We start from the raw sequence: 54,955 nt of genomic DNA, 5'->3' as shown, positions 1-54,955 counted from the left end.
CTGCCACGGCTGGCCGGCCTGCCTGCCCAGCCCTGGTTGTGGATCGCACCCACGGCCTCCTGGCTGGAGGATGCACAGCTGGGCGGCCGCGGCCTGCGCCTGTACCGCGAGGGTGCCGGCTATGCCGGAGATACCCGCTGCGCGTTGCCCCTTCCGTTGGCCAACGAAAGCGTCCACGCCATCGTGCTGCAGCATGTCACCGCCGCCGACGCCGACCACCTGCTGGATGAGTGCTCGCGCGTGCTGATGCCCGGCGGCCAGCTGTGGCTGAGCAGCCTCAACCCGTTCAGCCCTTATCGCACCCGTTGGCGCCAGCACGGGCTGGTGGTGCGCACGCCACAGCGGCTGCGCCTGCTGCTGGCCCGGCATGGGCTGGAATGCGATGACACCCGCTACCTGGGGCCGCTCTGGCAGGGCGCCGGCAGCCGCCAACGGCAGGGCTGGGCGCCGCTGCGCGCGGCCTGCCTGTTCCATGCCGAAAAACGTACGCTGGCCCTGCCCGGGCCGACCCCGCTGCCGGTGCGCTGGCACGGCACCGTTGCTACCTGATCTGGAGTTGTATTGAAAACCATCGAAATCCACACCGACGGTTCCTGCCTCGGCAATCCCGGCCCCGGTGGCTGGGCCGCACTGCTGCGCTACAAGGGCCACGAGCGCGAACTGAGCGGCGGCGAAGCGCACACCACCAACAACCGGATGGAGCTGATGGCGGCCATTTCCGGGCTGGAGACGCTGACCGAGCCGTGCGACATCGTGCTCTACACCGATTCGCAGTACGTGCGGCAGGGCCTGACCCAGTGGATGCCGGGCTGGATCCGCAAGAACTGGAAGACCGCCGGTGGCGACCCGGTGAAGAACCGCGAGCTGTGGGAACGTCTGCATGCGGCCACGCTGCGGCATCAGATCGACTGGCGCTGGGTGAAGGGCCATTCCGGCGATCCTGACAATGAGCGGGTCGACACCCTGGCGCGCAATGCCGCCATCCAGATCCGCGACGGCAGCCCGGTAAACTGAGCCCATGCGTCAGATCATCCTCGATACCGAAACCACCGGCCTGGAATGGAAGAAGGGCAACCGCATCGTTGAAATCGGCTGTGTGGAGCTGTTCAAGCGCCGCCCGACCGGCAACAACTATCACCAGTACATCAAGCCTGACTGCGAGTTCGAACAGGGCGCGCAGGAAGTGACCGGCCTGAGCCTGGATTTCCTGGCCGACAAGCCGGAGTTCGCGCAGATCGCCGAGGAGTTCCTGGCGTTCATCGATGGCGCCGAACTCATCATCCACAACGCGGCGTTCGACCTGGGCTTCCTCGACAACGAGCTTTCGCTGCTCGGGCCGCAGTACGGAAAGATCACCGACCGCTGCACGGTGATCGATACCCTGGTGATGGCGCGCGAGCGTTTCCCGGGTCAACGCAATTCACTGGATGCGCTGTGCAAGCGCCTGGGCGTGGACAACTCGCATCGCGCGCTGCACGGCGGCCTGCTCGATGCGCAGATCCTGGGCGATGTCTACATCGCGCTGACCTCGGGGCAGGAAGAGATCGGCTTCGGCCTGGAAGATGAGGGCGGAGCGGCCGGCGCAGCGCTGCAGGCGTTTGACACCAGCGCATTGCTGCCGCGCCCGCGGGTGGTGGCTACGGCATCGGAGCTGGAGGCGCACAGCGCGCGGCTGGAGCGCCTGCGCAAGAAGGCCGGCCACGCGTTGTGGGATGGCCCGAAGGTGGAAGAGGTCGCGAGCGCGTAAGCGGTCGGGGGAACGCCGCATCCACGCATGGCGTGGATCTACGGGTTAATGGCAGCGCACGAGAATGACGGTGATGTTGTCCGATCCGCCGCCGTCGAGGGCCGAGGCGACCAGGCTGTCCACGCATTCCTGCGCGCTGGCGTCGTCGTAGGCGAGGGTGCGGGCGATGTCGCGGTCGTCGACTTCTTCGGTCAGGCCGTCACTGCACAGCAGCAGCTGCATGCCCGGGCGCAGTTCGCCACTGGTGGTGGCCACGTTCAGATGGTTGGGGTCGGTGACGCCCAGGGCCTGGGTCACCACATTGCGGTGCGGGTGGGCACGGGCCTGTTCGGCGGTCAGGTTGCCCTGCGCCACCAGTTCCTGCACCACGCTGTGGTCCTGGCTGAGCTGGGCCAGCTGGCCGTCGCGCCACATGTAGGCACGGCTGTCGCCCACCCAGGCCACCTCATAGCGGTTGCCCTGCACCCGCGCGGCGACCACGGTGGTGCCCATCGGCAGGGTGTCGTTGCGCCGCTGCGAGGCACGGATGATCTCTTCGTCGGCGGTGCGGATGGCGGTGGCCAGCGGCGCGCCGCGGCGGATCTCGCGGACGATGGTCTCGCGCGCCAGGGCGCTGGCCACCTCGCCGCAGGCGTGCCCGCCCATGCCGTCGGCCACCAGCCACAGGGCCAGCTCGCTGTCACCGTAGTAGGTGTCCTCGTTGAGCTCGCGGCGCAGGCCAGGGTGGGTGAGGTGTCCGAATTCGATCATGGTGGTTGCTGGGCGGGGTCATGCCGGGGAGAACGGCATCATCACGGCCAAGCGGACATCCGGCAAGGCGTTCAGTCAGAAATTTTTCACATGATGGGCCGCAATGGCTTGTGGTCTGTCGCGCTTCCTCGTATGATGCGCGTCCCCGGTTCGCCGGGGATCACCTGGAGAGGTGGCAGAGCGGTTGAATGTACCTGACTCGAAATCAGGCAGGCGTTTATAGCGCCTCGGGGGTTCGAATCCCCCCCTCTCCGCCAGATAAATAAAAAAGGCTGCCCAAAGGGCAGCCTTTTTTATTTATCTGGCGCGGGATGCGATGCGCGCTTTGCGCGCCTCGCCCCATGCGTTGCTGCGCAACGCATGGGCCCCTCCCTCTGCCTGCCTCTCCCCGCCCCTGTCGGGGCAGCCCCTCAACAGAGGGGCTTGTTCCACCCGACGCGCCATCGGGTTGCTGTCACGCGGGAACAGCGTCTTCGCTGCGGTTACCATGTGCGCATCAATTGCTGGAGCGCTGCCATGACCGCTGAAATCCTCGTGCCTGTTTCCTTTGGCGAGCTGCTGGACAAGATCTCGATCCTGCAGATCAAGTCCGAGCGCATCAGCGATGAAGGCAAGCTGGCCAATGTGCGCCGCGAGCTGTCCGCGCTGGATACCACCTGGATGGGGCACCCGGCGGCGGTAAAGGACATCGCCAGGCTGCGTGCGGACCTGAAGGCGGTCAACGAGCAGCTGTGGGACATCGAGGACGAGGTCCGCCTGAAGGAGAAGGCGCAGGCCTTCGACCAGGCCTTCGTCGAACTGGCCCGCAGTGTCTATCTGCGCAACGACGAGCGCGCGCGCATCAAGAAGGCCATCAACCTGGCGCTGGGCTCGGCGTACGTGGAAGAGAAGTCGTACCAGGATTACGCTCCCCGCGCGTAATCCTGAAGGTAGCGCCACGCCAGGCGTGGCTGGGCCCGTCCGCCTGTCAGCCCAGATGGTCGGCCACGTAGCGCTCGAAGGCGGCGATGCCGTCTTCGACGGTGATCAGTTCCATCACGTCGTCGAACTCGATCTTGGTGCCCCACTTGAGGTCGGCCGCCTGCTTGCCCAGGTACTTGCGCGCGGCATCGTCGTAGCGGTCCACGCAGTAGCGCCGGTCGGAGTACGGACCGCTGCGATGCGGGTTGCTGGCGGCATGCAGGCCCAGCACCTTGGCGCCCATCGCGTTGGCGATGTGCATCGGGCCCGAATCGGGGGTCATCACCAGGTTGGCCCGGGCCAGCAGGGCCGGCAGCTGCTTCAGGGTGTCCCTGCCCACCAGGTCCAGGGCCGGGGTGGTCAGCTGGGTGAGGATGGCATCGGCCATGCTGCGTTCCAGTTCGCTGCGGCCACCACACAGCACCACCTGCCAGCCACGTGCGCTGGCATGGTTGGCCACCGCCGCGTAGCGGTCGGCATACCAGTTGCGCATGACGTGGCTCGAACACGGCGAGATCATCAGCACGGGGCGGCCATCATCGGGCCACTGCGCAGCGGCCCACTCGAAGGCCGACGGCGGCACCGCCAGATCCCAGCTCACCTCGGTCTGGCGCAGGCCCAGCGGCTCGCAGAAGCTGCCGATGGCATCAAGCACATGGATGCCCGGGCGATCGGGGATGCGCTCGTTGATGAACAACCCATGCAGATCCTTGGAGCGGCTGCGGTCATAGCCGATGCGGCGCTCGGCCGGGATGAAGGCCGACAGCAGGTTCGCGCGGAAGGCGACCTGCATCTGCAGCAGCGCCTCGAAGCGCCCCGGCGGCAGCTGCCTGCGCAGTTCCTTGACCCCGGCCATGCCGGTCTTCTTGTCGTACGCATGGAAGACCACGCCAGGCAGGCCATCCAGCAGCTTGTGGCCAGCCTTGTCGATGATCCAGTGGATCGGCGTGTCCGGGCGCGCAGCCTGCAGGGTGCGTACCAGGGGAACCACGTGGGTGACATCCCCCAGGGCAGACAGGCGCAGGAGGCACAAGGATGAGGACGCTGATGCCATGTGTTGTTAGACTCAATGGAATGGTCGTATTTGACGCCAATGAAGCGCTGACGCCATGCCGCGAGGGTCGCGGCATCGGGGCCATTCTGTTCGACCGCGAGCGGCTGCGGCAAGCCGAGGTTGGCCTGTTCTCGCCCCAGCACTGGGGCAGCAAGGCCCGGCCGGTGGGTGAAGGCGGGCGGGGCAGTGCCTGGTTTGTCGATGCGTCGTTCGGCCCCGGCGTGCTGCGCCACTACCTGCGCGGCGGCCTGGCGGCCAGGTTGAGCCGGGACCAGTACATCTGGCGCGGCGCGGACCGCACCCGCAGTTTTGCCGAATTCCGCCTGATGCGGGCCCTGCGCGCGCAGAAGCTGCCGGTGCCACGGCCGGTCGCGGCCTTCTACATGCGGGAAGGCATGCGCTACCGCGCGGCCATCCTGATGGAACGCATCGAAGGCGTGCGCTCGCTGGCCGACCGCGCGCTGGTGGCCGGCCGCGGCGCGCCGTGGGAAGAGGCGGGCCGGCTGATCGCGCGCTTCCATCGCGCCGGCCTGGACCACGCCGACCTCAACGCCCACAACATCCTGTTCGATGGCAACGGCCATGGCTGGCTGATCGACTTCGACCGCGGGGTGATCCGCATCCCGGCCACTGCCTGGCGCGAGCGCAACCTCAAGCGCCTGCTGCGTTCGCTGATCAAGCTGCGCGGCGAGCGCAGCGTAGAAGACGTGGAAAAAGACTATGCGCGGCTGCGTCGCGCCTACGACATGGCCTGGAACCGGGGCACCTGATGGGCTGGTCATTGCGTTTCCTCGGCGTCGGCAACGCGTCGGCGGTCGAGCTGGGCTCGCCCATGTCGGTGATCGAGCGTGATGGCCGGCCGTGGTTGACCATCGATTGCGGCGGCGAAGGGCTGACCGCGTTCAAGGCGCACTACGGGCACCTGCCGCAGGCGCTGTTTGTCACCCACGTGCACCTGGATCATGTCGCCGGCTTCGAGCGGCTGTTCGTGGATACCTTCTTCAGCACGCACCGGCGCGGCAAGGTGCGCCTGTACGTGCCCGCCACCGTGGTGCCGCTGCTGCACAAGCGCGTGGGTGACTACCCCAACGTGCTGGCCGAGGGCGGCGCCAACTTCTGGGATGCGTTCCAGCTGATCGTGGTGGGCGACGCGTTCTGGCACGAGGGCGTGCGCCTGGAGGTGTTCCCGGCGCGCCACCACTGGCCGGAGACCGCCTATGGGCTGCGCCTGCAGGGCGCGCTTACCTGGAGTGGCGATACCCGGCCGATCCCGGAGATGCTGGCGCGCTTTGCCAATGACAACGAACTGATCGCCCACGACTGTGGCCTGCATGGCAATCCGTCGCATACCGGCGTGGATGACCTGGAGCGCGAGTACAGCGCCGAGCTGCAGTCGCGGATGATGCTCTACCACTACGCCAGTGCGGCCGATGGCCAGGCGCTGGCCGCGCGCGGACACCGGGTCGCGCAGCCGGGGCAGTGCGTGGCGCTGGCGACGCCGACCGCACCACACGTGCTGGCGCAGGATCCGCCGTGAACACCACTGGCCAGCCTGCCGACGCGGCGCTGGCGGCCGAACTGGAACATCTGGAGCGCGCGCTGCACACCCCGCAGGTGCGCGGTGATCGTGCGCGTCGAAGGTAGCGCGTCGGTAGCGCCGGGCCATGCCCGGCGAAGGGCGCCAACCAAGGTTGGCAGCTACCAGGGCGGGGCAGGGCCTGAAAAGGCGGTGGCCCCGCCGGCTGACCTCGGCGCCCGCGTCGATCGATACCGTTGCTGCCTTCCGGCCCTGGCGGGATTTTCGACCTAGCGTCGCGAGGGGCCGACGGGGCCACCATAGAGACGTTGGCCGCCCAAGGGCGGCCTGTTCGCGGATCAGGGGAAGCAGCGCGCGATGCGCCAGAGACCACAGCCGGACTGCGCATCGGCTGGCCGATGGCAGGCGCGCATTCTAGCGCACGCGTGGGCATCGACGCCAGCTTCCGCGCGATGAATCGGCTGTAACCCGAGGACAGTCAGCGCGGGCGGCACACGTCCCCGTTGCTAGAATGCGGCCGCAGGAGGAACGACCTCCCCCGCATCGGGAATCAATGACCAGGACGGCCTGGCCCTACCAAGAGGAGGGCCGTCATGGCCTGGATCCATCTGTTGTTCGCCGGCCTGCTGGAAATCGTCTGGGCCGTGGCCATGAAGCAGTCCGAAGGCTTCAGCAGGCTTACCCCCACCGTGGTCACCGTCGTCGGCATGGTTGCCAGCTTCTGGCTGCTGGCCCTGGCCATGCGCAGCCTGCCGCTGGGCACGGCCTACACGATCTGGACCGGCATCGGCGCGGTCGGCGCCTTCGTGGTCGGCATCGTGTTCCTGGGTGAGCAGGTGAGCCCGATGCGCATCGGCGCGGCGGTGCTGATCGTCAGCGGGTTGGTGCTGATGAAGCTCTCCAGCAGCTGATCCTGCGGCGATCAGGCGGAGATGCCTGCCAGCACCGCATACATCACCACGGCGTTTACCAGGAAGAAGTAGACGCCGCCGATGAGGGTGTAGCGCAGCACGGTCAGCAGCTTGTTGCCGCCGTACACGCGCTGCTGCATCCACAGCAGGTAGACAGGCACCGCCAGCCACAGCAGTGCCGTCATCCATAGGCCCAGCGTGGCGAACGCCGGGGAAGCAAGCGCATGGCCGATGCTGGCGACCAGGAAGGTAGCCAGCACCACCATCATCAGCCAGCAGTGGCTGTACAGCGCAACGACCAGGTGTTCCAGGTAGCCCATCGCGCGCGGGATGTAGGCGATGCGCAGGACCAGCGCGAACACCGGCATCAGGAAGAACAGCGCGCCGGGCAGGGCGGTCAGAATGGCCTGCATGTAGAGGTCGGTCTTGCCGCCCATGCGCTGGATGTTGGCATTGCCGTTCTGCAGGCGCCGGTTGAGCCAGTGGTTGGCGAACTGCGGCAGGCCGGCGAGCACGAGGGGATTGGTATCCGCATCCCAGGGCTTGCCGTTGATGGTGTAGTTGAAGAACGTGCCGTGGTCGTCGTCGGCCGGTTGCGCGGCGGCATCGGCGGCATCGGCGGGCGTGCCGAGTTCGGCGTTGCGCTGCGCAGCGGCGGCATTGACGGCAGCCCGGGCAATGGCAAAGCCGGGGCTGCCGGCATTGGTCGTGCTGGCCTGCTGGTCGATCAGTGCCATCTGCTGCGCGCGGACTGCTTCAACCTGTTCGGCGGTGGTGGCCTTGCCGAACAGCGAGTTGCCGCTGGCGCCCACGCTGAAGTCGTCGACGTGGACGAACATCTTGCCGATGAAGAAGGTGAACAGGGTGAGGATGACGAACAGCCGCAGCGGCTGCACGTAGCCCACCCGGCGGCCCTTGAGATAGTTCAGCGCAATGCGGCCAGGCACCCACAGGTCGCGCAGCGTGCGGAAGATGCGCCCGTCCAGGTGCCAGAACGATTCGAACACTTCCTCGATCGCGTGGCCGACATGCTTGAGCGGGTTGTGCGCGGACTGCCCGCAGTGATGGCAGTAGTGGCCCTGCAGGACGGCGTTGCAGTTCTCGCAGGCGGCCTGCGCGGTGGAATCGGCGTCGGGCAGGGAAGCGTGAACGCTGTCGATCGAACTCATCGGGCAAAGGGCCGTGCGTAGAGTGAAGGCGACTACGATAGCGATTTTTCAGGTTTCGTTCAGCTTTTGGGTCGGGGGTGTTTTGTGGGTGCGCAGGGCGTCTCATCCACCCATGGCGTGGATCTACTGATCCTTCCGGGCAGAGGCAGGCAAAGGGAGGGGCCCGAACGTTGCGCAGCAACGCATGGGCGAAGCGCGCAAAGCGCACTTCGCGTCCCGCGCCAGATAAATAAAAAAGGCCACCCGAAGGGCGGCCTTTTTTATTTATCTGGCGGAGAGAGGGGGATTCGAACCCCCGAAGCGCGGTTTAGACGCTTACACACTTTCCAGGCGTGCTCCTTCAACCACTCGGACACCTCTCCGGATCCCTGCCATCGGCAAACGCCTCAGCAGGGGCGCAGATTCTAGCGGGCGGCGCGGCCATGCACAAGCACCCCCAGTCAGCGATGTGCAGTGGGCCTGTCAGGGGCGAGGGGGCTGGACAGGCATGGCACAATGGAACATCCGATGGAAGACGGTGGCCTGATGTCCTATCTCGTGCTTGCCCGCAAGTGGCGTCCGAAGCGTTTTGCCGAGCTGGTGGGCCAGGAACACGTGGTCCGTGCGCTCAGCAATGCGCTGGACAGCGGCCGGGTCCACCACGCGTTCCTGTTCACCGGCACACGCGGCGTGGGCAAGACCACCATCGCGCGCATCTTCGCCAAGTCGCTGAACTGCGAGCAGGGCACCAGCGCTGACCCCTGCGGCCAGTGTGCGGCCTGCCTGGACATCGACGCCGGCCGCTACATCGACCTGCTGGAAATCGATGCCGCGTCCAACACCGGCGTGGATGACGTGCGCGAGGTGATCGAGAACGCGCAGTACATGCCCTCGCGCGGCAAGTACAAGGTCTACCTGATCGACGAAGTGCACATGCTTTCCAAGGCGGCGTTCAACGCGCTGCTGAAGACGTTGGAAGAACCGCCGGAGCACGTGAAGTTCCTGCTGGCCACCACCGACCCGCAGAAGCTGCCGGTCACCGTGCTCAGCCGCTGCCTGCAGTTCAACCTCAAGCGCCTGGACGAGGACCAGATCCAGGGGCAGATGACCCGTATCCTCGCTGCCGAAGAGATCGAGGCCGATGGCAGCGCCATCGTGCAGCTGGCCAAGGCCGCCGACGGCAGCCTGCGCGACGGTCTGTCGCTGCTGGACCAGGCGATCGCCTATGCCGGCGGCGCGCTGCGCGAGGACGTGGTGCGCACCATGCTGGGCACGGTCGACCGTACCCAGGTCGCAGCCATGCTCGATGCACTGGCCGAGGGCGATGGCCCGCGCCTGTTGCAGGTGGTGGCCGCGCTGGCCGAGTTCTCGCCGGACTGGAGTGGCGTGCTGGAAGCGCTGGCCGAAGGCCTGCACCGCATCCAGGTGCAGCAGCTGGTGCCCGGCGTCGCTGCCCCGGTCGACGGCCTGGATGCAGCGGTATTCGCCGAGCGCCTGCGCGCGGAAGTGGTGCAGCTCTGGTACCAGATGGCCCTCAACGGCCGTCGCGACCTGCCGCTGGCGCCGAGCCCGCGTGCCGGCTTCGAGATGGCGGTGCTGCGCATGCTGGCGTTCCGCCCGGCCGCGGCGGTGCCGCCGGTGCCGAAGTCGGTCGATGGTGCGGTGGGTGGTGGCGCTGCAGGCGGCAAAGCCGGCGGTGGCCATGCCGGTGCCGGCGACCGGGACGCCGCGCCTGCGGCTGCAGCCGCGACCCCGAAGGCAACTGCCGGGGGGGCGACCCCGATGCAGGCCGCGCCGCGCGAGCCCGAACCCGAACCTGAGCCGGCCCCGCAACCGGAGCCGACGCCGGAGCCTGAACCGGTTCCGGTGGAAGAACCCGTGTCGCCGCCGCCGGTGAAGGCCGAAGCGGCGCCGCAGGTGGCCGCCGCGGATGATCTGCCGCCATGGGCCACTGACGAAGCCGAGGCGCGAGATCAGGCGCTGGCGGCGGAAATGGACGTGCCGGCCGTGATGGCGACGCCGGAGGCGGCCATGGTCGCCCCGTGGCAGGAGCCGCCGGCCCCGGTTGCGGTGGCCGCCGAACCGGAGCGCCCATTCCATGCCGAGGGCATCGAGATCGCCCCGGCCGCGCCGGTGGCAACGCCGGTGCCGACCGCGGATCAGGGCAGCATCTCCGACCTGGCCAGCGCCGAAGACTGGCTGGACCTGGTAGCCAACAGCGGCCTGAGCGGCCCTTCGCGGCAGCTGGCGGCCAACGCGGCCTTCATCAGCTGCCAGGGGGGTACCTTGAAACTGGGTCTTTCGCCCGGATTTGAGTACCTGCGTTCCGAGCGCGCGCTGTCCGCCCTGGGCGACATGCTGGAAAAGGCCCTGGGCCAGGCGCCGAGGATCGTGGTCGAGACCGTGGAAACCGAGCAGGTCCCGGCCGAGACCCTGCACCAGCGTGCCGACCGCCAGCGTGGCGAGCGGCAACAGGCCGCCGAGGCCATTTTCATGGACGATCCGGAAGTGCAGCTGCTGATCCAGCAGCATGGCGCCCGGGTTGTTTCCGATTCCATCCGTTCTTTTGACGAGTAAGACACTATGCGCGGCAACATCGCCCAACTGATGCAGCAGGCCCAGAAGATGCAGGAAAACCTGCAGAAGGCCCAGGAAGAAATCGCAAAGATTGAAGTCACCGGCAGCGCCGGTGGCGGTATGGTCAGCGTGACCCTGACCGGCGCCAAGGAATGCCGCAAGGTGCGCATCGACCCGTCGCTGACCAGCGACCCGGAAATGCTGGAAGACCTGATCGCCGCCGCCTTCAACGATGCGTCGAACAAGATCGACGCCGAGTCGAAGTCGAAGATGGGTTCGGCCACCGCCGGCATGCAGCTGCCGCCGGGCATGAAGCTGCCGTTCTGATGGCGGGTATGGCACCCGGTTGTCGGGTGCCATCGGCCGCGTAGAGTCGAGCTTGCTCGGCTGCTTCAACCTTCAGTCGAGCATGGCTCGACTCTACACACAGCCGTCGAGCGTGCTCGACGCAATGAAAGCCTGCCGCCGTGTCCGCACCCCTGCTTGAACAATTGATCGATGCACTGCGGGTGCTGCCTGGCGTCGGCCAGAAGACCGCCCAGCGCATGGCCTACCACCTGCTTGAGCGCGAGCGCGAAGGCGGGCAGCGCCTGGCCGAAGCGTTGGCACTGGCGGTTGAACGTATCGGCCATTGCGCGCAGTGCCGCGATTTCAGTGAAAGCGAGCTGTGCCCGACCTGTGCCAACAACAGCCGCGAGCGCAGCCAGCTGTGCGTGGTCGAATCACCGGCTGACCGCCTGGCCATCGAGAACGCCACCGGTTTCCGTGGCGTCTACTTCGTGCTGCAGGGCCGGTTGTCGCCGCTCGATGGCATCGGCCCGCGTGAGCTGGGGCTGGAACAGCTGGAACAGCGGCTGGCGCAGGGCGAAGTGCAGGAACTGATCATCGCCACCAGCGCCACCGTGGAAGGCGAAGCGACCGCACACTACCTGGCCCAGCTGGCGCGTGCCCGCAAGGTGCAGCCCAGCCGCCTGGCGCAGGGCCTGCCACTGGGTGGCGAGCTGGAGTACGTTGATCGCGGCACGCTGTCACACGCCTTCGGCACGCGCAGCGAATTCCGCGACTGATCGCAGTCCAGCGCGTTGTGGCCGGCCTACAATGCGGAAGACACCCCGCCGAGGCCGACCATGAGCACCGAAACCCTCTTCAGCAAGATCATCCGTCGCGAGATCCCGGCCACCATCGTCTACGAGGATGACGAGGTGCTGGGCTTCAAGGACATCGCACCGCAGGCGCCGGTGCACGTGTTGTTCATTCCGAAGAACGAAGTCATCCCGACCCTGGACGATCTGCAGCCGTCGCAGGCGCACCTGATCGGCAAGCTGGCCTTGGCCGCAGCGGCGTATGCACGCAGCGAGGGTTTTGCCGAGGATGGCTACCGCATCGTGATGAACTGCCGCGAGCACGCCGGGCAGACTGTCTTCCATATCCACATGCACCTGCTGGCCGGTGCGCCGCTGGGGCATTTCGGTACGCCGGGGCATTGAGGCAACGGCATCCACGCCATGCGTGGATGGCCGTCGCCAGTAGATCCACGCCATGCGTGGATGGCGCACCAACAAGAAGGCCGCCCGAGGGCGGCCTTCTGCGTCACGACAACCGTAGCGGGCTTACCACCAGCCCCAACCGCGGTAACCGCCCCAGTACGGGCCCCACGGACCCGGGCCCCACGGGCCATACGGGTAGGGCACCACATCGACCTGGCGCTGTTCCGGCCACAGGTAGATGACGTCGGCGGCCAGTTTGGGCAGGCGATAGTCGTATTCGCCGATGCGGGTGTTGGCATAACCATCGATCTTGCCGATGAAGGTCACGTCACGACCGGCTTCGAACACGGCCGGGTCATAGAAGCCGGCGCGGCAGGCGATGAAGCGGCCATCGCTGGCGTCGGACGAGGTCGTGTTCGGGCGGCCACTGCCATTGAGCGGGCGCGAGATGATCTGGAAGCAGGTCTCGCCCTGGCCGGGCTGCGTCTCGATGATGCGGCCGCCCCAGCGAACGGGGGTGCCGACCTGCTGGGTGGCAACCGAGTCGCGCGGGGAAACCACGCTGAACTGACCCTGCAGCGGCTTGGGGGCCGTCGCGCAGGCCGACAGGGCCAGGGCGGCCACGGCGGTGAGAAGGAACTTGGTGTTCATGAAGTAGCTCCGGAAGACGGGCGATGCCTGCGCAGGTCCCGCAATAATGGGGCGAGCTCGGTACGAGTGCCAGCGTAGCGCGCTTCAGCGAAACGCTGGCTGAGCGCGATGAGGCCCGGATCGGGGCGCCGGGCATGCACCCGCTGGGCCCAGGCCAGGGCGGGCTCGTGCGGTTCGCGGCCCAGGCCCAGCCGGGCATAGCGGCGGCCCAGATGGTGCCAGGCGCGCAGCAGCGGGTCGCGCTCGCGTTCGCCGCGCGCCAGCAACCAGGCCATCCAGCCCAGTGCCAGGGCGGCGGTGGCCGCGAAGCCAGCCAGCAGCTGGCGCGGCCCCAGATCATCCAGGCCCAGCGGCTGCAGCATTTGCTGCTGGCGACGCGCGTCGAAGGACAGCACCAGGTCGTTCCAGCCACGGCGCAGCCAGTCGCCGATCTGCCCGGCCTGCAGCCAGCGCTGCTGCAGGTCGAGGTCACCGCCGGCCGGCAGCCGGTCTTCCAGCGTATCCAGGATGCGTTCGGGCGCTACCGCAGCGGTCGGGTCCACCCGCACCCAGCCACGCTGGGGCAGCCAGACTTCGGCCCAGGCATGGGCGTCCATGCGTCGCACCACCCAGTAGTCGCCCAGCCGGTTGCGGCTGCCGCCGGCAAAGCCGGTCACCACGCGCGCGGGAATGCCGGCATTGCGCATCAGCACCACGAAGGCCGAGCTGAAGTGCTGGCAGAAGCCGGCTTTGTAGTCGAACAGAAACGCATCCACCGGGTCGCGCCCGGCCGGCGGCGTGTCCAGCGTGTAGGAGAAATCAGCGGTGATCCAGGCCAGTGCGCGGCGGACCAGGGCTGCATCGTCGCTGCCCGCTTCCTGCCGCCACTGCTGGGCCAGCGCCGCAGTGCGCGGGTTGAAGTTGGCCGGCAGCTGCAGCGCCGCCCGGCGCTGGTAGGGCGACAGCCCGGTATCGAAGCGTGTCGCGGGCGCCGAGTGCAGGCGCCAGCGCGTCAGCGCGGACAGGTTGCGCTGGCTGGCCAGGCTCATTTCGGCATTGAGCCAGGTGCCATCGGGGGCGGCGGTCGGCAGGTCCAGCGCCACCAGCAGGCGGCGGTCGGTGGGCTCGTAGTCGATCTGGTAGTCCCAACCCTGGCCTTCGTGGGCCACCTGTGGCGGTGGCCGGCGGTCGCCGTCGCGGTCACGCGTCCAGACGTGGCCATCGAAGCGGGTCAGCACCGGCCCGCGCCAGTAGCGCTGCGCCGGCTCGGGGACGGCACCGAAGAACTGCACGCGCAGGGCCGGGGTGTCATCGGCCATCAGGTCCAGCCACTGGTCCGGCTCCATCGAATCGGACAGCCCGGGTGTGCCGACTGCCCGCTCGGGTACGCCCCACAGGGGCGTGGCCAGCCGCGGGAACAGCCAGAAGCAGGCCAGCGCCAGCGGCAGGCCGATCAACAGCAGGCGGCCAACGCCACGCACCTGGCCGGCCAGCGGAAGCGGCGCGCTGCGCCCTTCGTTGTGGGCCAGCCGCTGCAGGGCAAGCAGGGCGCTGCTGCCGGCCAACGCGGCCAGCAGGGTGGTCAGCGGTCCCTGGTCGAGCAGGAAGGCGGCAAATGGCGCGAACAGGGCAAAGCCCAGCAGGCTGCGGGCATCGCGCACGCTGCGCAGTTCGCTGGATTTGATCGCCAGCATGGCCGCCAGCAGTGCGCAGCCGGTGTCCCGGCCGGGCCGCACCGCCCCCATCTGCCAGACGATGGTGCCCAGCATGGCCAGCACCAGCAGCAGGCGCACCGGCATCGGCAGCACGCGGCGCTGCGACAGGGCCGCCGTCGCCAGGCCGGCCACGGCGATCAGTGCGGCCAGCGGACCGGGCAGCTGCAGCAGCAACGGCAGCAGCGCCAGCGCGGCGCTGGCCAGAGTCCAGCCGCGTGCGTTGCGGTCCAGCAGCAGGGCGGGCTCAGTCATGGGGCATCAGCGCCAGCGCGCGCAGGCACGCATGATGGTGGCTGGTGCCCTGGCCGGGGCCGAGCGCGGGTTGGCCGGGCAGCAGCAGGGTGTAGCGCCGGCCTTCACGCTCGGCGGTGTCGACCCAGCGCGCCAGGCGCGAGATGCGTGCTTCCGGCGGCAGGGTCGGCAGCGTGCGCCAGTCCAGCAGCACTTCGATGCCGACCGGCTTCTCGTATTCGCGTACCAGCAGCGTGTCGCGGCGCGCGGAGTGCTTCCAGGCGATGCTGCGCGGCGGGTCGCCCGCGCGGTAGGGGCGCAGCTGGTGCAGTTCCTCGCCGCTGGCGTGGGCGCGGGTGTGCAGCGGGTCGCTGCCCTGTTCGGGCAGTGGTGGCGCCAGGGCTTCAGCCACCGGGTGGACCAGCAGCGGTTGTTCCGGCCACACCCAGGACCAGGCGCGCACCAGGCCCAGCGGCTGTGTGCTGGACAGGCGGATGCGTGGCAGGTCCAGCCAGCCGCGGCGTTCAGTAGGGACATCCAGTTCCGCTTCAGCGCGGCCCTGTGCGGCAAGATCGGTCCACGCCTGGCTGTCACCGATCTGCAGTTCCAGGCCGTGGCGCGGCCGCGGATCGCGCAGCGACAGATCCACGCGCAGGCGCAGCGTTTGACCGGCGGGCACCGGTTCGGCCGAGATGGCGTCGATCTGTACGCCGGACAGCTGCAGGTGCGCGGCGATGGCGCTGGCGATGGCCGCCGCCGCCAGCAGCAACGCCAGCAGCATGGCCGGGTTGTTGTTGTAGTTCAGCGCTCCCAGCAGCATTGCCGACAGCAGCACGGCCACGAACAGCCCGAAGCGCGTGGGCAGGACATAGATGCGCCGCCGGTCGAGCCGCTGCGGCAGTGCTTCTGGCCTGCGCGGGCGTGCCAGGCGCAGCAGGCGTGAGCCGCGTGCGGCCATCCTCAATCCACCGCGACGGTCTGCAGGATGGCGCGCGCCAGCGCCGGCCCCGTGCTCGATTCGGACTCGCCCACCAGGCGGTGGCCGGCCACGGCGACGAACAGGGTCTGCACATCTTCAGGTACCACGTGGCTGCGGCCGAGCAGCAGCGCATGTGCCTTGGCGGCGCGCAGCAGTGCCAGGCCTGCACGCGGCGACAGGCCCACGCGCACGCCGGCATGCTGGCGGCTGCGGGTCAGCAGGGCCTGCACGTAGTCCACCAGCGCGTCGCTGGCGTGGATCTGGCCCACCGCCTCGCGCAGCTGGCGCACCTGGTTGTCATCCAGCTGCGGCACCGCGCGCGCGATCAGGTCGCGACGGTCGGTGCCACGCAGCAGCTCGCGTTCGGCCTGCGGGCTCGGGTAGCCCATCGCCAGCCGCAGCAGGAAGCGGTCCAGCTGCGAATCGGGCAGCGGGAAGGTACCCGAGAGATCGACCGGATTCTGCGTGGCGATGACAAAGAACGGATCGGGCAGGGGATGGGTCTGCCCGTCGAGGGTCACCTGCTGTTCGGCCATCGCTTCCAGCAGCGCGCTCTGGGTGCGCGGTGGTGCGCGGTTGATCTCGTCGGCCAGCAGCACATGCGAGAACACCGGTCCGGGATGGAACTGGAACTGGCGGGTGCCGGCGTCGTAGACCGACACGCCCAGCACATCGGCCGGCAGCAGGTCGGAGGTGAACTGCACGCGCTGGAAGCTCAAGCCCAGGCTGCTGGCCAGTGCATGCGCCAGTGTCGTCTTGCCCAGGCCGGGCAGATCTTCGATGAGCAGATGGCCACCGGAGAGCAGGGCGACAAAAGCCAGCCTGACTTCCGGCACCTTGCCCAGCACCAGTGCATTGACCTGATCCTGTGCCTCCTGCAGGGCCTGGCGCAGTTGATCGGTTAGCATGCTGGGCATGGGGGACGAAGCAGGCATGGTCGTCTCACGTTCGGGAACCATTCGATTCTATCCATAGAGCAATGCAGGGCGAACAACGCGCACGGACGATATTTTTCTGGTTATGGACGCTGGTCACAGCGGCCAAGCTGCTTGTGGCCGCGCGCCTGCCACTGTTCGTGGACGAAGCGTTCTACTGGCAGGAAGGCCAGCACCTGGCGGCGGCGTACTCGGATCTGCCCGGGCTGACCGCATGGCTGGCGCGCCTGGGCGTGGAAATCGGCGGCCAGCACGTACTCGCGCTGCGTCTTCCGTTCCTGCTCATCGGCGCGCTGCTGCCGGTGCTGGTCGCGCGCATCGCCACGCGCTGGTTCGGCAATGTCGCGGGTTGGCAGGCAGGCAGCCTGACCCTGCTGATGCCGCTGTCGGCCACGCTGGGCCTGCTGGCCGTGCCCGACGTGCCGCTGGCGCTGGCGTCGGTGCTGTGCCTGGATGCCGGTGCGCGCCTGCTGCGCAACGTCGATGCCTCCTCGGCCGTCAAGCTGGGCCTGGGCCTGCTGATCGGCGCACTCAGCCACTACCGTTTCATCGGCGTGATCGGCGTCGGCTTCATCGCCCTGCTGGCGTTGCCGCCGGGCAGGCGCATGCTCACCGATCCGCGCGTGTGGGTGGCGCTGGCCGTGGGCGTGCTGGCGTGGTTGCCGCTGCTGGCCTGGAATGCGGACAACCACGAGGCCGGGCTGAAGTTCCAGGTGGTCGAACGCCATCCGTGGGCGTTCGAATGGCGCGGGCTGTGGTTCTTGGTGATCCAGCCGATGCTGGTCACGCCCATTCTGTGCATCGCGATGTGGAAGGTGGCGCTGGCCGGCACCCGCAGCGGCGGCGGTGCGCGCGTGCAATGGCGCTACTTCGGCCTGGTGGGTGGCGTTTCCACGCTGGGCATCTTCCTGCTGGGCTTCTTCACCGATGTCGAGCGCATCAGCTTCCACTGGCCGCTGCCGGGTTACCTGGCGCTGCTGGTGGCGGTGCCGGTGGTGCTCAACGGCTGGCCACGCTGGCTGCGCCGCACCGGCTGGTGGCTGGCGGGTACCGGCATGGCATTGGCCTTCGCTTACTACCTGATGGCCTCCACGCCCTCGCTGCGCGAGCAGCTGGCCGGCGACAAGTATTACCCGCGCAACTTTGCAGGCTGGGAACCGCTGGCGGCCGCCGTGCGCGAGGAACTGAAGCAGATGCCCGAGGGTACGCGCGTGCTGGCCGGCAACTTCAAAGTGGGTGCCGAGCTTGGCTTCCAGCTGGGGGATGCCAACATTCCGGTGCTGCCGCACCCGCTCAACGACAAGCACGGCCGCACTGCACAGCTGGCGCAGTGGGGCCAGCTGCAGCAGGGCGAGCGCAGTGCGCCGATGCTGCTGGTGCTTTCACCCAGCGACCAGCGCTTCCGCGATCTGGTGCCGCAGTATCACGCCGTCTGCGGGCAGGTCGGGCCGCTGCCGCCGCCGCGGGTGGTCAGCAATGACCATGGCTTCCAGCGCTTCCTGCTGTTCCGTCTGCCAGCGCAGCGCGCCGAAGGTGCATGCGTGACGCCAGCCGTGGCCTATCTGGATTCGCCGGCCAATGGTGAGGCGGTGTCGGGCACGTTGGCAGTGAAGGGCTGGGCGTTCAAGGATGGCGTCGGCCTGGCACGCGTGGAAGTGCTGGTGGACGGCCAGCCGGTGGGCGATGTGCGGTATGGCCGCGAACTCGACATCCGCCCGATGTGGCCGATGTCCAACGATCCGCAGCATCCGCATGCAGGCTTCGATGGCAGCGTCGATACGCAGGGGCTGTCGCCTGGGCGCCATTGGCTGGGCCTGCGCCTGCATGGGCGCGATGGCAGTGTGGAAGACTGGCAGGAACAGCCGTTCGAGGTGGAGCGGTAGAGTCGAGCTTGCTCGACTGCCTCGAACATCCAGTCGAGCAAGCTCGACGCTACGGAAAAGCAGCCGAGCATGGGCTCGGCTCTACAAAGAGCGACGAGCAGCCGAGCATGGCTCGACGCTACGGCACGGCGAAGCCGGCCCGGCGCAGCAGCCCGCACAGTGCGATCAGCGGCAGCCCGACCAGGGCAGAGGGGTCGCGATTGTCGATGGACTCGAACAGGCTGATGCCCAGGCCCTCGCACTTGAAGCTGCCGGCGCAGTCCAGCGGCTGCTCTGCGGCCACGTAGCGGGCGATCTCCTGCGCCTGCAGCGGGCGGAAGCGAACTTCGGTCAGGTCCATGGCTGCGAACGATTCTCCATCGCGAGTGAGACTGATCGCGGTATGGAAGCGCACCGTCTGCCCGGCCATCGCCGCCAGCTGCGCGCAGGCGGCCTCGACCGTGCCGGGCTTGCCCAGCGGCTGGCCGTTCAGGTCCGCCACCTGGTCCGAGCCGATCACCCAGGTGCCGGGGTGGCGCGCGGCGACCTCGGCGGCCTTCGCAGCCGCCAGCCGGCCGGCCAGCGCCAATGGTGCCTCCCCAGCCTGCGGGGTCTCGTCCACGGCCGGGCGTGCGCAGTCGAAGGGCAGGCCCAGACGCTGCAGCAGCTCGCGTCGGTAGCGGGAGGTGGAGGCCAGGAGCAGGGCAGGCATGCGACAATTCCGGGGCAGGGCGCGGCAGTCTGGCCCGCGCCCGGCGCTGCCATCAAGCCCCTGTATGGCGGGCATTTGACAGCGGCGGCCCCGATCCTTAGTATTCAGCGGCTTATGTCCGCGAACGTGCCCGAAACGCTGGATGCCTGGCGGATGGTTGTAGCGCGAAGGCGCTTCGACGGCCAGGTCCCACTGGCTGAAATGACCCGCCTGCAGGGCTTGGTCGCCGATACCGACGGTGAGTGCAGTTACTCGCTTGAATTCGGTCGCGACGATGTCTTGCGGGTATCCTATGTGGAACTGACCATCGACACCGCGTTGCCGCTGACCTGTCAGCGCAGCATGCAGCGATTCCTGTTGCCGGTGAAGATGACCCAGCGGCTGGGGCTGATCCGCGACGAGGACGAGGAATCGTCCCTGCCGGAAGAGTACGAGGCGTTGCTGGTGCCGGAAGATGGGCAGCTGCGTCCGCTGGATCTGGTTGAAGATGAACTGGTGCTGGCGGTGCCCGTGGTACCGCTCTCGCCAGACGGTGAAGCAGTCGACAGGGACTGGGCGCCGAGCGAAGAAGAAGCAAAGCAGGCCAACCCGTTTGCGGCGTTGGCGGCTCTGAAGAAAGAGTAAAAGCATTAGCAGCCGGATTGTCGTCGGCGGCTGCGGCGAAAGCGAAAGTGTGCTGGGCGCTGGCGTCCTGCGCGACGATACGACGAAGCAAAACGAACCGAGTTTGGAGCAATCCCATGGCTGTCCAGAAATCCCGTGTTACCCCGTCCCGTCGCGGCCAGCGCCGTTCGCATGACGCCCTGAGCGCCAAGCAGCTGTCGACCGACCCGACCACCGGCGAAGTGCACCTGCGTCACCACATCACTGCTGACGGTTTCTACCGCGGCAAGAAGGTCATCCAGACCAAGACCTCGGCCGTCGAAGAAGATTGATGTGCCGATAAGGCCGCTGCCCCTGGGCAGCGGCCTTTGCCTTCTTCCCCGGGCATGCCGGTGACCGGCAGCCTGCGCAACAGGAAACATGATGAGCAAGCGGATCTACTCGAGGATCGCGGGCACCGGTAGTTATTTGCCGGAAAAAGTCCTGACCAACGCCGACCTGGAAAAGATGGTCGAAACCTCGGACGAGTGGATCCAGTCGCGCACCGGTATTCGTGAACGGCACATCGCGGCCGAAGGCGAAACCACCAGCGACCTCGGCTACCACGCCGCGGTGCGCGCGCTTGAAGCGGCCGGTATCGACGCTTCCCAGCTCGACATGATCGTGGTCGGTACGACCACCCCTGATCTCATTTTCCCGTCCACCGCGTGCCTGATCCAGGCCAAGCTCGGTGCGTCGGGTTGCCCCGCCTTCGACGTCAACGCAGCCTGCTCGGGCTTCGTGTTCGCGCTCAGCGTGGCCGACAAATTCATCCGCTCCGGTGACGCCCGCTACGTGCTGGTCATCGGCGCCGAAACGCTCACCCGCATCGTCGACTGGGAAGACCGCACCACCTGCGTTCTGTTCGGCGATGGTGCCGGCGCGGTCGTGCTCAAGGCCGACGAAGAAACCGGCATCCTCAGCACCCACCTGCATTCCGATGGCAGCAAGAAGGAGCTGCTGTGGAACCCGGTCGGCGTGTCTGTCGGTTTCAAGGACGGTGCCAATGGCGGCGGCACCATCAACATGAAGGGCAACGACGTGTTCAAGTACGCCGTCAAGGCGCTGGACTCGGTCGTGGATGAAACCCTGGAGGCCAATGGCCTGGGCAAGTCCGACCTGGATTGGCTGATTCCGCACCAGGCCAACCTGCGCATCATCGAGGCCACTGCCAAGCGGCTGGAGATGTCGATGGACCAGGTCGTGGTCACCGTCGACCGCCACGGCAACACCTCCTCCGGTTCGGTGCCGCTGGCGCTGGACGCCGCCGTGCGTTCGGGCAAGGTCGAGCGCGGCCAGCTGCTCCTGCTGGAAGCCTTCGGTGGCGGCTTCACGTGGGGTTCGGCCCTGCTGCGTTATTGATAGCGTAGTTACGACAACGTGAAGTCTGTCGTTACGGCCCCTCTGGGGCCGTAACGCGTTTCAGGAGATCTGTCATGGTTGAGCCCATCGTCATCGAAGGGCAGCGCGCCTGGCTGAAGCAGTACGGCAAGGGAAGCCGGGCCTTCGCTCTGGGCCTGCTCAATTTCATCGCCCGCCGCTTCCACCTCGATGCCCTGCGTCCGCCACCGCACCGCGGAGGCGATGCCGCGCGCGAGACCGAAGCGCGTCGCTTGGGCGAGCTGCATGCGCAGGGGGTGAACGTGCCCGAAGTGATCGGCAGTGGCCACGCTGCGCTGGTGATCGGCGACAACGGGGGCTCCTTCAATACCTGCCTGCGCGAAGCCGATGACGCCGGTCGGGATCGGTTGGTGGCCGCCGCGATGAAGGCCCTCGCCGAGGCCCACAGCCGTGGCGCCTATTTCGGCCAGCCGGTGCCGCGCAACCTCACCTGGGACGGCCAGAATGTGGGCTTCATCGATTTCGAGGAAGACCCGCTGGAAGTGATGGACCTGGCCGAGGCGCAGGCGCGCGACTGGCTGATGTTCGGCTATGGCGTGGCCAAGTACTACGCCGACCGGCCGCAGCACCTGCAGGCGATGATGGCCGAGGCCATGCATGGCGTGCAGGCCCCGGTTCGCGCGCACGTGCATTCGGTCAGTGGCCGCCTGCAGGGCCTGGCCCGCGTCTGCATGAAGCTGGGCCGCTCGGCCCGCGCGCTGGCGCAGTCGATCTTCATCACCCATGGCGCCACCACGCTGGGGCTGATCATGGTGGTCGGCCTGTGCATGGACTTCTTCGCCGATGGCGAACTGGACATCCTGCAGCTGTTCTGCTGATCGCATCCGCCGGGCATGGCCCGGCGGGTCGGGGTCCATACGCCGTGCATACGCGCACGTACAGACGACACGGGGGATTCGCCCTTATCATGGCCCGCTTCGATTGCAACAAGCGGATGACCGCGTGACCGTATCCACCCTCGCTTTTGTCTTCCCCGGTCAGGGCTCGCAGTCCGTGGGCATGCTGGCCGAGCTGGCCGAGCTGCACCCGCAGGTGCGTGAAGCCTTCACCGAAGCATCCGATGGTGCCGGCGTCGACCTGTGGGCGCTGTCCCAGGGTGGCCCGGAGGAAATGCTCAACCGTACCGAATACACCCAGCCGGCCCTGCTGGCGGCAAGCATCGGCGCGTGGCGCGCCTGGAACGCCGTCGGTGGTCCGCAGCCGGCGGTGCTGGCCGGCCACAGCCTGGGCGAATACACCGCCCTGGTCGCTGCTGGCGCGCTGAGCCTGCATGACGGCGCGCATCTGGTGCGCCTGCGCGGCCAGCTGATGCAGGAAGCCGCGCCGGCCGGCGTCGGTGCCATGGCCGCCGTGCTCGGTGCTGAAGACCAGCTGGTGCTGGACGTCTGCGCCGAAGCCGCTGGCAGCCAGGTCGTGGTGCCGGCCAACTTCAACTCGCCGGGCCAGATCGTCATCGGTGGCGACGCCACCGCGGTCGACCGCGCGCTGGCGCTGCTGGCCGAAAAGGGCGTGCGCAAGGCCGTGAAGCTGGCCGTCAGCGTGCCCTCGCACACCCCGCTGATGCGCGAAGCCGCCAACCGCCTGGCCGAAGTGATGGCTGGCCTGTCCTGGCAGGCGCCGCAGCTGCCGGTGGTGCATAACGTCGATGCCAAGGTGCACGACGGCGTCGACGCCATCCGTGCCGCGCTGGTGCAGCAGCTGTACCAGCCGGTGCAGTGGACCGGTTGCGTGCAGGCCCTGGCTGCCCGTGGCATCACCCAGATCGCCGAGTGCGGTCCGGGCAAGGTGCTTACCGGCCTGGTCAAGCGCATCGACAAGGCCATCGACGGCCGTTCCCTGGCCACCCCGGGCGACTTCGAAGGCGCCCGCGAGGCGTGGTCGGCCTGATCCCCCTGTTCCTGCCGACCGTGCCGGTAGCCGCTGCAAGCGGCACGGGTGCGGTCGCTGCCCACGTCTGAGGACAACATCATGAGCAAGCCCCTGCAGGGTGAAATCGCACTGGTCACTGGCGCCAGCCGTGGCATTGGTGCCGCCATCGCCGATCTGCTGGCCGCCCAGGGCGCCACCGTCATCGGCACCGCCACCACCGAATCCGGCGCTGCCGCGATCGCTGAACGCCTGGCGGCCCACGGCGGCCACGGCCGTGCGCTGAACGTGACCGACGCCGCCGCGCTGGACAGCGTGCTGGACGGCATCGCCAAGGAATTCGGCGCGATCTCGATCCTGGTCAACAACGCCGGCATCACCCGCGACAATCTGCTGATGCGCATGAAGGACGAGGACTGGGCGTCGATCATCGACACCAACCTGACCAGCGTGTTCCGCACCAGCAAGGCGGTCATGCGCGGCATGATGAAGGCGCGCAAGGGCCGCATCATCAACATCGCCTCGGTGGTGGGCGTGACCGGCAATGCCGGCCAGGCCAACTACGCGGCCGCCAAGGCCGGCATCATTGGTTTCAGCAAGTCGCTGGCCAAGGAAATCGGCTCGCGCGGCGTCACCGTCAACGTCGTCGCCCCCGGCTTCATCGACACCGACATGACCAAGGCGCTGCCGGAAGAAGCCCGCACCGCCCTGATCAACGACATCGCCCTCGAACGCCTGGGCTCGCCGGAAGACATCGCCCATGCGGTGGCTTTCCTGGCCAGCCCGGCGGCCGGCTACATCACCGGCGAAACCCTCCATGTGAACGGCGGCATGTACATGCCGTAAGCAAGGGGCGCATGGATTGCGCCGCAAGTGGTTGATCTGCGTGGATTTTTGCACACATGCAAGGCCGCGCCGGTTTCCACTACACTATCCCACGGCCATCGCCATCCGATGGCGACCACTTTTGAACCACTACTCCATCTGGAGCGATACCCCATGAGCACCATCGAAGAACGCGTCAAGAAAATCGTCGTCGAACAGCTTGGCGTCAAGGAAGAAGAAGTCACCAACAGCGCATCGTTCGTCGATGACCTGGGCGCTGACTCGCTGGACACCGTTGAGCTGGTGATGGCCCTGGAAGAAGAGTTCGAGTGCGAGATCCCGGACGAAGAAGCCGAGAAGATCAGCACCGTGCAGGCCGCCATCGACTACATCAAGGCCCACGTCAAGGCCTGATGTCAGACGGCAGTGCGCGCGCGGGTTCCGCTCGCCGCGCACCGCACCCCATGGGGCCGCAGTTGCGGCCCCGTGTGTTTGAGCATCACATCGAAGCAAACCGAGTTGCCCGTTGAAATCATCCGGGTCAGGAGAATCAGCAATGAAGCGTCGCGTCGTCGTAACCGGCCTGGGTATCGTCTCGCCGTTGGGCAATGATCTGGCCAGCAGCTGGGAAGGCATCACCCACGGTCGTTCGGGCATCGGTCCGCTGACCAACGTTTCTGATGCCTACCTGGATCGGTTCACCACCAAGATTGCAGGTGAGGTCAAAGGCTTTGACATCACCGCCGACAACGAACTGTTCGGCAAGTACCGGGTCAGCGGCAAGGATGCCAAGAAGATGGACCCGTTCATCCATTACGGCCTCGGTGCCTCGTTCATGGCTCTGCACGATTCGGGCCTGGACATCACCGAAGCCAATGCCGAGCGCATGGGCGCCATCGTCGGCGCCGGCATCGGCGGCCTGCTGGGCATCGAAGAGCAGACCATCGAGTTCCACGAAGGGAAGAAGATCTCGCCCTTCTACGTGCCCAAGACCATCATCAACATGCTGCCGGGCCAGCTGAGCATCATCACCGGCCTGAAGGGCCCGTCGTTCTCGGCGGTCTCAGCGTGCGCGACCTCGAACCATTCGATCGGCACCGCCATGCGCATGATCCAGTACGGCGATGCCGACGTGATGGTGGTCGGTGGCGCCGAGCGTGGCTCCTCGCCGACCGCGCTGGGCGGCTTCTGCGCGATGAAGGCCATGAGCACCCGCAACGATGCCCCGGAACAGGCCTCGCGCCCGTGGGACAAGGACCGCGACGGCTTCGTGCTGGGCGACGGCGCCGGCATCCTGGTGCTGGAAGAGTACGAACACGCCAAGGCCCGCGGCGCGAAGATCTACTGTGAACTGGCCGGCTTCGGCGCCAGCTCCGACGCGTACCACATGACCGCCCCGAGCGAGAACGGCGAAGGCGCCGCACGCTGCATGGCCATGGCCATGCGCGACGCTGGCGTGACCCCGGAACAGGTCGGCTACCTCAACGCACACGGCACCTCCACGCCGCTGGGCGACCTGGGCGAAACCATGGCCATGAAGACCGCCTTCGGCGACCACGCCTACAAGATGATGGTCAGCTCCACCAAGTCGATGACCGGCCACCTGCTGGGTGCCGCCGGCGGCGTGGAAGCGATCTTCTCGGTGATGGCGCTGCAGGACAACGTCATTCCGCCGACCATCAACCTGGAACAGCCGGGCGAAGGCTGCGACCTGGACTACGTGCCCAACGAAGCACGCCAGGCCAAGGTCGACGTGGTGATGTCCAACGGCTTCGGCTTCGGCGGCACCAACGGCACGCTGATCTTCAAGCGCGTCTGACCGAGGTTGTAGAGTCGAGCCATGCTCGACTGAACGTGCAACCCAGTCGAGCAAGCTCGACTCTACGCAGCAGGAAGCCGCCGCAAGGCGGCTTCCGTGCATCTGCCCCCCGAACTGGCCGCCATGACCCACGCCCCGCTGATCCACCCGCTGCCGCACCCGATCGACCTGCTGGCCCTGCAGCAGCACGACCCGGCGCGCTTCCCGCTGCTGATGGAATCCACCGCTTCGGGCACCGCCCAGGGGCGCTGGAGCCTGCTGCTGGCCGCGCAGGGCGATTGCCTGCGGCTGGACGCCGACGGCCAGGTGCGCGACCAGCACGACGCCGTGCAGCCCGGCAGCTTCCTGCAGGCGCTGGACCACGCCTGGCAGGCCGCGCGCCTGCCGCACGACGGCAGCCACAGCCTGCCGTTCCGCGGCGGCTGGGCGCTGATGCTCGATTACGAAGTGGCCAGCCAGATCGAAGCCGTGCTGCCGGCGCGTGCGCGCGATGACGGCCGCCCGACCGCGCTGGCCCTGCGCTGCCCGGCGGCGGTGCTGCATGACCACGAGAACCGCGCCAGCTTCGTCATTGCCGAAGCCGGCGAGCAGGCCCTGCTGGATGCGCTGGTGGCACAGGCTACGGCCGCGCTGCCCCAGGCCGGGCAGGGCTGGCAGCCGCCGCAGTCGGTGGGCGAGGACGCACCGCAGCGCTTCACCGATGGCGTGCGCCGGGTGATCGACTACCTGCGTGCCGGCGACGTGTTCCAGGTGAACCTGTCGCGGCGCTGGAGCGCGCAGTTCGCCGCGCCGGTCAGCCCGCAGGCACTGTATGCGCAGCTGCGCCGCGCCAACCCGGCACCGTTTGCCGGCCTGTTCAGCGCGTATGGCCGCCACGTGGTCAGTTCATCGCCGGAACGGTTGGTGTCGGTGCATGCCGGCCACGCGCAGACCCGGCCGATTGCCGGCACCCGCCCGCGCTTCGAAGGCGACGACGATGCCGCGCGCATCCAGGAACTGGTCGGCCACCCCAAGGAGCGCGCCGAGCACGTGATGCTGATCGACCTGGAGCGCAACGACCTGGGTCGCATCTGCCTGCCCGGCACCGTGGTCGTCGATGAACTGATGACCGTGGAAAGCTATGCCCACGTGCACCACATCGTCAGCAACGTCAGCGGCCACCTGCGCCCCGAGGTCACCCCGGGCGAGGTGATTGCCGCGACCTTCCCCGGCGGCACCATCACCGGCTGCCCCAAGGTGCGCTGCATGCAGATCATCAGTGAACTGGAGCAGGTGCCGCGCGGGGCCTATACCGGCGCGTTCGGCTGGCTGAACCGCGACGGCGACCTGGACCTGAACATCCTCATCCGCACCGCAGAAGTGGACGGGCAGGAGGTGAGCTTCCGCACCGGCGCCGGCATCGTGGTCGACTCGGACCCGGACAAGGAACTGGACGAGACCCGCGCCAAGGCCCGCGGCCTGCTGCGCGCGCTGGGCCAGCAGGGGTAACCGATCACCCCCGCCGGGCATGCCCGGCGAGCGCAGCGGGGTTGGGCGCCACCCCGGTCATGACCCCACACCACCGGGCACGGTATCCTGCACGGCGGAATCGCATTCAGAGGTAGTCCATGGCGGGAGCCAAGCGCGGGTGTCTGTTCGTGGTCACGCTGGTGGTGGTGCTGGGCGCCGTCCTGGCCGGCGCGGGCGCGTGGTTCTTCTACCAGCAGAGCCAGTTCGCCGACCGCCACATCACCCCTTCCGCCGAGAGCGTGGTCATCGCCAGCGGCGATGGCATGAACAGCGTGCTGCGCAAGCTGCGCGAGGCCGGCGTGGACGAAGGCCAGGACACCCAGTGGCAGCTGCTGGCCCGCCAGCTCGACGCCGCCGGCAAGCTGAAGGTGGGCGAGTACGCGCTGGACAACAGCCTGACCCCGCGCGAGCTGCTGCTGCGCATGCGCGCTGGCAAGGTGCTGCAGCACCGCGTCACCCTCGTCGAGGGCTGGAACATCCGTCAGGTGCGCGCCGCGCTGAAGCGCGCCGAGCCGCTGCTGCACACCACCGACACCCTGGATGACGCTGCGCTGATGCAGCGCCTGGGCTTCGGCGGCCAGCACCCGGAAGGCCGTTTCCTGCCGGAGACCTATGTCTACCAGCGCGGCGACAGTGACATGGACGTGCTCAAGCGCGCCCACGCCGCAATGGAAAAGGCACTGGACGAGGCCTGGGAAAGCCGCGCCGCCGACCTGCCGATCAACAGTCCGTATGAACTGCTGACGATGGCCTCGATCATCGAAAAGGAAACCGCGCTGGCCAGCGAGCGCCCGCAGATTGCCGGGGTGTTCATGCGCCGGCTGAAGATCGGCATGCGCCTGCAGACCGATCCCACCGTCATCTACGGCATCGGCACGGCCTACGACGGCAACATCCGCCGCCGCGACCTGACCACCGATACGCCCTACAACACCTACACCCGTGCGGGCCTGACCCCGACGCCGATCGCCATGCCCAGCCGCGATGCGCTGATGGCCGCCGCACAGCCTGCTGCAGGTGATGCGCTGTACTTCGTTGCCGTTGGTGATGGCAGTGGCGCGCATGTGTTCTCGCCCAGCCTGGACCAGCACAACGCTGCCGTAGCGCGCTACCTGCAGCAGCTGCGCCAGCAACGTACCAAGGAGACCCCGGCGCAATGAGTTCCGCGCTGCTTCGCCACCCGCGTTTCGTCAGCCTGGAAGGCGGCGAGGGCGCGGGCAAGACCACCGCCATCAACGCCATCCGCGAATGCCTGCGCAGCCACGGCCACGAAGTCGTGCTGACCCGCGAGCCGGGCGGTACGCCGTTGGCCGAGCGCATCCGCGGGCTGGTGCTGAAGCCGGACGCCGAGATCGCCGCCGAACCGCTGAGCGCCGAAGCCGAGCTGCTGCTGGTGTTCGCCGCGCGTGCCCAGCACGTGCGCCAGGTCATCCAGCCGGCGCTGCAGCGCGGTGCCTATGTGCTGAGTGACCGCTTCACCGATTCCAGCTATGCCTACCAGGGCGGTGGCCGGGGCCTGGACCCGCAGTGGATTGCCGACCTGGAACGCCGCGCCGTGGGCCTGCTGCCGGGGCTGACCCTGCTGCTGGATGTGGACGTGGCCGTGGGCCGCGCCCGTGCCAATGGCCGCGACCTGTGGCCGGACCGCATCGAAAGCGAGAAGGATGATTTCTTCCAGCGCGTGCGCGAAGTATTCCGCCGCCGCGCGCAGCAGGACCCGCAGCGCTTCGCCCTGATCGATGCCGGCCAGGTGCAGGAACGCGTGGCTGCCGATGTCGTGGCTTCGGTTGAACGTTGGCTGCAGGCAGGGGAGGGCGCATGAGCAGTTTCTCGCCCTGGCAGCAGCGCGCCTTCGACCAGACCGTGACCGCGCTGGATGCCGACCGGCTGGGCCACGGCCTGCTGATCTGCGGCCCGGCCGGGCTGGGCAAGCATGAAGTGGCGCTGGCCCTGGCCGACCACGTGCTGGCCCGTGGCGATGCGGCGCACGCCACGCGCACGCGGCAGCTGATCGCTGCGGGTACGCATCCGGACCTGCAGCTGGTCAGCTTCATTCCGAACAAGAGCGGCGACAAACTGCGCACCGAGATCGTCATCGAGCAGGTGCGCGAGATCACCAACAAGCTGGCGCTGACCCCGCAGTACGGCGTGGCCCAGGTGGTGATCGTCGACCCGGCCGATGCCATCAACCGCTCGGCCGCCAACGCGCTGCTGAAGACCCTGGAAGAGCCGCAGCCCGGCCGCTACCTGTGGCTGATCAGCAGCGATCCCGCGCGCCTGCCGCAGACCGTGCGCAGCCGCTGCCAGCGTCTGGAATTCAAGCTGCCGCCGCGCGATGAAGCGATGGCCTGGCTGCAGCAGCAGGGCCACAGCGAAGCGGCCGCGCGCGAGGCGCTGGACGCGGCGCGCGGCCATCCCGGCCAGGCCGACAACTGGCTGCGCGAGGATGGCCTGAGCCTGCGCCGCGACGTCGGCCGCGAGCTGGAACAGCTGGCTGCCGGCAAGACCGGCGCGGTGGAGCTGGCGCAGAAGTGGTGCGGCGATGAGAACGCGGCCCTGCGCCTGCGCTTCGCCGCCGATCTGGCGCTGGCTCAGGCCAGCACCGACGCCTTGACCGCGCCGGACCGATTGCACAAGCTTGCAGCCTGGTTCGATGCGGCCAACCGCACCCGCGACCTGCTGCGCACCACCGTGCGTGCAGACCTTGCGGTGGTGGAGTTGCTGCTGGCCTGGAACAAGGTGAACGAGCGGCCTGCCGCAAGGGGAAATCGATGAGTGCCAGCAACGCCCGCCAGGGCATCCTGTCCCTGGCTGTAAAGGACAAAGCCGCGCTGTACAGCGCGTACATGCCGTTCGTGAAGAATGGCGGCGTCTTCGTGCCCACGCCCAAGCGCTACTTCCTGGGCGACGAGGTGTTCCTGCTGCTGACCCTGCCAGATTCCAGCGAACGCCTGCCGGTGGCCGGCAAGGTGATCTGGGTGACCCCAGCCGGCGCACAGGGCAACCGCGTGGCCGGCATCGGCGTGCAGCTGGCCGACGGCCAGGAAGGCGAGAACGTGCGCCACAAGATCGAGACGTTGCTGGCCGGCCTGACCAGCTCGGACAAGCCGACGCATACGATGTGAGGTAGCGCCGGGCGAAACACCCGTGAACCGCTGTTCTGTAGAGTCGAGCCATGCTCGACTTCAGCCCTCGAAAAGGCCGATGGCCCGCGACCCAGTAGAGCCGAGCCATGCTCGGCTGAAAGCCTCGGAAAGGCCTGTGAACACAAATGTGAAAAACGGTTGACGGCCTCTGAAAAGCCCCTATAATAAGCGGCTCAGCAACACACCGGGCGGTTAGCTCAGCGGTAGAGCATTGCCTTCACACGGCAAGGGTCACAGGTTCGATCCCTGTACCGCCCACCAAATAGATCCCTGATTTTTCAGGTGATATGAAGAAGCCGGCTTTGAGCCGGCTTTTTCGTATGTGCAGAGTAAGTGCAGTAAGCATCCGGACTGATCGATGACTTCTCAGCTCTGTCTTTCCCGCGACGAGATCCGGGAGCTAAACCGGACGCCGCAGTGCGCGGCAGATCCGATTCCCGCATCAGAATGGCATCAATACGTCGACGCTCACGGCTGGCTTGTGGTACTGCGTCCTGCAGTCGGAGTCAGTGCAGGAAAGCCAGCGGCCACCATGGCACCTTGGGTGTCAGATAGATGGAAAGAGATGTCGAACCGGTAAAAGCTCTGCTGAAATCTGGTCACGTTTGTTCCCATCATAGTTAAAGCGAACTACAGGGAGCGTTGCATGGCGCCGGGCAGTCGGAATTTCATCCTTAGCGAGTTCCAGCAGAGCATCATTGCTCTGCAGGGCCTCAAGAACAAACTTGAGCCAGCAGTTCGCTCGTTCAAGCGGCACTCGACGGATGAGGAGGCTCGCATCGTGATTGTCGAGCGCATCCACATCCTTGTTTGCAGCTTTCTCGACGAGTGGGGTGTCTTTACTTGGGAATGCCGGAAGGTCGGCTTCCATGAGGCTCTAGACACCGCGATGCCGGCATTGAAGCGGATTCGAATCTGGAGAGGCTTGGATAAGGTTCGATCCTCGCTGCTGGCGCATCCCTTTCGCGATAAATCCAACGTCTTGGTTAACCCTGGAAGCCTGTACGGAGTAGGTAAGTCACCGAGCTGCAACGCGGAGGTCTGCCTTCTCGGCGAGTGTGCCATCTACGCATGCGCTGTCGCAGCAGCGTTTACGCAGGAAGAGCACTCGCGGGCGATGGCGATCCTTGGCGATCACTGGCCCGACATTGACCCCGGCCCAAGTGGCGTGAACACCTTAGGCGAGGTCGAGTCAGAGATTGGTGCTGTCCGCGCAGCGATTCTGGAAATGCAGCCGGCGCTCGCGCTGGTATTTGATGGGAAGGTTGCTTCATTTGAAGCTGCCCGAGGAGCGACAGCCTCTTGATCCGTTCGATAGCCTAGGCTACTGGTGTGTGAATGCGTCCTAGAAATCGCTTGCCTTCCAGATATCTAATCTCTTTGGCGCTTTTAGCTATTTCTCTCTGATGCATGCAAAAGCTGGCTTCCTGAGATCGCGTATTGCGTTAATTATTCTGCGTGGTTGCGCTGGTTCAGCGCGGTCCTCCGCGATATGCATTCTTGGGCATTGAGGGCGCGCGCCAGTTGTGTTAAGCGAAGCGGGGCGCCTGAGTAGCGCCCCGCCAAAAGCCTAGATGAAGCCGCGCAAACGGTCAGTGCCCATCACAGAGTTCGGTGCCTCGCGCAGCCAAAATTTCCGACCGAGCAGCGATGAAGTCGGCATAGCTGGCGGTCGCGTAAGCGAACGCTGAGGGCGCCGGCAGAAAATTGCTTCCGAATACTTTGTCCGCTCTGCCACCGTGAGCAGTGGCTAGGTTGAACAGATAGACGGTGGGGTCGTCATCACTTATCTGCTTATTGGATTCGGCGCTCAGCATGCATATGTTGCACGCCAAGTTGTCATCTATTTTTTCTTTATTTTTCTTTAAGAATGCTCGCGGGTAAACATGGTGGTACTCCTTCTTGTTGAATGCAGAGAGTGCTGTGGCGACGTCGACTTTTGTCCCTGTCACTAAGTTGAGAGGGTGCTGAAGCGCGAGCGCAAGTAGAAATGCTCTCGAGCGCGATGCATTGCTGCGAAACGTGACCTGCTGCCAATCGCTGGCACCTGGTGCTGTGCCGAAGTCGGTTGGAGCACCGGTCGCATCCAGGACAAAGGCACGGACCTTCAATAGGTCGTTAGAGACGAACGCTTCACCGCCGACTTTGTATCTTTCGGAGAAGGATGCGCGCCAGAACCATTGTTTGAGACGAACTATTTCATTGTGATCTAACTTCGGCTTCTTGGAGAAGATCTCAGTGATAATTACCACAATCGCTTGGTATGAGAGGAAATCCCAGCTATGAATTCTGAATTCCGTGCTGAGCAGATCAACAGTCTTTAGTAGCGACTGTTTTGTGTTTGCAGTAAGTACGCCAAGTTTAGTTTCATCGAGATCACGAAGGCTGCGCAATGCTGCATCCTTGATGCTGCCAAATTCGACGGCAGAAAGGCACTTCAAGATCGTTGTCTTGTCTATGTCGCCAAAGCCCTTCGGCTGAAGGGATGCTGCAATCTCTTCAACTTTTTCGTCTAGGTCAAAGCCGTTTGACCAAGTGGCGGCAACCATCAGATCGTAGGTGCTCAGCTTCGTGCCAGAGCTATTGATTCGTTCGAAAATTGGGCATACCTCGACAACGTCCAAATCTTTGAGGATGACTGTAGGGATTTTATAAGTGGTGAATGCTCTAATTAGCTGATCTAAACGTGCCTGGAGAATATCTTTGTCATCATGCGTTTGAAGTGCAGTGCGGAAATCCAGTAAGGCGGTCGTTTCATAAAGCTTGCGAAGCGGAAATACTGTGATTCCCGCTGGGATCGTTCCCTGTGGGGCGAACTTTTCAGTTTCAAGATCATAGACTGCCTTGAATCCAGCGGCCGTTACTGGCGCTCCGAGGCACGAATAAACAACGGTCAATCGCTGCTGCCCATCCAGTACATAGTCTGTGGGCGTAATGTCGTCAGTCTCAGGAAGAATGAAGTCTCCAAAACTCCTTTCTGTGTTCAGTTTTGTTGGCGTTCTCCAAATGAGAATGCTGCCGATTGGATAGCTATTGACGATGCTGTCTAACAGCTTCAGTGCTTGCTCGTCATCCCATACATATGGCCTTTGGAACTTTGGGATTTTGATGCGACCCTGTTTTATGTCCTCAAGGAGTGAGGAGAAATAGACGGTGTCGGTGCTAAGCCTGTTTGAGATGTTTGTTGCCATTGGGTCCCTCCTGTGGAGCAAGCATCTTACTGCGGTCGAAGCTTCAAGTGCGAGCAGTTCATCTGGATGCAAAGAACTCACTTAAATGCATTTTTCACAGATGTCGGTTGATTCCAAAAGCCGAAGCTCGAAGTAAGAACGTGAGGGGCCGTCGCGACTGTTCTTGCGGCAGTACCTGTCGTGGCCAGATGTGCCCTTGGTCAGATCTAGAGGTCATTATCCTGGTGGCGCTTTTCCCGAATGCGGAGACCAGAAAAAGGCAAATGTTCGATCCCTGCACCGCCTATGGTGCTTCAGGTTGACGTAAGCGTCTGCGCTACAGCTCTCTCCCGCTCGCGACTCCCTTAGATGCTGAGTTAACATGAGAATCATGGTGCGTTGCATTCCAGGGAACGAGCGGCCTCGCGCACCAGTTGTCGTGCCGCGACGATCAAACCATCGGTGTGGCAGTTGCCCAGCTGTTCTTCCGGCACGCCTTCGACGCGCGCACGGTCTGCGGCCTGCAGTAGATCCAGCAGCGCAGTGAGCCCCGCCAGCGAGCGACTGAGTGATGCGTGATTGCTGGCGCCGAGTCTGTGGCCGTGGCATGGCTGACCATCTGCACCATCACCTTGGCGGATGGCATCAAGACAGGCGAAGAACGTGGGTGCCTGCACGGGCTGATTCTGTTCTTTCAATGCACATTCGATCTCGCGCGCGAGATCGTCGGGCACGTCGTTGACGAGGTCGCCGATAAGGGCGTACAGGCGTGGGTGGTATGCGGTTCGATTGGTCATGGCGAAACCCTCACTGGCGTAGAGCCACCTTCCGTAATGAAGGTGGCGGACGGTGCGGGTTGGCGTACCAAGGCAGAAAAGCTCACAGGGAGAAAAGGCCTGGCGGATCCTGCGATCCCCACGCACCGCCCGCCATTGAAGGCAATCGGTGCATTCTCTTTGCTGCGACCAAGATCGCAACTTCCTGTGAGCCTATTCGTTTATTCGAGACGCCAATCCCGACCAAGGCAAGCTGCCTTGGCGAGGCGATCATCGATTCGTGCAAACACAGAAGTCAGTGAGGAAAGTTGCAACAACGCCTGCCATGACGGTGTACCAGCACCCATGGCGTAGCCAGCCGCGTTACCTGAACCAAGCCGTGCCGTTACATAGCCCCGGCAGGTGGCAATCACGTCACCCGGCGCAGCCCTAGGCGAACGTGCCGTGGATGAAAGCAGACGTTCCATCCATGCCCTGTGTCGCCGAGCCCGGCAGGCGTAGTCTCGGCCCACGGTTGTCCCCTCTGGCTCTGGAGTCCCACCATGCCGCTCGCCCGTATCGATCTTCGCAAAGGTAAATCCGCCGAGTATCTGCAGCGCGTGGGGGAGGTGATCTACCAGGCCATGCGCGCGGTGGGTGTGCCGGAAAACGATCGCTTCCAGGTGTTCCAGGAACACGAGGCCGGCACCCTTGTTTACGATCCCGGCTATCTGGGCGTGGACCGCACCGATGACTTCATCTGTATCCAGATCACCTGGAACGAGGGGCGGACGGTGGAGCAGAAGAAGGCGCTGTACCTCTGCATTGCCGATGGCCTGCACGAGGCGGTGGGTATCCGCCGCGAAGACGTGTTCATCAACCTGGTGGAAGTGAAGCGCGAGAATTGGTCGTTCGGGAATGGTGTGGCGCAGTATGTGAGTTGATTCGCCAGGAGCAAGAGCATCCACGCATGGCGTGGATCTACTGCGAGAGGGTGGAGTCATCGGCGTGGCCCGGGGTGTGCCCCCTGCGTCACCGTGTCGCAGGGGCAAAACCCTGAACGTGGTCCAGGGTTGGTTGCCGCGCCGTAGAATGGGCGGGTGCGTCGCCCCCGATTCCACCGCCGGTTCCAGACCCTGGCATGGCTTGCCATGCTGCTGGTGCTGCTTGCCCCGCTGGTGAGCCGCTGGATGGCCCATGGGCCGGCGCCCGCCGAAGCGCCGGTGATGGCGGCGATGGACCACGGCGCCATGGACCACAGCGCGCATGCCGAACACGCGCAGCACGCGATGGAAGGTCACCACGACCACCACGCGATGGCGATGACGCACGACGAGACCGCCGCCAAGCCGGCAGTCGATCCACACGCCGAGCATGAAATGGGCGTGGACTGCGAGTACTGCCTGATCGCGGCGCGCCTGATTACCTTGCTGGTGGCCGCGTTCCTGCTGCTGGTGCCTTTGGCACCGGTGTGCCGTGCATTGGCGGGATCTGTCAGAGCGCTGCCCTCGCGGCTGCGCGGAACACTGGGCGCGCGTGGGCCACCGGTGGCGTTCGCTGGCTGAGCCGCGCACGCGGTCGTTCCCTGATGGATTCAGAGCTGCCAGGCATGGCCTGGCACTACTGCGTGCGCTTTTCTTTCTGCTGCCCTCGTTGATGGGGCGGCACTGCATGCCGTGGAAACATGAAAACGAACCCGAACGTCGTTGCCCTGCGCTGGGCGACGCTGCCGGCGCTGTGCGCCTGCGCCCTGTACACCGCACCGGCCCGCGCCGATGCCGCAGACCCCACCACCCTGGACACCGTGCGCGTGGTCGATACCCGCCATGGCGAACTGTCGGCCACCCCCAGCGCGGGCTCCGCGCTCGGCCTGAGCGTGCTGCAGACGCCGGCTGCGCTCACCGTCATCGACCGCGACCAGCTGGAACAGCGCGGCGACAGCAACCTCAACGATGCCATCAGCCGTGCCGGAGCCATCAGTGCGACGCCGCACCCGGGCAATGGCCTCAGTGCGCTGTCCAGCCGCGGCTTCACCGATGGCGCGTCGGTGATGCGCCTGTACGACGGCCTGCGCCAGTACGGCGGGGTGGGCGTCACCTTCCCGTTCGATACCTGGTCCATCGAGCGCATCGAAGTGCTGCGCGGTCCGGCCTCGGTCATCCATGGCGATGGTGCCATTGGCGGGGTCATCAACATCGTGCCGAAGAAGCCGTCGCGCGGTGCCATCGAGAACGAGATCAGCGTCACCGTGGGCAGCGAGGACACTGCGCGCCTGGGCTTTGGCAGCGGCGGCGCGCTGACGCCCGCGCTGGCCTACCACGTGGACGTGAGTGGCAACTACAGTGGCGGCTGGGTGGATCGTGGCCGCAACAACGATGCGACGTTCTCCGGTGCGCTGCTGTGGCAGCCGCGCACGGACCTGCAGCTGACCCTGACCCATGCGCAGGGCTACCAGCAGCCGATGCGCTACTTCGGTACGCCGCTGGTGGATGGCCGCCAGCTCGAAGCGCTGCGCCACCGCAACTTCAACGTGGCCGACAGCGAGATCCGTTTCCGCGACCGCTGGACCCAACTCGATGCACTGTGGACGCCGACCGCAAACGTGGAATGGCGCACGCGTGTCTACCAGATCGACAGCCAGCGCGATTGGCGCAATGCCGAGGCCTACGTCTACAACGACGCCACGGGGCTGATCGACCGCTCGGACAACACGCAGATCACCCACAACCAGGACCAGAGCGGGCTGACTTCCACGCTGCGCGTGCGGGGGCAGGTGGGCGGGCTGGCCAACCGTTTCGCGGTGGGCCTGGATGCCAACCGCGCGCACTTCAAGCACACCAACAACACCTACGCCGGCAGCTCCGGGCCGGTCGATCCGTTCCATCCAGTGCCGGGTGAATTCGCCAGCGATGCGCCCAACCTGCCGCGCTACCGCAACCGTGCCGAACAGTACGCGCTGTTTGCCGAAGACCACCTGACGCTGAGCGAACGCTGGTCGGTGCTGGGCGGGCTGCGCCATGACCGCGCGACCATCGATCGCACCGATCTGATCAGTGGCGCGGCAGCGTTCTCCAAGACTTACAGCAGCACGGGCTGGCGCGCGGGCACGGTGTTCGCGCTGCGCCCGACGTTGAGCCTGTACGCGCAGTATTCGCAGGCGGCCGATCCGGTCAGTGGGCTGCTGATGATCAGCCCGGCCAACGGTGCGTTCGATCTGGCCAAGGGCCGGCAGTTCGAAGTGGGCATGAAGCAGGCCTTCGACGGCGGTGAGTGGACGCTGGCGGCGTACCGCATACGCAAGACCGGGCTGCTCAGTCGTGATCCGCTGCAGCCCGATCGCCGCGTGCAGGTGGGTGCGCAGACTTCGCGCGGCATCGAGGCGTCGTTGAACTGGGCGTTCGCGCCGCACTGGTCGCTGGATGCGAATGCCACGGTCTTGAAGGCCGAATTCGAGGATTTCCTGGAAACTACCGGCTCGCCTGCAGTGGTGGTCTCGCGTGATGGCAACGTGCCGCCGAACGTGGCCGAGCGGATGGCGAACGTGTGGCTGAGCTGGCAGTTCCTGCCGGACTGGACCGTGGCCGGCGGCGCGCGCTATGTCGGCAAACGTTATGCGGACAACGCCAACACGCTGGAACTGCCGGGCTACAGCACCACCGATCTGGCCCTGACCTGGCAGGCGGCACCGCGTACCCGGGTAAGCGCGCGACTGTTCAACGTGTTCGACAAGGCGTACTACGCGACGGCGTACTACACCAGCACGCAGTGGCTGCTGGGCGCGGACCGCCGCGTCGAATTCACCCTCGACCATCGCTTTTGAGGATGTAGCTGATGTCGGTGCGATCCTCCGCCAAGCGTTGGACCTACCTGCTGCATCGATGGCTGGGCATCGGTGGCTGCCTGCTGATGCTGCTGTGGTTCGTCAGCGGCATGGTGATGCTGTTCATCGGTTACCCGAAGTTGACCCCGGGTGAGCGGCTGGCCGCGCTGCCGGTGCTTGATGCTGCGCAACCGCTGCAGGGACTGTCGATGCTGCCCGAGGCAGTGCAGACGGAACCGGAAAGCGTGGCGTTGACCACGCTGCGCGGTGAACCGGCCTACGTGGTGCGCAGCGGTGCCAACGTCGGCGCGTGGTCGGCTGCTACGGGCCACGCGCTGCTGCCGGTGTCCGCCCAGCGCGCCGAGCGGTCGGCGGCGGCGTTTGCCGGTGGCCCGGCGTTCCCGGGTGCCGTACGTGTAGACGAAGATCGCTGGACGCATTCGCGTGGGCTGGATGCACTTCGGCCGCTGTACCAGGTGGAGGTCGGTGGCCGCCAGCCGGGCAGTCTGTACGTTTCCTCGCGCACCGGTGAGGTGGTGCTGGATGCGCCGTACCACCAGCAGCGCTGGAACTATGTGGGCGCGTGGCTGCACTGGCTGTACTTCCTGCGCATGCAATCGGTGGACCCGGTGTGGACGTGGGTGGTGATCGTGCTGTCCGGGCTGTGCACGCTGGCGGCCCTCAGCGGCATCGTGGTGGGCGTGTGGCGCTGGCGCTTCCGTGGCCGTTACCGGTCGGGTGCGAAGACGCCGTACGTCGAGCCGTGGATGCGTTGGCACCATCTGCTCGGGCTGATGGCATCGGCGTTCGTCTTCACCTGGATCTTCAGTGGGCTGATGTCGATGAATCCGCTGCAGGTGTTCACTACGTCTGCGGGCGCGGTAGATGCCGCACGTTATCGCGGTGCCACGGTGTCGCTGGCGTCTACGCTGGCGCAGCCACAGGCCTTGCTGCATGCAGCGGCAGGGCAGCGCTTCGCCCCGGTTGAGATCCAATGGCGGCGCATCGGTGGCGAACTGTTCGCGGTGCTGCTGGACGGGCACGGCGATACGCGCATCGTTTCCCTCATGGACGGGCAGCTGCATCTTCAACGGCAGCTGCCTGTGGCAGGGCTGCAGCAGCGCGCACAGGCGATGAGCACGGCACCGCTGCGGACGTTCGCGATCCTGCACGCGCCGGATGCATTCTTCTATCCGCGCGCCCCCGAGGCGATGAACGGTGCGGCCGTGCGGCGCTTCCCGGTGGCGGTGGCCGACTTCGGCGACGCGCATGCCACGCGCGTCTACATTGATCTGGCCACCGGCGATCCGCTGTTGACCCTCGGCCACCGCGAGCGGGTGGGCCGCTGGTTGTTCTACTTCCTGCACAGCTGGGATCTGCCGGGCATGCTGCGGCAGGAGAACACGCGGCTGGCGGTGCTGCTGCTGTTGAGCGTGGTGGGCACCACGCTGTGCACTACGGCCGTGGTGATCGGCACGCGCCGGCTGCGGACGAAGGTGCGCCGTCGCCGCTCTACACCCGCAGCCAGCGCGTGGACACGGCCACCAGCAGCAGGGCGATCGCCACGCCGATGAAGGCGGCGACCAGGCCGAAATGGTTGGCGGCAAAGCCGATCAATGCCGGGCCGGCAAGGATGCCGGCAAAGCCCAGGGTGGACACGGCGGTGATGGCCAGCGCGCCGGGCATGCGCGTCTGGTGGCCAGCCAGTGAGAACAGGGCCGGTGCGATGTTGGCGCAGCCCAGGCCCACCAGCACGTAACCGAACAGCGATGCCTGCCACGGAGTGACGAGGGTGAGCACCAGCACGCCCGAAGCGGCGAGCAGGCCACCGGCGACGATGGCGCGCTCGCGGCCGATGCGTTCCACCAGGGCGTCGCCGAACAGGCGTGCAACCGTCATGGTCAGGGTGAAGGTGACATAGCCGATGCCGGCAAGGCGGGCGTCGACGTGGCGCACGTCGCTGAGGAATACCGCGCTCCAGTCCAGCATCGCGCCTTCCCCGAGGAAGGCGACGAAGGCCAGTACACCGATGAACAGCACGATGCCATGGGGCATGGCCAGCATCGGCGTGTCATGCGGCATTGGTTCGCTGTGCCAGAACGCCGCTGAGAGCAGCATCGCCAGCAGCATCGCCCCGACGCCGATCAGCACCGCTGCCAGCGAGGGCAGCTGTGCCGACAGCAGCAGCGTCATCATCGCTGCACCAAGGAAGCCGCCGATGCTGAAGAACGCGTGGAAGCCGGACATCATCACCCGGCGCGCTTCACGCTCGACCACCACGGCCTGCACGTTCATCGTGCAATCCATCGCGCCGACCGCCGCGCCGAACACAAACAGCACCAGGCCCAGCATCCAGGCCGAACCGGCCAGCGCCAGGCCGGGCACGGTCAGGCAGATCAGCAGCGTGCTGGCCACCATCACACGGCGGCAGCCCAGGCGCGCGGCAAGCACACCCGACAGCGGCATGGCCAGCAGCGAGCCCGCACCCAGGCACAGCAGCACCAGGCCCAGCGTGGCGTCGTTGATGCCGGTGCGCGCCTTTGCAAAGGGCACCAGGGTGGCCCACAGCGCGGTGGCAAAGCCGGGAATGAAGAATGCAGCGCGGGTCGCGTGCTGTTCGGCACGCGCGCGGTAGGTCTGGGACATGGGCAGTTCGATCAGGGAGGCGTGGGGTGCACGGCGATGCCGGCGGCGTGGAAGCGGGCAGCCAGCGCAGGCGGTGCCGAGGTGGTCAGCACCAGATCGTCGATCTCGTCCAGGCTGGCAATCTGCCATGTGCCGCGCGCACCGAGCTTCTCGCTGGTGGCCGCAACGATGACCCGGCTGCTGCACGCCACCATGGCGCGCTTCAGCGTGGCTTCTTCGGCATCCATGGCCCACACGCCGGTGTCGCCATCCACGGCGCAGGGACCGGGCAGGTAGACATCGGCACGCAGCCGCTGCACCTGGGCCAGTGCTTCGGCACCGACAGCCCCGCCGCCTGGGCCCAAGCGGCCCCCGATCAGCTGCACAGCCATGCCCTCGTGGTAGCTGGCCGCCGTGGCGATCTGCGGTGCGTTGGTGATGATCGTCAGTCCCAGCATGGCCGGCAGCTGCTGGGCGATGGCCAGATTGGTCGAGCCGGCATCCAGCAGGACCACCTGGCCGGGCTGCAGCAGGGCGCAGACGCGCGCCGCCAGTTCGGCTTTGTCGCCCTGGTCGCGGGTCAGCCGCTCACGCAGCGGCCGCTCCTTGGGTGGTGGCAGTACAGCCCCGCCGTAGACGCGCTGGCACAGGCCCTGGGCGGCGAGTTCGCGCAGGTCGCGGCGGATCGAGTCTTCAGACACGGCATAGCGACGTGCCAGCTCGGCGGCGATCACGCGGCCCTGCTGGCGCAGCTCCTCAAGGATCTGCACGGTGCGCTGGGCGGGAAGGGGGCTGGGGTCGGATTTCATGTGGCAAGTGTGCATGTTCGTGCATAAACGTGCAACAACGGGATCGGTTGCCGTTGTACACAGCTGCGCTGGACTGCCGGTGAACCTGCGTCGCTGCACGGGTTATCAAACCCGGTGGGCGACCGGCATCATGGCGGGGCCCTTGGCATGGAAAACCGAATGACCCCCACCGCTCACCGTGCGCTGCGCATCGCCGCCGACCAGTACACCGGCCAGAAAGTGGTCGACCAGCAGTTCCTCCACTGCGATTTCTCCGGCGCGGATCTCACCGCCACCGAGTTCGTGAACTGCAGCTTCTACGATGCCGAAAGCCGCACCGGCTGCCGCTTCAATGGCGCCACGCTGAAGGAGGCCAGTTTCCGCGGCTGTGACATCAGCATGTGTCACTTCAACTTCATCAAGGCGTTGGGCCTGGAGATCAGCGAATGCCGCGCGCAGGGCGCGGATTTCAGCAACGCCAGCTTCATGAACCAGATCACCACGCGCACCTGGTTCTGCAGCGCGTTCATCAAGAAATCCAACCTGCGCTATGCCAACTTCTCGCGGGTGACGCTGGAAAAATGCGAGTTGTGGGAAAACCGCTGGGACGGCGCGAACCTCAGTGGTGCCAGCTTTGCGGGTTCGGATCTGTCGGCGGGCCAGTTCGAGGGTATCGACTGGAGCAGTGCCAACTTCACCGATTGCGACCTGACCGGTTCGGAGCTGGGCGACCTGGACCTGCGTGTGGTGAACCTGCGCGGTGCACGGCTGGATGTGCAGCAGATGGCGCTGCTGATGCAGCGCATCGGCATTACCGTGGTGCCGTAGCGTCGAGCTTGCTCGACTGGCGCGCGAACAGCAGTCGAGCAAGCTCGACGCTACGCTGCGTACGCCACCCAGCCCTTGAAACTGAAGCCGGCGTAGAACAGTTCCACGCCTTCAAAGCCAGCCTGCTGCAGCAATGCCACCTCCTGCTCGGGTGACTGCAGCGGCAGTCGCTCTATCATGGCCTCGATGGTGCGCTGGGCATCGGCGTGCGCCACGCCGGAATGCTGGGCAAAGGCTACGTAGCGCTGCAGCCAGCGGCGCTTTCCGGCGTCATCGGCCGGGACGCTGCGGTGGGCCACCACCAGCGGGGCGCCCGGGCGCAGGCGCCGGTGCAGCTCGCGCAACGTGTGCAGCCGCTGCGCGGCATCGAGGAAGTGCAGTGTCAGCAGGCAACTGGCGCCATGCCAACGCACCTCGGGTGCATCGTCGATATAGCCTTCCAGCAGATCCACCTGGGCCATCAGCGGACCGAGTGTCTGCTCGGCCAACGCCAGCATCGGTGCGGCCGGGTCTATACCCAGCAGGCGCCAGCCCGGATGCGCCTCGGCGAAGGCCTTCAGCTCCAGGCCGCCACCGGCGCCCAGCACCACTACCTGGCCATCGTCGGGTACGTGCTCGGCCAGCAGCAGCTGGCTCATCTGCTGCAGGGCCAGGAAGCCCGGCACCTGCCGCAGCGGACCCTCGGCGTAGCGGGCGACGGCCTGCGGATCATGGAAGGTCGACATGGGGCGCACTCCGGTGGCAACGGTGACATTCCACTGTAGCGTGCCCGTCAAGGTGCTCCCCGCAACGGGTGTTGGATGCCCTCAGCGCAGCGCCCGCGCCAGCACCTGCCAGATGCGCGGGTCCTGGCACTGCGATACGTTGAAACGCAGATAGTCGGCCACGCGCTGCGACTGGCTGAACGCATTGCCCGGCGCCAGCACCACCCCTTCGTGCAGGCACTGCCTGGCCAGCGTGGCCGCGTCGCGGCCATCAGGCAGCTGGCACCACAGGAACAGCCCGGCCTCCGGTACCAGCCACGGTGTAATGCCCAGGCGCTGCACCTGCCGCAGGGTGTGTCTGCGGGCATCGGCCAGGCGTGTGCGGATGGCCTGCATGTGGCGGCGGTAGCCGCTGTCGGTCAGCGCGATCTGCATCAGCTGCGCGGCCAGGTGGCCGCCGCCGAAGCTGGTGGCCAGTTTCAGGTCGACCAGCGCGTCGATCCAGTCGCCGCGTGCGGCGATGTAGCCGCAGCGCGAAGCGGCCGAGACGGTCTTGGAGAAACTGCCGACATGGATCACCCGCGACAGCCCATCCAGCGCCGCCAGGCGTGGGGCAGGCCGAAGCTCGAAGTCGGCGAAGATATCGTCTTCGACGATGGTCAGTCCGCTGCGTTCGGCCAACCCCAGCAGGCGATGCGCCGTGGTCGCCGACAGCACCGCGCCGGTCGGGTTGTGCAGGCCGGAATTGGTGATGTACAGCCGCGGCGCGTGCGCCTGAAGCGCTGCGGCGAAGGCATCCAGGTCCGGTCCGCTGTGTGTATGGGGCACGCCGATGGTCTGTACCTGGTGCGCCTTCAGCAGTGCGTGGTAGTTGAAGTAGCCGGGATCGTCGACCAGCACGCTGTCGCCAGGCTTGAGCAGCAGGCGGCAGACCAGGTCCACCGCGTGCGTGCCCGATTCGGCCAGCATCAGCTGGTCCAAGGGCACCTCGATGCCCAGGCCGGCCGCGCGCCGTTGCAGCGACTGGCGCAGTGCCGGCAGGCCGAGCGGACTGGAATAGTCGGTCAGTGCCGATGGCTCGGCTCGCGCCATGCGGCGCAGGCCGCGACGCAGGCCGTCCTGGTAGAGCCACTCACCCGGCATCCAGCCGCAGCCGGGCTTGAGGTGCGCGGCCGGTGTTTCCAGCGATTGCCGCGACACCCACAGCGGATCCACCACGCGGTCCAGGCGCGGCTCGATGGCCGCCAGGGCCAACGGCGGCAGCGGGCCGGACACGTAGAAGCCCGAGCCGGCGCGGGCGGTGATCACCCCCTCGGCCACCAACCGTTCGTAGGCCTCGACCACGGTGGAGACCGAAACCCCCATGGCGGCGGCCTGTGCGCGCACCGAAGGCAGACGCGTGCCGGGGCCATCCTGGCGTGCAGTGATACGGGTGCGGACCGCGTGGATGACGCTGTCGATGCGACTGGGCGAGCGGGACATGGGGGCGACTGTGTGGGAAGTGTGACCAGTACAGTTACTTGCAACTGTACTGGATTGTAGCTGGGTGCCAGCCGGCGGCAATGGCTCAATGGCGGCCCGGGCCCGGTGTGGCCCCAGGTCATGGAGATGCGCGTGGAGCGGTCGGCACGTGGGTGGATCAATGGCTTCATCGGTGTGGTGATCTTCGCCGGCTCATTGCCGGCCACGCGGCTGGCGGTGCTGGAGCTGGACGCCGGCTTCGTCACTGCTGCCCGCGCCAGCATCGCCGCCGTGCTCGGCCTGGCCCTGCTGCTGGCATTTCGGCAGCCGCGGCCGGCACGCGCGGACCTGCCCGGCCTGGTGATGGTCAGCCTGGGCGTGGTGGTCGGGTTTCCGCTGCTGACCGCGTTGGCCCTGCGCCATGCGTCATCCGCACACACCATCGTCTTCGTCGGCCTGCTGCCACTCAGTACCGCCTTGTTCGGCGTGCTGCGCGGCGGTGAGCGCCCACGCCCGGCGTTCTGGCTGTTCTCGCTGCTGGGCAGCGCCTGCGTGGTCGGCTACGCGGCACGCAGCGGCATCGAGGCGTCGTTGCAGGCGGATCTGCTGATGCTGGCGGCGATCGTGGTGTGCGGGCTGGGTTACGCCGAAGGCGGGCGCCTGGCCCGCCATCTGGGCGGCTGGCAGGTGATCAGCTGGGCGCTGCTGCTGGCCCTGCCGGTGATGCTGCCGCTGGCCGTGCTGATGCGCCCGGCTTCGCTGGCCACCGTGGGCGCATCGGCCTGGTGGGCGCTGGGCTATGTGGCGGTGTTCAGCATGCTGGTCGGCTTCCTGTTCTGGTACCGCGGGCTGGCCGAGGGCGGCATCGCGGCGGTGGGGCAGCTGCAGCTGCTGCAGCCGTTCTTCGGCCTGGCGCTGGCAGCATTGCTGCTGCACGAAACGGTCAGCGCCGGCATGCTGCTGGTGACGTTGGCGGCGGTGGGATGCGTGGCCGGGGCACGCCGCTTCAGCCGCTGAAGTCGTGCGTTTTCGCTCCACGCGTTGCATCGGCAATAATGCGGTCTCTGCCCAGGCACGGATCGTGATGTAGATGACGGCTAACGGATCGCCCGCCGACGAGGGTGCCACCACGCTGTTGCGGCGCTGGAGCACGGGCAACGATCTGTCGGCCCGCGACCGGCTGCTGCAGATGCTGTACGCGCAGCTGCGTGGCATGGCGGCGGCGCGCCTGAGCGGCGATGTTCCGGGCCTGCTGCAGCCGACCATGCTGGTGAACGAGGCGTTGATGCGCATGCTCGACCCCGCAACGGCTTACAACGACCGCGTGCATTTCCTGGCCCTGGCGGCATTGAAGATGCGCAGCGTGATGGTGGACCATGCGCGCGCGATGGGCGCGGCCAAGCGCGGTGGCGATCAGTTGCATCTCACCCTGGGCCACGCCGACCGCGAAAGCGCGGATGACCAGGGTGCGGTGGATGTGCTGGCTCTGGACGCCGCCCTGCTGGCTCTGGCCGAAGTTGATGCGCGCGCCAGCAGCACGGTCGAGTGGATGTATTTCGGCGGCATGCGCCGCGAGGAAATCGCCGCGGCCCAGGGCGTTTCGGTACCGACTGTCGATCGCGACCTGCGCTTTGCCAAAGCGTGGCTCAAGCGCTACCTGGGCGAGCTGTCGTCGGAAGGCGCGGGGCGATGAACGAGGCGGTGGACTGGGCCGCGGTCCGCGCGCTGTTTGATTCGGTCTGCGAACTGCCCGAGCCACAGTGGGAAGCGCAGTTGCATGCGCTGACCAGCGACGCCGCCGTGGTGCACGAGACGCTGGCGCTGCTGCGTGCGCAGACCCAGGCACTGGGCGGCATGCAGCATTCGATTGATACCGTGCTTGCCTCGCTGGATGCCGATGGCGCCCAGGTAGGCGAGCTGATCGGGCCGTGGCGGCTGGTGCGCCTGCTCGCGGCCGGCGGCATGGGCCGGGTGTTCCTGGCCGAGCGCGCCGACCAGCTCTACCGCCGCCAGGTGGCGATCAAGGTCATGCGGCGCAGTTTCGATCCAGCATTGGCGCAGCGGCTGCAGGCCGAGAGCCAGATCCTGGCCGACCTGCAGCATCCCAACATCGCTCGCCTGTACGACGTGGGGCGGGCAGCAGCCGACCAGCCCTACCTGGTGATGGAGTTCATCGACGGGCAGCGCCTGGATGAAGCCTGCGGCGCGGCGGACATCACCCTGGCGCGGGTGCTGGGCCTGTTCTGCAAGGTCTGCCGCGCGGTGCAGGCTGCCCATGCACAAGGCGTGATCCACTGTGACATCAAGCCGGCCAATGTGCTGGTGCGCAGCGATGACGATCCGGTGCTGCTGGATTTCGGCATCTCGCGGTTGCTGGACGATGGTGGCAACGAGGCCGGTGCCTATGCCACGCCGCGTTACACCAGCCCGGAACGACGATCGGGCCGGCCGGCGGCCGTAGCCGATGACATCTACAGCCTCGGGGTGATGCTTGATGAGCTGCTGGCGCTGGGCAGCCCCGCAGTGCGCCGGCATGCCGACCTGATGGCGGTGGCGGCACGCGCACGCGCGCCGGTGGCGGCGGACCGCTATGCATCGGTGGATGCGCTGGCCGAGGACGTGGTCCGCTTCCAGCAGCACCGCCCGGTGCGGGCGCGGCGGCCGGGCCGGTTGCAGCGGGCGCGCCTGTTCCTGCGCCGGCAGTGGCGGGCCACGGCCGTGGTGGTCTGCGTGCTGGTGGCAGCGGTCGGCTTCGTGCAGCGCATCGGCGAAGCACGTGCGCGCGCCGAAGAGAATGCGGCGGCAGCGGCGAGCATCGCCGATGTACTGGTGGCGGCCTTTGATTCGGCCGAGCCGGGCATCCGTGGCGACCGCCCGATGACCGCGCGCGAGGTACTTGATCTGGGCGCACTGCGTATCCAGCAGGATCTTTCCGCATCGCCGCTGGTACGCGCACGGTTGCAGGCTGCGCTCGGCCGCGCCTACCGCAACCTCGGGCAGCCGCGCGAGGGCGGCGCGCTGCTGCAGGGGGCAGTGCAGGGGCTGCGCCAGGCAGGGGCCCCGGCACACGAGATCGCCGCGGTGGAAGCTGCCCTGGCGCTGCTGCAGGTGGAGGACGGCCGACAGGATGCCGCCCTGCAGGGGGCGCGGCGCGGGCTGGCCCTGCTTGCCAGGGACGAGGACATCGGCGTGCACATCGACCTGCTCAATGTGGTGGGCCGCGCCCATGCCAGCCGCGAGCACTTCGATGACGCCAGCGCCGCGTATGCCCAAGCGCTGGCCCTGGCACGGCGGGGCAGGGGCGCGGTGTACGACGGCGGGCTGATGACCACCCTGTCCAACCTGGGCACGCTGTACCGTTCGCAGGGCAAGCTGTCGCTGTCGGAGGAGACGCTGCGCGAAGCGGCCGCCATCGGTGGCGAGACATCGCCGCAGCACGGGCCCGCCCGCCTGCGCGTGCTGCGTTCGCTGGTCTACACGCTGCTGGCGCAGGGGCGTGCCGATGAGGCGATGCAGCTGGCCGAGCAGACCTTCGTCATCACCCGCCAGCTGTTCGGCGTCGACAGCAGCTATACGGCCGCGGCCGAAGCGGCGCTGGCCGGCCAGTATCTCGATCTTGGCCGTTACGGCGAATCGCAGCAGCACTTCGATGCGGCCATCGCCACCAGCGAACGCGTGGATGGCGCCGACAGCCTGGCCTACGCCGGCATCCTCTACGGCCGGGCGATCATGGAGGAAGCGCGCGGTGATCTTGCGGCAGCCGAGCAGGGCTACCGGCAGACGCTGGACCTGCACCAGCGCCTGCTGGGCACGCAGAACCCCCGCAGCCTGGACGTGCAGATGGTGCTGGCACGCCTGCTGATGCGCGCCGACCGTACCGCCGAGGCCGAGCCGCTGCTGCGCGAGGTCGGCACGGTGTGGCGGCGCACCCTGGCCGCCGATTCGCAGCAGCGGGTGACCCTGGAGCTGGTGGAACTGGAATGGCTGACCCGCGCCGGACGCCTGGCGCAGGCACGCCAGGCGCTGGCTGCGTTTGATCGCCAGCATCCCACGCCGGTCCCCAGCCTGGCGCTGCGCCAGCAGATGCAGGCCGCGCTGCTGGCCCAGCGCGGCGGCGCCGCGGATGCGGCCGACCGCTGGGCCACGGTGGTGGGCACGTTCGAGCGCTTCTATGGCGCCGATTCCACCGCCACGGCGAAATGGCGCATCCCGTATGCGGAGAGCCTGCTCACCGCCGGCAAGGCGGGCGCTGCCGAGGCACAACTGCAGCGCGCCAGGCCGCAGCTGGCCGGCCTGTCGCCGCATTCGGAATTCCTGCTGCGGGCGGCCGCTCTGGAACGGGCGCTGACCAGCCATCGCCACGTGGCCGGGGCGCGATAGGTTCCGTCGGATTTCCCCGGTTGTTCCATGGCAGGCATCCGCACTGCATGGGCACAGGGGAAGGCAACATGGACAACGAACAACAGGGCGACCGCCCGGCAATGCGCGGCAGCGGTGGCTGGCTGCAACGGTTCAACAAGGCCTATGGCAAGGCGCGCGAGTGGCACTGCTCGCGCCTGCGGGCGTCGATCGTCGGCGTGCGGTTTGCGGTGTGGCGTGACAGCGGGCGCTTTACCTCGCATGGGGGCTGGCGCGTGTCACGCATCAGCTACGGTGACCAGGACGCCTGAGTGGATGGCCGATACGCAACGGCTATCGTGCGCACGGGCAATCGGTATTGGCCGCGATGCGGCTGCATCGCCCATGCTGCGGCGGATGAAACCGTCTCCCCTTTCCTTCAGCGGCCAGGTCGGCCTGGTGACCGGCGCCGCCGGCGGCCTCGGCCTGGCCTACAGCCGCCTGCTGGCACAGCGCGGCGCGCACGTGGTGATGCACGACGTTGGCGCCAGTGTGGATGGCCGCGGCAGCGATCCCTGTCGCATCGGCGATGCCGTCGCCGCGCTGCAGGCGCAGGGCCTTTCCGTGGAAGCGGCCTCGGGCGCGATCGATGAACGCTCGTGCTGCCACGCGCTGGTGCGCGAACTGCTGCAGCGGCATGGCCGCATCGATTTCCTGGTGCACAACGCGGGCTGGGTCGCCTACGAGCCGCTTGAAGCGGTGGATGATGACGCGCTGGAGCAGATGCTGCGCATTGCCGCCAAGACGCCGCTGTGGCTGGCCCAGGCCGCCTGGCCATCGATGCGCCAGGCCGGAGGTGGCCGCATCGTGGTGACCACCTCCGACCGCGCGCTGTACCCGCAGTACGCGCAGAAGGGGCTGGCCGGTTACGCGATGGCCAAGATGGCCGCGCTGGGCCTGGTCAACGTGCTGGCCCTGGAAGGTGCTGAGCACGGCATCGTGGTCAACGCGGTTTCGCCGGTGGCCAAGACCCGCATGTGGGGCATCGAAGGCGAACCCGACGAGCTGCACCCGGATGCGGTGGCCAATGGCGTGGCCTTCCTTGCATCGGTGCGCTGCCGCGATGGCGGCTGGGTGCTGCGTGCCAGCAACGGGCAGTTCCATGCCCTGCGCCTGCAGGACGCCGAGCACGTGGCCTATCCGCGCGACCTCCGTGGGGTGGCGGCCGACAGCATCGAATCGGTCGCACTGCAATGGCCGGTGATCGCCCGGCCGAGTGTCGACGCGCGCGGCTGAGCGCGTACCCTAGGCAGCTCTCCCGCTTCGCGTGCCGACATGATCGATCTGCGCCTGCTCCGCCAGTTCGTGGCGGTGGCCGAAGAACTGCACTTCCATCGCGCCGCCGCGCGCCTGCACATGTCGCAGCCGCCGCTGACGGCCGCGATGCGGCGGCTGGAAGAGGACATCGGTACGCGCCTGATCGCACGCGGCAACCGCACGCTGGGCCTGACCGCGGCCGGCCAGACCCTGCTGGTGGAAGCACGTGCCACCCTGCAGCAGGCCGAGCAGGCGCTGCGGCGCACCCGTGAGGCGGCAGCGGGACAGACCGGCAGCCTGCGCGTTGGCTACGTCGGCAGTGCGCTGTATGGACGCCTGCCGGGGTTGATCCGGCGCTTCCGTCAGGCATTTCCGCAGGTGCAGCTGCACCTGCAGGAAGCCACCTCACGCCAGCAGCAGCAATGGCTGCGCGAGGAGCGCATTGACCTGGGCGTGCTGATTCCGCCCATTCCCTCCGCCGATCTGACGTTGCAGCGCTTCGACCATGACCGACTGGCCATTGCACTGCCGCGCACGCATGCGTTGGCGCAGCAGCAGGTGACCGTGGCGATGCTGGCCGACGAGGCGTTCGTGTCCTGGCCTGCGGGCGAGGGCATCGGCTTCCATGCCCAGGTGCTGGGCGTGTGCACGGCGGCGGGCTTCACCCCGCGCGTGGTGCAGGAAGCGCAGGGCATGCACGCGGTGCTGTCACTGGTGGCGGTGGACGCGGGCGTGGCGATCGTGCCGGCCAGCATGGCCAGCTTCCGGCCGGAAGAAGTGGTGTATCGCCTGATAGACGGCGCCGAGGCCGGTTTCCAGCTGCAGTTCTGCACGCGCCCGGAAACTGCCGGGCCGGTGCTGCAGCACTTCATGGCGATGGCGGCCCACGAAGGCATGTCGTGATCGACATCGCGATACGTTTTTGCGGGTGCGTTCGCGCCTGAAAACAGGCGTGCTGTTCCTCGAAACGCAGCAGCAAGGGCACTGCGTGGCAAGGGTTTCAGCACCTCAGAACGGCGAACCGTAGATTCCTGATCAAAGACTGCGGACAAGCCCTACAGCCACCGCCGGCACACGCGGTCAGCATCCCTTCGCCGGTTGCGATGACCGGCTGGGATTGGCGTCCCACAGACAACTCTGGTGCGCATCCGGGAAATGTCCAGGGAGGGCGTTTTCTGGAATGCGTAACCCGCTGGTCCGTGGCGGGTGATGCGTGGGGATCCGCACGATCCGCCGGTCAGTCCCAGAGTTGCCGGTACGCCAACCCGCATCGCCCGCCGCCCATCCGTGCATCTGCGTGGGTGTGAGGGCCGCAGCTCCGCCCAGGCGGAGCGCACCTCATCTGGGGAGTGGCGGCGGGCGGTGCATTTCTTTGCAACCATTACGCCTGGAACAGGTGTTCGACCAGGTAGTCGATGAACACCCGCAGCCGCGCGCTCGGTTGCCGGTTGCCTGGCCATACCAGCGAGAACTGGCCGTGCTGGCGCGGCAAGCCAGGCAGCACTTCCTGCAGCCGGCCATCGGCCAGCGCCGTGGCGACAAGAAAATCGGGCATCCAGCCCACGCCCATGCCACCGATGGTGGCCGAGAGCAGGGCTTCCATGTTGTTGCAGGTCATGCAGGTGGTCATGCCGATGGCCGCATCCACGTCACCGGCCAGGTTCCACGGCTGCAGCTTGCCGCTGCTGGGGAAGCGGAACCGTATCGCCGCCAGACGCTGCAGGTCCGCCAGCCGCTCGGGTGTGCCCTGCGCCTGCAGGTACTGCGGTGAGGCGCACATGAGGAAGCGGAAGGTACCCAGCCGACGCGCGACCAGGCTGGAGTCGGCCAGGGTGCCGCTGCGGATCACCGCATCCAGCCCCTCGTTGACCACATCCACCAGGCGATCGTTGAAATCCAGTTCCAGCTGCACCAGCGGATAGCGTTGCTGGAAGGCGGGCAGCACTGGCAGCAGGAAGTGATAGCCGATGATGGGCAGCCCGATGCGCAGCAGGCCGCGCGGAGCGTGCTGCCGGTGGGCAAGATCAGCCTGTGCATCGGACAGCTCGTCCAGCGCACGGCGGCAGCGCTGCAGCAGCAGTTCGCCTTCGTCGGTCAGGTGCAGGCGGCGGGTGGTGCGGTGGAACAGGCGGGCGCCGAGATCCTGTTCCAGCCGTGCGATGCGCTTGCCGACCGCCGAGGCGGTGAGGCCCAACGTGCGGGCGGCACCGACGATGCTGCCCGTTTCGGCGGTACGGACAAAGGCGAGCAGGGCGGAAATCGAATCCATGGCGGGATGATTGCGGAACAAAGGGACGTAATCAACGGCCCTGGAGCGTGTTTTTCCCGCAGGACGATCCGCTCATCATCGCGGCCCTTCGTCCAAGGAGGACCGTATGACCTCTCGTTCCACTCCGGCGTCTTCGCCCGCTGGCCACGCCGCACTGCTGGCCGTCTGCCTGGCGGCACTCGCCCTGCCGCTGGCTTTTTCCGCCGGGGCCATCGTCGTGCCCTCGCTGGGCCTGGAACACGGCGCTTCACCGCAGGCCCTGGCCTGGGTGACCAACGCCTTCATGCTGACTTTTGGTGGCCTGCTGCTGGCCGCTGGTGCGCTGGCCGACCGGTTCGGCCGACGCCGCGTGTTCCTGGCCGGTACAGCCGCCTTCGCCGCCGCCACGGCCTGCGTCTGCCTGGCGCCCGATCTGCTCTGGCTGGACATCGCGCGTGGCCTGCAGGGCATGGCCGCCGCTGCTGCGCTGGCCGCAGGTACGGCTGCCCTGGCCGAGGCCTGGCAGGGGCCGGGCCGGGCACGCGCGTTCGCCCTGCTTGGCACCACCTTTGGTGCTGGGCTGGCACTGGGGCCGCTGCTGGCCGGGGCACTGCTGCAGCTGGGCGGCTGGCGCAGCGTATTCGCCACCAGTGGTGTGTTGGCGTTGCTCGCCTGTCTGCTCGGCGCGCGCGTGCTGCGTGAAAGTCACGGCGAGCGCGTGCGACTCGATGCAGCAGGCATGGTGGTTTTCAGTCTGATGTTGGCCAGTCTGACGCTGGCACTGCTGTGGCTGGGTGAGCACGGCATGGGCGCGCTGCGCGTGCAGGGGGCGTTCGCCATCTGCGTGCTGCTGGCGTGCGTGTTCGTCGGGATCGAACGACGCCAGGCCACGCCGCTGCTGGATCTCTCGTTGTTCTCGCAGCGCGCCTTCCTGGGCGTGCAACTGCTGCCGGTGGCCACCTGTTTCGGCTACGTGGTGCTGCTGGTGGTGCTGCCATTGCAGCTGCTGGGTGTGCAGGGGCAGGGGACAGGCATCGTTGGCCTGCAGATGCTGGCGCTGTCGGCGCCGCTGCTGGTGCTGCCGCTGTTGGTGGCGCGCTGGGCGCAGCATGTCGGCAGCACACTGCTGTGCACGGTGGGGCTGATGCTGTGTGCGCTGGGCCTGTGGTGGCTGTCAAGGCACGCGGCCACGCCGGTGCCGATGCAGTGGATGGCCCCGTTGCTGCTGATCGGTGCGGGGGCCGCCCTGCCGTGGGGCCTGATGGACGGCCTGTCGGTCAGCGTGGTGCCGGTGCAGCGCGCGGGCATGGCGGCCGGGATGTTCGGTACGGTGCGCGTGGCCGGTGAAGGCATTGCCCTGGCGGCGGTGACGGCGCTGCTGGCCGGGCTGATCGGACGGCATCTGCCAGCGACCTGGCCGCACGCCACAGCATCGGCATCGATGTATCTGGCCACCGGTGATCTGCACAGCGCACAGCGGTGGCTGCCGCAGGCGACGGCGGCCGGGTTGCAGCAGGCCTGTGGCCAGGCCCTGGCCGCGCTGCTGCGCGTGTTGTCCGTGCTGACGCTGGGGTGCGCGCTGCTGCTGCAGCTGTTGCTGGGCCGTACGGCGCGGCTGCAGCACCACCTTGCTGACAGCGCATGAGCTGTCGGCACGGGGTGTGCGCGGTGTCATCCAGGTGTCGTGGCGGGATCACGCGGCCTATGCCGGCCCGCGCCTAGAGTCGATCATCCCCGTCCCCCACGGAGATCTGCCATGTGGCTGCTTGATCATCTCTGGCCCAGCCGCCGTCCGTTGCCGCCGCCGATGGCCGTCGAACCGCCGCTGCCGCCGCGCAGGCCCTGGTTGAAGCGTCCCGCACGGGCAGGCCGCAGCGGCATGGCCCCGTGGCAGAAGATCGCCCCGGCGGCGCGCCGCACGCGGCATCAGGGCGTGCGGTCGGCTGGGTGATTGACCCCGTCGTTGACCGGGATGACGCCAAGCGCAAAGGGATCGATGCCTTCCAGGCAGGCGACGTTGTAGCCGTACTGGTCCGGGTTGGAGCGGCGCCGGTGATGGGTGTAGATGCCGCAGATGCCGCAGAAGTAGTGCTCGGCCACGTGGGTGTTGAACTGGTACAGGCGAAGATGGTCATGGCCGCGCACCAGCTGCAGCCCCTGCCGGCTGACACTGGCGGCGATGGCACCGCGGCGGCGGCACATGGAACAGTCGCAGCGGCGCGGCTCGACGATGCCGTCGGGCAGGTCCAGCAGCAGTTCTATGGCCCCGCAATGGCAGGTGGCGCGATGCCGGGGCTGTACGGCGACGCCGGCTACGGAGGTGATTCCCATCGCGGTTTCCGGGTGTGATGACCCGCCCAGTATGCGCCCGGCGTGCGGGCCCGGGGACCATTGCTGAATGCGCCGGTGGTGCCAGCGTCAGCTGGCTTGTGGCTAACTATGCCGCCCCCCGCTCGCG

General features: G+C 67.0%; 54 protein-coding genes, 3 tRNA genes and 1 other RNA gene (1 of these 58 cut by a window edge). 40 read left to right on the top strand and 18 right to left on the bottom strand.

Annotated elements, in window-relative coordinates; genetic code table 11:
* The 3 genes in view from VER16_RS14905 to dnaQ are tightly spaced (at most 12 nt apart) and all read left to right on the top strand, a layout consistent with a single transcriptional unit that may run on beyond the window.
* Nucleotides 1–549, top strand: the 3' portion of a protein-coding gene (locus VER16_RS14905; RefSeq protein ID WP_324809441.1) for a class I SAM-dependent methyltransferase. The gene continues 96 nt to the left of window position 1, outside the view; the window shows 549 of its 645 coding nt (coding positions 97–645); its start codon lies beyond the left edge, outside the window; its stop codon occupies nucleotides 547–549.
* A gap of 12 nt (nucleotides 550–561) precedes the next feature.
* Nucleotides 562–1,014: a ribonuclease HI gene (rnhA, locus tag VER16_RS14900; protein WP_079220822.1), complete on the top strand. Its 453-nt coding sequence runs from the start codon at nucleotides 562–564 to the stop codon at nucleotides 1,012–1,014.
* Nucleotides 1,015–1,018: 4 nt separating this feature from the next.
* Complete coding sequence (gene dnaQ / locus VER16_RS14895; RefSeq protein ID WP_324809439.1) at nucleotides 1,019–1,747, top strand: DNA polymerase III subunit epsilon; 729 nt, start codon at nucleotides 1,019–1,021, stop codon at nucleotides 1,745–1,747.
* Nucleotides 1,748–1,792: 45 nt separating this feature from the next.
* Here the strand turns inward: dnaQ and VER16_RS14890 are convergent, their stop codons facing one another.
* Nucleotides 1,793–2,497: a PP2C family protein-serine/threonine phosphatase gene (locus VER16_RS14890; protein ID WP_324809437.1), complete on the bottom strand. Its 705-nt coding sequence runs from the start codon at nucleotides 2,495–2,497 to the stop codon at nucleotides 1,793–1,795.
* Nucleotides 2,498–2,663: 166 nt separating this feature from the next.
* On the opposite strand from VER16_RS14890, the gene VER16_RS14885 reads away from it, so the two are divergent.
* Nucleotides 2,664–2,754, top strand: a tRNA-Ser gene (locus VER16_RS14885).
* Nucleotides 2,755–3,013: 259 nt separating this feature from the next.
* A complete protein-coding gene (locus tag VER16_RS14880; protein WP_324809435.1) occupies nucleotides 3,014–3,418 on the top strand; it encodes a DUF6165 family protein in 405 nt (134 codons plus the stop codon).
* A gap of 46 nt (nucleotides 3,419–3,464) precedes the next feature.
* Here the strand turns inward: VER16_RS14880 and VER16_RS14875 are convergent, their stop codons facing one another.
* Entirely contained in the window at nucleotides 3,465–4,511 is a 1,047-nt protein-coding gene (locus VER16_RS14875; protein WP_324809433.1) for a glycosyltransferase family 9 protein, read from the bottom strand.
* A 20-nt stretch (nucleotides 4,512–4,531) separates the two neighbouring features.
* Here VER16_RS14875 and VER16_RS14870 point away from each other — a divergent pair, with 20 nt between their 5' ends.
* Entirely contained in the window at nucleotides 4,532–5,281 is a 750-nt protein-coding gene (locus VER16_RS14870) for a 3-deoxy-D-manno-octulosonic acid kinase (protein ID WP_324809432.1), read from the top strand.
* Entirely contained in the window at nucleotides 5,281–6,048 is a 768-nt protein-coding gene (locus tag VER16_RS14865; RefSeq protein WP_324809429.1) for an MBL fold metallo-hydrolase, read from the top strand. Before VER16_RS14870 ends, VER16_RS14865 begins: the two co-directional genes overlap by 1 nt.
* Nucleotides 6,049–6,243: 195 nt before the next feature.
* On the opposite strand, the gene ffs is transcribed toward VER16_RS14865, so the two are convergent.
* Nucleotides 6,244–6,340: signal recognition particle sRNA small type (ffs, locus tag VER16_RS14855), an RNA gene on the bottom strand.
* 301 nt (nucleotides 6,341–6,641) lie between these two features.
* On the opposite strand from ffs, the gene sugE reads away from it, so the two are divergent.
* Nucleotides 6,642–6,959 (top strand): quaternary ammonium compound efflux SMR transporter SugE, encoded by a 318-nt coding sequence (gene sugE, locus VER16_RS14850; RefSeq protein WP_324809427.1) that lies wholly within the window; start codon nucleotides 6,642–6,644, stop codon nucleotides 6,957–6,959.
* Between the two features lie 11 nt (nucleotides 6,960–6,970).
* Here sugE and VER16_RS14845 read toward each other — a convergent pair whose 3' ends face one another.
* On the bottom strand, nucleotides 6,971–8,128 hold the full coding sequence (locus VER16_RS14845) for a DUF3667 domain-containing protein (RefSeq protein ID WP_324809425.1): 1,158 nt from the start codon (nucleotides 8,126–8,128) through the stop codon (nucleotides 6,971–6,973).
* Nucleotides 8,129–8,397: 269 nt separating this feature from the next.
* Nucleotides 8,398–8,490 (bottom strand) — tRNA-Ser (locus VER16_RS14840).
* 145 nt (nucleotides 8,491–8,635) lie between these two features.
* On the opposite strand from VER16_RS14840, the gene dnaX reads away from it, so the two are divergent.
* From dnaX to VER16_RS14820, 4 genes are all read left to right on the top strand, one after another.
* Nucleotides 8,636–10,684: a DNA polymerase III subunit gamma/tau gene (dnaX, locus tag VER16_RS14835; protein ID WP_324809588.1), complete on the top strand. Its 2,049-nt coding sequence runs from the start codon at nucleotides 8,636–8,638 to the stop codon at nucleotides 10,682–10,684.
* A gap of 6 nt (nucleotides 10,685–10,690) precedes the next feature.
* Complete coding sequence (locus tag VER16_RS14830; protein WP_005408298.1) at nucleotides 10,691–11,011, top strand: YbaB/EbfC family nucleoid-associated protein; 321 nt, start codon at nucleotides 10,691–10,693, stop codon at nucleotides 11,009–11,011.
* A 140-nt stretch (nucleotides 11,012–11,151) separates the two neighbouring features.
* The gene (gene recR / locus VER16_RS14825; protein ID WP_324809423.1) at nucleotides 11,152–11,751 is read left to right on the top strand and encodes a recombination mediator RecR; all 600 of its coding nucleotides are present in this window, start codon (nucleotides 11,152–11,154) and stop codon (nucleotides 11,749–11,751) included.
* 60 nt (nucleotides 11,752–11,811) lie between these two features.
* Nucleotides 11,812–12,171 (top strand): histidine triad nucleotide-binding protein, encoded by a 360-nt coding sequence (locus VER16_RS14820; RefSeq protein WP_324809421.1) that lies wholly within the window; start codon nucleotides 11,812–11,814, stop codon nucleotides 12,169–12,171.
* A gap of 123 nt (nucleotides 12,172–12,294) precedes the next feature.
* On the opposite strand, the gene VER16_RS14815 is transcribed toward VER16_RS14820, so the two are convergent.
* The 4 genes from VER16_RS14815 to VER16_RS14800 are packed head-to-tail and all read right to left on the bottom strand — an operon-like array spanning nucleotide 12,295 to nucleotide 16,661.
* A complete protein-coding gene (locus VER16_RS14815; RefSeq protein WP_324809419.1) occupies nucleotides 12,295–12,822 on the bottom strand; it encodes a Slp family lipoprotein in 528 nt (175 codons plus the stop codon).
* Entirely contained in the window at nucleotides 12,819–14,768 is a 1,950-nt protein-coding gene (locus VER16_RS14810) for a DUF3488 and transglutaminase-like domain-containing protein (RefSeq protein WP_324809417.1), read from the bottom strand. Before VER16_RS14810 ends, VER16_RS14815 begins: the two co-directional genes overlap by 4 nt.
* A complete protein-coding gene (locus VER16_RS14805; RefSeq protein ID WP_414716054.1) occupies nucleotides 14,761–15,711 on the bottom strand; it encodes a DUF58 domain-containing protein in 951 nt (316 codons plus the stop codon). Before VER16_RS14805 ends, VER16_RS14810 begins: the two co-directional genes overlap by 8 nt.
* Entirely contained in the window at nucleotides 15,708–16,661 is a 954-nt protein-coding gene (locus VER16_RS14800; protein WP_324809414.1) for a MoxR family ATPase, read from the bottom strand. The genes VER16_RS14805 and VER16_RS14800 overlap by 4 nt, the downstream gene beginning before the upstream one ends.
* A 44-nt stretch (nucleotides 16,662–16,705) precedes the next feature.
* On the opposite strand from VER16_RS14800, the gene VER16_RS14795 reads away from it, so the two are divergent.
* A complete protein-coding gene (locus VER16_RS14795) occupies nucleotides 16,706–18,544 on the top strand; it encodes a glycosyltransferase family 39 protein (RefSeq protein ID WP_324809412.1) in 1,839 nt (612 codons plus the stop codon).
* 118 nt (nucleotides 18,545–18,662) lie between these two features.
* Here the strand turns inward: VER16_RS14795 and VER16_RS14790 are convergent, their stop codons facing one another.
* Nucleotides 18,663–19,235 carry a Maf family protein gene (locus VER16_RS14790; RefSeq protein ID WP_324809410.1) on the bottom strand — a complete coding sequence of 191 codons (573 nt, stop codon included), beginning with the start codon at nucleotides 19,233–19,235 and terminating at the stop codon, nucleotides 18,663–18,665.
* 114 nt (nucleotides 19,236–19,349) lie between these two features.
* On the opposite strand from VER16_RS14790, the gene VER16_RS14785 reads away from it, so the two are divergent.
* The 15 genes from VER16_RS14785 (at nucleotide 19,350) to VER16_RS14715 (ending at nucleotide 31,749) form a co-directional block, all read left to right on the top strand.
* Complete coding sequence (locus VER16_RS14785; RefSeq protein WP_324809408.1) at nucleotides 19,350–19,859, top strand: YceD family protein; 510 nt, start codon at nucleotides 19,350–19,352, stop codon at nucleotides 19,857–19,859.
* Nucleotides 19,860–19,975: 116 nt separating this feature from the next.
* Entirely contained in the window at nucleotides 19,976–20,170 is a 195-nt protein-coding gene (gene rpmF, locus VER16_RS14780; protein WP_005408308.1) for a 50S ribosomal protein L32, read from the top strand.
* Between the two features lie 91 nt (nucleotides 20,171–20,261).
* Nucleotides 20,262–21,239 (top strand): beta-ketoacyl-ACP synthase III, encoded by a 978-nt coding sequence (locus tag VER16_RS14775; RefSeq protein WP_324809405.1) that lies wholly within the window; start codon nucleotides 20,262–20,264, stop codon nucleotides 21,237–21,239.
* A gap of 74 nt (nucleotides 21,240–21,313) precedes the next feature.
* Nucleotides 21,314–22,096 (top strand): serine/threonine protein phosphatase, encoded by a 783-nt coding sequence (locus VER16_RS14770; protein ID WP_324809403.1) that lies wholly within the window; start codon nucleotides 21,314–21,316, stop codon nucleotides 22,094–22,096.
* 124 nt (nucleotides 22,097–22,220) lie between these two features.
* Entirely contained in the window at nucleotides 22,221–23,165 is a 945-nt protein-coding gene (gene fabD / locus VER16_RS14765; protein WP_324809401.1) for an ACP S-malonyltransferase, read from the top strand.
* Nucleotides 23,166–23,246: 81 nt separating this feature from the next.
* Nucleotides 23,247–23,990: a 3-oxoacyl-ACP reductase FabG gene (gene fabG / locus VER16_RS14760; RefSeq protein ID WP_324809399.1), complete on the top strand. Its 744-nt coding sequence runs from the start codon at nucleotides 23,247–23,249 to the stop codon at nucleotides 23,988–23,990.
* Between the two features lie 153 nt (nucleotides 23,991–24,143).
* Nucleotides 24,144–24,383, top strand: coding sequence for an acyl carrier protein (acpP, locus tag VER16_RS14755; RefSeq protein ID WP_005415509.1), 240 nt, complete (start codon nucleotides 24,144–24,146; stop codon nucleotides 24,381–24,383).
* Nucleotides 24,384–24,525: 142 nt separating this feature from the next.
* On the top strand, nucleotides 24,526–25,788 hold the full coding sequence (gene fabF, locus VER16_RS14750; RefSeq protein WP_324809396.1) for a beta-ketoacyl-ACP synthase II: 1,263 nt from the start codon (nucleotides 24,526–24,528) through the stop codon (nucleotides 25,786–25,788).
* Nucleotides 25,789–25,911: 123 nt separating this feature from the next.
* Nucleotides 25,912–27,276, top strand: coding sequence for an aminodeoxychorismate synthase component I (locus VER16_RS14745; RefSeq protein ID WP_324809587.1), 1,365 nt, complete (start codon nucleotides 25,912–25,914; stop codon nucleotides 27,274–27,276).
* A gap of 119 nt (nucleotides 27,277–27,395) precedes the next feature.
* Nucleotides 27,396–28,457, top strand: a complete 1,062-nt coding sequence (mltG, locus tag VER16_RS14740; protein ID WP_324809394.1) for an endolytic transglycosylase MltG — start codon at nucleotides 27,396–27,398, stop codon at nucleotides 28,455–28,457.
* Complete coding sequence (gene tmk, locus VER16_RS14735) at nucleotides 28,454–29,119, top strand: dTMP kinase (protein ID WP_324809392.1); 666 nt, start codon at nucleotides 28,454–28,456, stop codon at nucleotides 29,117–29,119. Before mltG ends, tmk begins: the two co-directional genes overlap by 4 nt.
* Complete coding sequence (locus tag VER16_RS14730) at nucleotides 29,116–30,072, top strand: DNA polymerase III subunit delta' (protein ID WP_324809390.1); 957 nt, start codon at nucleotides 29,116–29,118, stop codon at nucleotides 30,070–30,072. Before tmk ends, VER16_RS14730 begins: the two co-directional genes overlap by 4 nt.
* Nucleotides 30,069–30,422: a PilZ domain-containing protein gene (locus VER16_RS14725; protein ID WP_313146210.1), complete on the top strand. Its 354-nt coding sequence runs from the start codon at nucleotides 30,069–30,071 to the stop codon at nucleotides 30,420–30,422. Before VER16_RS14730 ends, VER16_RS14725 begins: the two co-directional genes overlap by 4 nt.
* A gap of 207 nt (nucleotides 30,423–30,629) precedes the next feature.
* Nucleotides 30,630–30,704: transfer RNA gene (locus VER16_RS14720), tRNA-Val, on the top strand.
* A 385-nt stretch (nucleotides 30,705–31,089) separates the two neighbouring features.
* Complete coding sequence (locus VER16_RS14715; protein ID WP_324809386.1) at nucleotides 31,090–31,749, top strand: hypothetical protein; 660 nt, start codon at nucleotides 31,090–31,092, stop codon at nucleotides 31,747–31,749.
* A 286-nt stretch (nucleotides 31,750–32,035) separates the two neighbouring features.
* Here VER16_RS14715 and VER16_RS14710 read toward each other — a convergent pair whose 3' ends face one another.
* On the bottom strand, nucleotides 32,036–33,634 hold the full coding sequence (locus VER16_RS14710) for a GmrSD restriction endonuclease domain-containing protein (protein WP_324809384.1): 1,599 nt from the start codon (nucleotides 33,632–33,634) through the stop codon (nucleotides 32,036–32,038).
* Between the two features lie 368 nt (nucleotides 33,635–34,002).
* Entirely contained in the window at nucleotides 34,003–34,410 is a 408-nt protein-coding gene (locus tag VER16_RS14705; RefSeq protein WP_324809382.1) for a hypothetical protein, read from the bottom strand.
* Nucleotides 34,411–34,931: 521 nt separating this feature from the next.
* On the opposite strand from VER16_RS14705, the gene VER16_RS14700 reads away from it, so the two are divergent.
* The 4 genes from VER16_RS14700 (at nucleotide 34,932) to VER16_RS14685 (ending at nucleotide 39,762) form a co-directional block, all read left to right on the top strand.
* A complete protein-coding gene (locus VER16_RS14700; RefSeq protein ID WP_324809380.1) occupies nucleotides 34,932–35,312 on the top strand; it encodes a tautomerase family protein in 381 nt (126 codons plus the stop codon).
* A 207-nt stretch (nucleotides 35,313–35,519) separates the two neighbouring features.
* Complete coding sequence (locus VER16_RS14695; protein ID WP_324809586.1) at nucleotides 35,520–35,933, top strand: DUF2946 family protein; 414 nt, start codon at nucleotides 35,520–35,522, stop codon at nucleotides 35,931–35,933.
* Nucleotides 35,934–36,052: 119 nt separating this feature from the next.
* Nucleotides 36,053–38,188 carry a TonB-dependent receptor gene (locus tag VER16_RS14690; RefSeq protein ID WP_324809378.1) on the top strand — a complete coding sequence of 712 codons (2,136 nt, stop codon included), beginning with the start codon at nucleotides 36,053–36,055 and terminating at the stop codon, nucleotides 38,186–38,188.
* Between the two features lie 11 nt (nucleotides 38,189–38,199).
* A complete protein-coding gene (locus VER16_RS14685; RefSeq protein WP_324809376.1) occupies nucleotides 38,200–39,762 on the top strand; it encodes a PepSY-associated TM helix domain-containing protein in 1,563 nt (520 codons plus the stop codon).
* Here VER16_RS14685 and VER16_RS14680 read toward each other — a convergent pair.
* Complete coding sequence (locus VER16_RS14680; protein ID WP_324809374.1) at nucleotides 39,701–40,834, bottom strand: MFS transporter; 1,134 nt, start codon at nucleotides 40,832–40,834, stop codon at nucleotides 39,701–39,703. The two genes, VER16_RS14685 and VER16_RS14680, sit on opposite strands and share 62 nt — an antisense overlap.
* Before the next feature lie 11 nt (nucleotides 40,835–40,845).
* Nucleotides 40,846–41,622: a DeoR/GlpR family DNA-binding transcription regulator gene (locus tag VER16_RS14675; RefSeq protein ID WP_324809372.1), complete on the bottom strand. Its 777-nt coding sequence runs from the start codon at nucleotides 41,620–41,622 to the stop codon at nucleotides 40,846–40,848.
* Nucleotides 41,623–41,781: 159 nt separating this feature from the next.
* Between VER16_RS14675 and smqnr the strand changes: the two genes are divergently transcribed.
* On the top strand, nucleotides 41,782–42,429 hold the full coding sequence (gene smqnr, locus VER16_RS14670) for a SmQnr family pentapeptide repeat protein (RefSeq protein WP_324809370.1): 648 nt from the start codon (nucleotides 41,782–41,784) through the stop codon (nucleotides 42,427–42,429).
* A 50-nt stretch (nucleotides 42,430–42,479) separates the two neighbouring features.
* On the opposite strand, the gene VER16_RS14665 is transcribed toward smqnr, so the two are convergent.
* Together VER16_RS14665 and VER16_RS14660 are read right to left on the bottom strand one after the other, a co-directional pair.
* Nucleotides 42,480–43,154: a class I SAM-dependent methyltransferase gene (locus tag VER16_RS14665; protein ID WP_324809368.1), complete on the bottom strand. Its 675-nt coding sequence runs from the start codon at nucleotides 43,152–43,154 to the stop codon at nucleotides 42,480–42,482.
* A gap of 81 nt (nucleotides 43,155–43,235) precedes the next feature.
* The gene (locus VER16_RS14660) at nucleotides 43,236–44,615 is read right to left on the bottom strand and encodes a PLP-dependent aminotransferase family protein (RefSeq protein ID WP_324809366.1); all 1,380 of its coding nucleotides are present in this window, start codon (nucleotides 44,613–44,615) and stop codon (nucleotides 43,236–43,238) included.
* A gap of 132 nt (nucleotides 44,616–44,747) precedes the next feature.
* Here VER16_RS14660 and VER16_RS14655 point away from each other — a divergent pair, with 132 nt between their 5' ends.
* The 6 genes from VER16_RS14655 to VER16_RS14630 all read left to right on the top strand — a co-directional run bounded on the left by VER16_RS14655 (nucleotide 44,748) and on the right by VER16_RS14630 (nucleotide 51,152).
* The gene (locus VER16_RS14655) at nucleotides 44,748–45,611 is read left to right on the top strand and encodes a DMT family transporter (protein ID WP_324809364.1); all 864 of its coding nucleotides are present in this window, start codon (nucleotides 44,748–44,750) and stop codon (nucleotides 45,609–45,611) included.
* 73 nt (nucleotides 45,612–45,684) lie between these two features.
* Complete coding sequence (locus tag VER16_RS14650; RefSeq protein WP_324809362.1) at nucleotides 45,685–46,287, top strand: ECF-type sigma factor; 603 nt, start codon at nucleotides 45,685–45,687, stop codon at nucleotides 46,285–46,287.
* Nucleotides 46,284–48,974 (top strand): serine/threonine-protein kinase, encoded by a 2,691-nt coding sequence (locus VER16_RS14645; RefSeq protein ID WP_324809359.1) that lies wholly within the window; start codon nucleotides 46,284–46,286, stop codon nucleotides 48,972–48,974. The genes VER16_RS14650 and VER16_RS14645 overlap by 4 nt, the downstream gene beginning before the upstream one ends.
* A gap of 68 nt (nucleotides 48,975–49,042) precedes the next feature.
* Complete coding sequence (locus VER16_RS14640) at nucleotides 49,043–49,264, top strand: hypothetical protein (protein ID WP_324809356.1); 222 nt, start codon at nucleotides 49,043–49,045, stop codon at nucleotides 49,262–49,264.
* Between the two features lie 85 nt (nucleotides 49,265–49,349).
* On the top strand, nucleotides 49,350–50,228 hold the full coding sequence (locus VER16_RS14635) for an SDR family oxidoreductase (RefSeq protein ID WP_324809354.1): 879 nt from the start codon (nucleotides 49,350–49,352) through the stop codon (nucleotides 50,226–50,228).
* 39 nt (nucleotides 50,229–50,267) lie between these two features.
* Nucleotides 50,268–51,152, top strand: coding sequence for a LysR family transcriptional regulator (locus tag VER16_RS14630; RefSeq protein WP_324809352.1), 885 nt, complete (start codon nucleotides 50,268–50,270; stop codon nucleotides 51,150–51,152).
* 478 nt (nucleotides 51,153–51,630) lie between these two features.
* On the opposite strand, the gene VER16_RS14625 is transcribed toward VER16_RS14630, so the two are convergent.
* On the bottom strand, nucleotides 51,631–52,518 hold the full coding sequence (locus VER16_RS14625) for a LysR family transcriptional regulator (RefSeq protein WP_324809350.1): 888 nt from the start codon (nucleotides 52,516–52,518) through the stop codon (nucleotides 51,631–51,633).
* Between the two features lie 106 nt (nucleotides 52,519–52,624).
* Here VER16_RS14625 and VER16_RS14620 point away from each other — a divergent pair, with 106 nt between their 5' ends.
* Nucleotides 52,625–54,142: an MFS transporter gene (locus VER16_RS14620; protein ID WP_324809348.1), complete on the top strand. Its 1,518-nt coding sequence runs from the start codon at nucleotides 52,625–52,627 to the stop codon at nucleotides 54,140–54,142.
* 281 nt (nucleotides 54,143–54,423) lie between these two features.
* Here the strand turns inward: VER16_RS14620 and VER16_RS14615 are convergent, their stop codons facing one another.
* Nucleotides 54,424–54,828 carry a GFA family protein gene (locus VER16_RS14615; RefSeq protein ID WP_324809346.1) on the bottom strand — a complete coding sequence of 135 codons (405 nt, stop codon included), beginning with the start codon at nucleotides 54,826–54,828 and terminating at the stop codon, nucleotides 54,424–54,426.
* Between the last annotated feature and the right edge of the window lie 127 nt (nucleotides 54,829–54,955).

The sequence above is a fragment of the Stenotrophomonas sp. genome, from assembly GCF_035634915.1.
In the GTDB taxonomy this organism is placed as follows: Bacteria; Pseudomonadota; Gammaproteobacteria; order Xanthomonadales; family Xanthomonadaceae; genus Stenotrophomonas.
The sequence above is the reverse complement of the archived record's forward strand: the minus strand, read 5'-3'. Positions and strand labels throughout refer to the sequence as shown.

Excerpts from the sequence above, each read along its gene's own strand:
- VER16_RS14845 (WP_324809425.1), bottom strand. The coding sequence starts at position 8,128 with ATGAGTTCGATCGACAGCGTTCACGCTTCCCTGCCCGACGCCGATTCC.
- acpP (WP_005415509.1), top strand. The coding sequence starts at position 24,144 with ATGAGCACCATCGAAGAACGCGTCAAGAAAATCGTCGTCGAACAGCTT.
- VER16_RS14730 (WP_324809390.1), top strand. The coding sequence starts at position 29,116 with ATGAGCAGTTTCTCGCCCTGGCAGCAGCGCGCCTTCGACCAGACCGTG.
- VER16_RS14890 (WP_324809437.1), bottom strand. The coding sequence starts at position 2,497 with ATGATCGAATTCGGACACCTCACCCACCCTGGCCTGCGCCGCGAGCTC.
- sugE (WP_324809427.1), top strand. The coding sequence starts at position 6,642 with ATGGCCTGGATCCATCTGTTGTTCGCCGGCCTGCTGGAAATCGTCTGG.
- VER16_RS14630 (WP_324809352.1), top strand. The coding sequence starts at position 50,268 with ATGATCGATCTGCGCCTGCTCCGCCAGTTCGTGGCGGTGGCCGAAGAA.
- VER16_RS14770 (WP_324809403.1), top strand. The coding sequence starts at position 21,314 with ATGGTTGAGCCCATCGTCATCGAAGGGCAGCGCGCCTGGCTGAAGCAG.
- VER16_RS14680 (WP_324809374.1), bottom strand. The coding sequence starts at position 40,834 with ATGTCCCAGACCTACCGCGCGCGTGCCGAACAGCACGCGACCCGCGCT.
- VER16_RS14675 (WP_324809372.1), bottom strand. The coding sequence starts at position 41,622 with ATGAAATCCGACCCCAGCCCCCTTCCCGCCCAGCGCACCGTGCAGATC.
- VER16_RS14620 (WP_324809348.1), top strand. The coding sequence starts at position 52,625 with ATGACCTCTCGTTCCACTCCGGCGTCTTCGCCCGCTGGCCACGCCGCA.
- VER16_RS14800 (WP_324809414.1), bottom strand. The coding sequence starts at position 16,661 with ATGCCTGCTTCGTCCCCCATGCCCAGCATGCTAACCGATCAACTGCGC.
- VER16_RS14705 (WP_324809382.1), bottom strand. The coding sequence starts at position 34,410 with ATGACCAATCGAACCGCATACCACCCACGCCTGTACGCCCTTATCGGC.
- VER16_RS14700 (WP_324809380.1), top strand. The coding sequence starts at position 34,932 with ATGCCGCTCGCCCGTATCGATCTTCGCAAAGGTAAATCCGCCGAGTAT.
- VER16_RS14690 (WP_324809378.1), top strand. The coding sequence starts at position 36,053 with ATGAAAACGAACCCGAACGTCGTTGCCCTGCGCTGGGCGACGCTGCCG.
- VER16_RS14775 (WP_324809405.1), top strand. The coding sequence starts at position 20,262 with ATGAGCAAGCGGATCTACTCGAGGATCGCGGGCACCGGTAGTTATTTG.
- VER16_RS14880 (WP_324809435.1), top strand. The coding sequence starts at position 3,014 with ATGACCGCTGAAATCCTCGTGCCTGTTTCCTTTGGCGAGCTGCTGGAC.
- VER16_RS14660 (WP_324809366.1), bottom strand. The coding sequence starts at position 44,615 with ATGTCCCGCTCGCCCAGTCGCATCGACAGCGTCATCCACGCGGTCCGC.
- VER16_RS14790 (WP_324809410.1), bottom strand. The coding sequence starts at position 19,235 with ATGCCTGCCCTGCTCCTGGCCTCCACCTCCCGCTACCGACGCGAGCTG.
- VER16_RS14830 (WP_005408298.1), top strand. The coding sequence starts at position 10,691 with ATGCGCGGCAACATCGCCCAACTGATGCAGCAGGCCCAGAAGATGCAG.
- VER16_RS14645 (WP_324809359.1), top strand. The coding sequence starts at position 46,284 with ATGAACGAGGCGGTGGACTGGGCCGCGGTCCGCGCGCTGTTTGATTCG.
- VER16_RS14625 (WP_324809350.1), bottom strand. The coding sequence starts at position 52,518 with ATGGATTCGATTTCCGCCCTGCTCGCCTTTGTCCGTACCGCCGAAACG.
- VER16_RS14615 (WP_324809346.1), bottom strand. The coding sequence starts at position 54,828 with ATGGGAATCACCTCCGTAGCCGGCGTCGCCGTACAGCCCCGGCATCGC.
- VER16_RS14815 (WP_324809419.1), bottom strand. The coding sequence starts at position 12,822 with ATGAACACCAAGTTCCTTCTCACCGCCGTGGCCGCCCTGGCCCTGTCG.
- rpmF (WP_005408308.1), top strand. The coding sequence starts at position 19,976 with ATGGCTGTCCAGAAATCCCGTGTTACCCCGTCCCGTCGCGGCCAGCGC.
- VER16_RS14820 (WP_324809421.1), top strand. The coding sequence starts at position 11,812 with ATGAGCACCGAAACCCTCTTCAGCAAGATCATCCGTCGCGAGATCCCG.
- VER16_RS14810 (WP_324809417.1), bottom strand. The coding sequence starts at position 14,768 with ATGACTGAGCCCGCCCTGCTGCTGGACCGCAACGCACGCGGCTGGACT.
- VER16_RS14715 (WP_324809386.1), top strand. The coding sequence starts at position 31,090 with ATGGCGCCGGGCAGTCGGAATTTCATCCTTAGCGAGTTCCAGCAGAGC.
- VER16_RS14650 (WP_324809362.1), top strand. The coding sequence starts at position 45,685 with ATGACGGCTAACGGATCGCCCGCCGACGAGGGTGCCACCACGCTGTTG.
- VER16_RS14640 (WP_324809356.1), top strand. The coding sequence starts at position 49,043 with ATGGACAACGAACAACAGGGCGACCGCCCGGCAATGCGCGGCAGCGGT.
- VER16_RS14665 (WP_324809368.1), bottom strand. The coding sequence starts at position 43,154 with ATGTCGACCTTCCATGATCCGCAGGCCGTCGCCCGCTACGCCGAGGGT.
- fabG (WP_324809399.1), top strand. The coding sequence starts at position 23,247 with ATGAGCAAGCCCCTGCAGGGTGAAATCGCACTGGTCACTGGCGCCAGC.
- VER16_RS14695 (WP_324809586.1), top strand. The coding sequence starts at position 35,520 with ATGCTGCTGGTGCTGCTTGCCCCGCTGGTGAGCCGCTGGATGGCCCAT.
- dnaQ (WP_324809439.1), top strand. The coding sequence starts at position 1,019 with ATGCGTCAGATCATCCTCGATACCGAAACCACCGGCCTGGAATGGAAG.
- tmk (WP_324809392.1), top strand. The coding sequence starts at position 28,454 with ATGAGTTCCGCGCTGCTTCGCCACCCGCGTTTCGTCAGCCTGGAAGGC.
- dnaX (WP_324809588.1), top strand. The coding sequence starts at position 8,636 with ATGGAAGACGGTGGCCTGATGTCCTATCTCGTGCTTGCCCGCAAGTGG.
- VER16_RS14745 (WP_324809587.1), top strand. The coding sequence starts at position 25,912 with ATGACCCACGCCCCGCTGATCCACCCGCTGCCGCACCCGATCGACCTG.
- mltG (WP_324809394.1), top strand. The coding sequence starts at position 27,396 with ATGGCGGGAGCCAAGCGCGGGTGTCTGTTCGTGGTCACGCTGGTGGTG.
- VER16_RS14725 (WP_313146210.1), top strand. The coding sequence starts at position 30,069 with ATGAGTGCCAGCAACGCCCGCCAGGGCATCCTGTCCCTGGCTGTAAAG.
- VER16_RS14710 (WP_324809384.1), bottom strand. The coding sequence starts at position 33,634 with ATGGCAACAAACATCTCAAACAGGCTTAGCACCGACACCGTCTATTTC.
- VER16_RS14870 (WP_324809432.1), top strand. The coding sequence starts at position 4,532 with ATGGTCGTATTTGACGCCAATGAAGCGCTGACGCCATGCCGCGAGGGT.
- VER16_RS14795 (WP_324809412.1), top strand. The coding sequence starts at position 16,706 with ATGCAGGGCGAACAACGCGCACGGACGATATTTTTCTGGTTATGGACG.
- VER16_RS14785 (WP_324809408.1), top strand. The coding sequence starts at position 19,350 with ATGTCCGCGAACGTGCCCGAAACGCTGGATGCCTGGCGGATGGTTGTA.
- VER16_RS14865 (WP_324809429.1), top strand. The coding sequence starts at position 5,281 with ATGGGCTGGTCATTGCGTTTCCTCGGCGTCGGCAACGCGTCGGCGGTC.
- fabF (WP_324809396.1), top strand. The coding sequence starts at position 24,526 with ATGAAGCGTCGCGTCGTCGTAACCGGCCTGGGTATCGTCTCGCCGTTG.
- VER16_RS14875 (WP_324809433.1), bottom strand. The coding sequence starts at position 4,511 with ATGGCATCAGCGTCCTCATCCTTGTGCCTCCTGCGCCTGTCTGCCCTG.
- VER16_RS14635 (WP_324809354.1), top strand. The coding sequence starts at position 49,350 with ATGAAACCGTCTCCCCTTTCCTTCAGCGGCCAGGTCGGCCTGGTGACC.
- VER16_RS14685 (WP_324809376.1), top strand. The coding sequence starts at position 38,200 with ATGTCGGTGCGATCCTCCGCCAAGCGTTGGACCTACCTGCTGCATCGA.
- smqnr (WP_324809370.1), top strand. The coding sequence starts at position 41,782 with ATGACCCCCACCGCTCACCGTGCGCTGCGCATCGCCGCCGACCAGTAC.